This is a genomic window from Streptomyces sp. NPDC040410, from assembly GCF_055595715.1.
This window is the reverse complement of sequence record NZ_JBVIVK010000001.1, coordinates 330,811-381,654: the sequence shown is the minus strand read 5'-3', so window position 1 is coordinate 381,654 and position 50,844 is coordinate 330,811. Positions and strand designations below refer to the sequence as shown.

The following is a 50,844-nucleotide window of genomic DNA, read 5'->3' as shown; positions in this document are numbered from 1 at the left end:
CTCCGCCCCGTTATTTTCTTTTTTTTTTTTTTTCCCTCCTCCCCCCCCCTCCCCCCCCCCCCCCCCCCTTCTCTCCCCCCCCCCCCCCCCCCCCCCCCCCCCCCCCCCCCCCAGGACCGGACACGCCGACCTGACGGAGGGAGAGCGCGCGATGAAGGCAGTGACCTGGCAGGGCAAGCGGGACGTACGGGTGGAGACCGTGCCCGATCCGAGGATCGAGGAGCCGACGGACGCCGTCATCCGCATCACCTCCACCGGGCTGTGCGGCTCCGACCTGCACCTCTACGAGGTGCTCACACCGTTCATGACGCCGGGCGACATCCTCGGCCACGAGCCCATGGGCATCGTCGAGGAGGTCGGCGCCGCCGTGCCCGACCTCGCGGCGGGCGACCGGGTCGTCGTGCCGTTCCAGATCGCCTGCGGCAACTGCTGGATGTGCGTCACCGGTCTGCCGACCCAGTGCGAGACCACCCAGGTCACCAGCGAGGGCATGGGCGCCGCCCTGTTCGGCTACACCCGGCTGTACGGCGCGGTGCCGGGTGCCCAGGCCGAGTACCTGCGCGTCCCGCAGGCGCAGTTCGGTCCGATCAAGGTCCCGGAGGGTCCGCCCGACGACCGCTTCGTCTACCTCTCCGACGTCCTGCCCACGGCCTGGCAGGCGGTCGCCTACGCGGGCATCCCGGAAGGCGGCAGCCTCGCCGTGCTCGGCCTCGGACCGATCGGGGACATGGCCTGCCGCATCGCCAAGGTCCGCGGCGCCGGGCAGGTGTTCGGCGTGGACCTGGTGAGCGAGCGGCTGCGCCGCGCACGGGCCCGGGGCGTTCAGACGTACGACCTGCGGGGCTTCGACAGCGAGAAGGAACTCGTCCAGGCGATCCGGGACGAGACGGACGGCCGCGGCCCGGACGCCGTGATCGACGCGGTCGGCACCGAGGCCCACGGCAGCGCGGCCGCCCGTCTGGCCCAGCAGGCCTCTGCGCTGCTCCCCAGGAAGCTGAGCGGTCCGTTCGCGGAACGCTTCAGCGTCGACCGGCTCGCCGCCCTCCACACCGCCATCGAGCTGGTGCGCCGCGGCGGCACGCTGTCGCTCGTCGGTGTGTACGGCGGCATGGCCGATCCGCTGCCGATGCTCACGATGTTCGACAAGCAGATCCAGATCCGGATGGGCCAGGCCAACGTGCGCCGCTGGAGCGACGAGATCATGCCCTACCTGACGGACGAGGACCCGCTCGGCGTCGAGGAGTTCGCCACCCACCGGCTGGCCCTCACGGACGCCCCGCACGCGTACGAGATGTTCCAGCGCAAGCAGGACGGCGCGGTCAAGGTACTGATGAGGCCCTGAGCGGGCGGGATCGTGGCGGGTCAGGCCGGGGGACCGAGGATCTCGTCCAGGTCGTAGCGGACCGGCTCCTCCAGCTGCGCGTAGGTGCAGCTCTCGGGGGCCCGGTCCGGGCGCCAGCGGCGGAACCGGGCCGTGTGCCGGAAGCGCACGCCGTTCTCCATGTGGTCGTACGCCACCTCGGCCACCCGCTCCGGCCTCAGCGGCACCCAGGACAGGTCCTTCTTGCCCGACCAGCGGCTGGGAGCACCGGGCAGCCGGGCCGTCTCGTGCGCCGCCTCCTGGGCCCACGCCGCCCAGGGGTGTCCCGAGACGTCCTCCAGGCGCAGCGGCTCCAGTTCCCCGACCAGCTCGGCGCGCCGTTGCATGGAGAAGGCCGCCGACACCCCGACGTGCTGGAGCCTGCCGTGCTCGTCGTGGAGGCCGAGCAGCAGCGAGCCCACGACGGGGCCGCTCTTGTGAAGGCGGTAGCCCGCGACGACCACGTCCGCCGTGCGCTCGTGCTTGATCTTGAACATGGCGCGCTCGTCCTGGAGGTAGAGGAGGCCGAGCGGCTTGGCGACGATCCCGTCGAGGCCCGCCCCCTCGTACTGCTCGAACCAGCGGCGCGCCACGTCGATGTCGGTCGTCGCCGGTGCCACGTGCACCGGGGCCGTCACCCCGGCGAGCGCCCTGGTGAGCATCGCCCTGCGGTCGCTCAGCGGGACGTCGAGCAACGACGTGTCGGCCAGCGCCAGCAGGTCGAAGGCGACGAAGGAGGCCGGCGTCTTCTCGGCGAGCATCCGCACCCGGGAGTCGGCGGGATGGATGCGTTCGGTGAGGGCGTCGAAGTCCAGCCGCCCCTCCCGGGCGATCACGATCTCGCCGTCCAGTACACAACGCTCGGGCACCCGCTCCCTCAGCGCCGCCACCAGCTCGGGAAAGTACCTGGTCAACGGCTTGCCCGTGCGGCTGCCGAGCTCGACGTCGGTCCCGTCGCGGAACACGATCGCCCGGAACCCGTCCCACTTCGCCTCGTAGTGCATGTCCGGCGGGATCCGTGCCACGGACTTGGCGAGCATGGGCTTCACGGGCGGCATCACCGGCAGATCCATGCTCCGATTCTGCCCGCATACACCCCTTGCCGCCCGGTGTGCGAGGTGTGCGCGGCAGGCCTACCGTGGCTCGCATGGGCGAAGCGGTGGAACTGGAAGCGGGCGGCCGCAGCGTACGGCTGTCCAGCCCGGACAAGGTCTTCTTCCCGGAGCGCGGCTTCACCAAGCTGGACCTCGCCCGCTACTACCAGTCGGTCGCCCCCGGCATCCTCAGGGCCCTGCGCGACCGGCCCACCACCCTGGAACGCTACCCGGGCGGCGTGACCGGCGAGTCCTTCTTCCAGAAGCGGGCGCCGAAGAACATGCCCGACTGGATCCCGACCGCCCACATCACCTTCCCGAGCGGCCGCAGCGCGGACGAGATGTGCCCCACCGAGGAGGCCGCCGTCCTGTGGGCCGCGCAGTTCGGCACCCTCACCTTCCACCCCTGGCCGGTGCGCCGCGACGACGTCGACCGCCCGGACGAACTCCGCATCGACCTGGACCCGCAACCCGGTACCGACTTCGGCGACGCCGTTCGCGCCGCCCATGAACTGCGCGCCGTCCTCGACGAGTTCGGCGGGCTGCGCGGCTGGCCCAAGACCTCGGGCGGCCGCGGTCTGCACGTCTTCGTGCCCATCGAACCACGCTGGACCTTCACCCAGGTCAGGCGCGCGGCGATCGCCGTCGGCCGTGAGATGGAACGCCGGATGCCCGAGCAGGTGACGATCAAGTGGTGGAAGGAGGAACGGGGCGCACGCATCTTCCTGGACTACAACCAGACCGCGAGAGACCGCACCATCGCCTCCGCCTATTCCGTACGCCCCCGCCCGCACGCCCCGGTCTCGGCACCCCTGCGCTGGGAGGAGGTGGGCGAGGCCCGCCCCCGGGACTTCGACCTGGCCACGATGCCCGCGCGGTTCGCCGAACTCGGCGACGTGCACGCCGACATGGACCAGCACGCCTACTCCCTCGACGCCCTGCTCGACCTCGCGCGCCGCGACGAGCACGACCACGGCCTCGGTGACCTGCCCTATCCGCCGGAGTACCCGAAGATGCCCGGCGAGCCGAAGCGCGTCCAGCCGAGCCGCGCGAAGAAGGGCCGGCCCGAATAGGAGGCAGGCCGCGGGCGCCGATCCCTTCCACGCGCTGACCGGTCATGGAGGGGCGCCCCTTCGGGCTGCGGGTGCGGACTGATCTGCCCCGGAGTACGTCGCGTCAGTCCCGGAAACGCCTGAACCGGGCGGCGGCCTCCGCGAGATCGACGACCGGGGCGGGGTAGCCGATGCCGGCACGGACCGCGTCGGGCAGGTCCGAGGCACGGTGGACCGGCCCGTCGAGGTCGCGGAGCTCGGGGAGCCAGCGGCGCGCGTACTCGCCCCGGGGGTCGAACCGGCGTGCCTGGACGAGTGGGTTGAGGACCCGGTTCGGCCGGGTGTCCGTGCCGGTGCCGGCCACCCACTGCCAGTTGAGCTGGTTGTTCGCGACATCGCCGTCCACCAGCAGGTCGAGGAAGTGCCGGGCGCCGACCCTCCAGTCCACGTACAGCGTCTTGGCGAGGAAGCTCGCGGCCAGCAGGCGTGCCCGGCCCGGCATCCAGCCCTCGTGCCGCAGCTGCCGCATTGCCGCGTCGACCACCGGGTAGCCCGTACGGCCCTCTTTCCAGGCCCTGATCTGCTCGGGATCGGCGCGCCAGCGGTCGTGCCTGGGGCGGTAGTCGCGGTGGGCCGCGTCCGGACGGGCCGCCAGGACCTGGTGGTGGAAGTCCCGCCAGGCCAGCTGACGGACGAAGGCGTGGGCACCGGGGCCGCCGTGTGCCCTGACCCGGTGCAGCACCTCGGCCGCCGACAGGCAGCCGAAGTGCAGGTACGGGGAGAGCCGGGAGGTCGAGTCCGCGGCGAGGTCGTCGTGCCGGTCCTCGTACCGGTCCAGCGGGCCGGCCAGCCATGACCGCAGCCTCCGGCGGCCCTCCGACTCCCCGCCGGCGGGCAGACCCGGTGACGCGGAGCCCGATGGACCGGCCGAGCCGGACAGCAGGGTCTGCGGGCGGGGCAGGTCCGCCGAGCCCACCGCGGGCACGGGCACCGCGTCCGGGGCCGGCAGGACGTCGCGTACGGAGAAGCCCTCCCAACGGCGGAAGTACGGGGTGAAGACCGCGAAGTGGTCCTTGCCCGCCGGGGTCAGCGCCCCCGGCGGTACGGCGGTCAGCGAGGCGTCGTGGACCCGGAGCTGACGTCCGCCCCGCGCGAGCTCGGCGCGCAGCCGGTCCTCACGCCGCGCCGCGTAACGGCTCACGCCACCCGCGATGTGGACCACCGAGGCCCCGGTCTCGGCCGCCACCCGGCAGGTCTCCTCGACCACTTCGCCGACGCGCACCACCAGGCGGCCGCCGCGGGCCCGCAGGGCCGCGTCGAGGTCGGCCAGGCTGTCGGCGAGGAAAGCCGCCCGGTTGGGCACGACGAAGCCGGCGCGACGGATACCGGAATCGACGACGAAGAGCGGCACCACGCGTTCCGCGTCTTTCAGGGCGGCCCGCAGGACGGGGTTGTCGTGTACCCGTAAGTCGGCGGTGAGCAGGGCGACCGAGACGCGCACGTACCGCTCCTCTCAGCCTCCGCGGACCGGATCGGACTCGGCCGCGGACGCGATGTTACGGGCCATGCCGCCGAAGACCACGGCGTGAAACGGGGCGACGGCCCACCAGTAGGCGTGCCCGGCGAGTCCGTGCGGGTGGAACAGGGCGCGCTGCCGGTAGACCGAGCCCCCCTGCGAATCCCGGTCGACGGTCATCTCCAGCCACGCCAGGCCGGGCACGCGCATCTCCGCCCTCAGCCGGAGCAGGTGCCCCGGCTCGATCTCCTCCACGCGCCAGAAGTCCAGGCAGTCCCCGGCCCGCAGCCGGTTCGCGTCCCGGCGGCCCCGGCGCAGGCCCACACCGCCCACCAGCGTGTCCAGCCATCCCCTCAGCGACCAGGCCGGCGGCGACGAGTACCAGCCGTTCTCGCCCCCGATCCCCTCCACCACCCGCCACAGCGCCTGCGGCGACGCCGCGACCGCGCGCTCCCGCTGATCGGTGTAGAGACTGCCGCCCGCCCAGTCGGGGTCGGTCGGCAGCGGATCGCTCGGGGCGCGGGGAGCCGAGGCGGAGGACCAGCGAGTGGCCACGTCCGCGTCCCGGATCCGCTGGAGCGCCAGCCGGAGGGCCTGGTCCAGGGTCACGGGTCCTTCCGGGGGGTCGGGCACATGGCGGGCGATGTCCCGCTCGGCGCAGACCACCTCATGCCTCAGCGACTCCACCAGCGGCCGCGCGATGGCGCCTGGCACCGGGGTGACCAGGCCGACCCAGAGGCTGGACAACCGGGGAGTCAGCAGCGGAACGGGCACGATGACCCGCTTCGGCAGGCCCGCGACGGCGGCGTACCGGCGCATCATCTCCTCGTACGTGACGACGTCCGGGCCGCCTGCGTCGAAGGTGCGGTTCACGTCGGACGGCAGCCGCGCGCACCCGACGAGCAGGCGGAGCACGTCCCGCACGGCGACCGGCTGGATGCGGGTACGTACCCAGCTCGGGGTCACCATCACCGGGAGCCGCTCCGTCAGATAGCGCAGCATCTCGAACGAAGCCGACCCCGACCCGATGATCACTGCCGCGCGCAGCACCGCGGTGGGCACCCCTGAGGCGAGAAGAACGCGGCCTACTTCGGTGCGGGACCTCAGGTGGGGGGACAGCGCGCGCTCGGGCACCCCCGACGGGCTCAGCCCGCCGAGATAGACGATCCGCCGGACGCCGGCGGCACGCGCCTGCTCACCGAAGATCCTCGCGGCCCGCCGGTCGGTCTCCTCGAAACCGCGGCCGGTGCCCAGCGCGTGCACCAGGTAGTACGCGACGTCCACTCCCGCCATCGCCGCTCGCACGGACACCGGGTCCGTCACGTCCCCGCGCACGGCCTCCGTCTGCCCGGCCCACGGGTGATCACGCAGTTTGCCGGGCGAGCGGGCCAGGCAGCGCACGGAATACCCGGCGGCCAGCAGTTCCGGCACCAGCCTGCCGCCGATGTACCCGGTGGCGCCGGTGACCAGACAGCTCAGCGGCCGGTCGTCGCCGGTCATGCCGAACGTCATGACGCTCATGTCTCCCAGGGCCGTGACTCTCCCACGCCGTCTCTGTTTCCCCTTCAGCCCATGCTTGGGCCCGGGGACGGGCATCGCAACCGCGGACCCGCGCGCCATTTCCACGGGGGAGAGCGCTCTCACCCCCGCACCGGCCCGCGGCTATCCTGATCCGCAACCGCCCCGAGGAGCCCGAAGTGACCGAGACAGCGCAGCGTCCCACGCTGGAGGCCGTGGCCGCGCGGGCCGGTGTGTCGCGGGCCACCGTCTCCCGTGTGGTCAACGGCGGGGACGGGGTGCGGGAACCCCTCGTCGAACGGGTGCGGCGGGCGGTGGAGGAACTCGGGTACGTGCCCAATCAGGCGGCCCGGAGCCTGGTGACGAAACGGCACGACGCGATCGCCGTCGTCGTCGCCGAACCGGAGACCCGGGTCTTCGCCGACCCCTTCTTCGCGCTGCAACTGCGCGGAATCAGCCAGGAGCTGACGGCCCACGACAACCAGCTCGTCCTGCTGCTCACGGAGGGCCGGGACGACCACGCCCGCGTCGGCCGCTATCTGGCCGGCGGCCACGTCGACGGGGCGCTCGTCTTCTCGCTCCACCTCGACGACCCGCTGCCCGGACTGATCCAGCGGGCCGGAGTCCCGACCGTGTTCGGCGGGCGGCCCGGCTGGAGCGACGGCACGAGCGGCGTGCTGTACGTCGACAGCGACAACCGCGGCGGAGCCCGCGAGGCCGTACGCCACCTGGTCGGCCTCGGCCGCACCCGTGTCGCACACATCACCGGCGCCCTCGACCAGACCTCCGCGGTGGACCGGCTCGACGGGTTCCGGGACGTCATGGCCGACGCGGACCCGCGGCTGATCGCGCAGGGCGACTTCACCCCGGCCGGCGGCGAGCGGGCGATGCGCGAACTCCTCGACCGGTGCCCCGACCTGGACGCCGTGTTCGCGGCGAACGACCTCACCGCGGCGGGCGCCCTGCGCGTGCTGCGTGAACGCGGCCGGCGCGTGCCCGAGGACGTGGCCGTGATCGGCTTCGACGACATGCTTCCCGTCGCCGAACAGACCGACCCGCCGCTCACCACGGTCCGTCAGGACATCGAGGAGATGGGCCGGCTGATGGCCCGCCTGCTGCTGCGCGGCCTGGACCGCCCGCACCCCGGCAAGGGCCACGAGGACGCGGCCGACGCACCGTCCAGCGTGGTCACGCCGACGACGCTGGTGCGCCGCGCCTCCGCGTAGGCGGATCCTCCGTGCGGGCCGTCCCTCTCACGTCTGCCGCGGTGCGCTCTTGATCACCGCGAAGCGGGCACCGTACGGGTCGGTGAGCTCGGCGATCCGGCCGACGTCCGCCAGGTCCGTCGCCGGCAGGCGGACCGTGCCGCCGCGCTGCTGCGCCACGCCGACCGTGGCGTCCGCGTCCGGGACCTCGAAGTACGGCAGCCAGGCCCCGGCGTCCGCCTTGGTCGGGTCGTCCTCCAGCGGGACGATGCCGCCGAACATGGAATCCGGCTCGGTCCCCGCGGGGTGGACGGTGGTGTACGAGCCCCCGGCGAACTCGACGGCGGAGGTCTCCCAGCCGAACACGGCGTTGAAGAACCCCGCGGCCGCGGGGAGATCCGGCGTGTACAGCTCGAGCCAGCACAGCGAGCCCTGTTCCTGTACGACGTCGAGGCCCTTGTTGGCCGCGGGCTGCCAGACGCCGAAGGACACGCCCGCCTGATCGGCGAGGATCGCCATGCGGCCCTGGTCCATCACGTCCATGGGCCGCATCAGCACGGAGCCGTGGTGCTGCTCGGCCGCCTTCGCCGCGGCGTCGGCGTCCGGGGTCTGGAAGTACACGGTCCACGAGGGCGGGCCCTGCTCCGGTGTCGTCTGCATGCCGCCCGCGACCGTTCTGCCGTCGAGCTGGAAGAAGCCGTAGCCGCCGACCTCGGGCCCGCCCGCCTGGAACTGCCAGCCGAACAGGCTGTTGTAGAAGGACGCGGCGCCGTCGATGTCGGGTGTGCCGAGATCGAGCCAGTTCGGGGCGCCGGTGACATAACGGGTGGTGAGCATCTCTGCCGTCCTTTGAAGGAAGGTCCCGTTGCCTGCACTGCCGAGTCTTGCACCGCCGACCGACAACCGCTGCCGGAGCGCGGCCAGGCTCGGCCGCGTCTTTCGCGCGTTCCGCGCGCCGCCGTGCGCTCGCGTGTCCGGCGGCGGCATGATCGGGCGACCGGAGGTCGTGAACGCGTCGTTGATCGTGCGTTGATCGAACGTTTTTCGCCGCGCGGCACGATTTCGTCCATGTACATCGAAACGATCACCCCGGCCCACCCCGCCTGGCAGGCTCAGGCGCTGTGCGCGCAGACCGGGGCCGAGTTCTTCTTTCCCGAGCCGGGCAGCTCGGTGCGCGAGGCGAAGCGCATCTGCGGCATGTGCGACATGCGCTCCGCCTGCCTCGAGTACGCGCTGGAGAACGACGAGCGGTTCGGAGTCTGGGGCGGCCTGTCCGAGAAGGAGCGCCTGCACCTCAGGCTCACGACGCGCTGACGACCCGGTCCGCCGGACCGAGGGGCCCCGCCGCGTCAGCCGGCCGCCCGTGCCGCCATCCGCGCCTTGCGTGCCGCCAGGCGCTCGTCGAACTTCGCGGCCTCCGAGTCCAGGCCGCCCATGAACAGCCCGAGCTCCTCCTGGGCCTTCAGGCCCTCGGGGCCCAGGCCGTCGATCTCCATGATCTTCAGGAAGCGCAGGACGGGCTGAAGCACGTCGTCGTGGTGGATACGCAGGTTGTAGACCTCGCCGATGGCCATCTGCGCGGCGGCGCGCTCGAAGCCGGGGATGCCGTGGCCGGGCATGCGGAAGTTGACGACCACGTCCCGCACCGCCTGCATGGTCAGGTCGGGGGCGAGCTCGAAGGCCGCCTTGAGCAGGTTGCGGTAGAAGACCATGTGGAGGTTCTCGTCCGCTGCGATGCGGGCCAGCATGCGGTCGCAGACCGGGTCGCCGGACTGGTGCCCGGTGTTGCGGTGCGAGATGCGGGTCGCGAGCTCCTGGAAGGCCACGTAGGCGACCGAGTGGAGCATCGAGTGCCGGTTGTCCGACTCGAAGCCCTCGCTCATGTGGGACATCCGGAACGCCTCGAGCTTGTCCGGGTCCACGGCGCGCGAGGTGAGCAGGTAGTCCCGCATCACGATGCCGTGCCGGCCCTCCTCGGCGGTCCAGCGGTGCACCCAGGTGCCCCAGGCGCCGTCACGGCCGAAGAGCGAGGCGATCTCGTGGTGGTAGCTGGGGAGGTTGTCCTCGGTGAGCAGGTTCACGACCAGGGCGATCCGGCCGATCTCGGTGACCTTGGACTGCTCCTTGTCCCAGGCCTCGCCGTCGTCGAAAAGGCCGGGGAAATTGCGGCCGTCGCTCCAGGGCACGTACTCGTGCGGCATCCAGTCCTTGGCGACCTTCAGATGCCGGTTGAGTTCCGTCTCGACCACTTCCTCCAAGGCGTACAGCAGCTTGGCGTCGGTCCAGACGGCAGGGCTGCCGAGGTGCGGCGAGGTGATGGTCACGGGAACTCCAGGGGGACGCGTCAGCACAACCGGGGCAATCCCGGCGGGCGGTGCCGGGAACCTACGGAATCGTAGGCTACGAATCCGTAGGTTACGAGACCGTAGGTTAAGTACGCCGTAAAGACCGCTGATCAGACAGGGTGCCCGGGATGTAACCGAACATGCCTCAGGACCGCAGGTCCCGGAGCTGGGAGAGCGGGGAGGTCACCCGTCAGGCGTACAACTCCCGCAGCCGCACCGAGAGACATGTCACACAGCCCTCGAGCTTCTCGAACTCGCTGATGTCGACCGGCACCGGCTCGTGGCCGAGGTCGGTGAGCAGCTCCGCCGTCTTGGGCGCGCTCGCCGCCAGCAGCAGCTTGCCACCGCCGAGCAGCACCACATGGGAGCCCGCCTCCTCGGGCACCGACAGGAAGCGCGGGAACAGCGACGGCCGGTCCACCTTCGGGATGTGCCCGATGACCGTGCCGTCGGGCAGCGCCGTGACCGCCGACTTCAGGTGCAGCACCTTGCTCACCGGCACGGCGACGACCTGCGCCCCCAGCGGCTCGAAGGCGGCCCGCAGCTGCTGGACGCCGACCGCGTTGGTGCGCCCTCCGCGGCCGACGTAGATCGTGTCGCCGATCTTCAGCACGTCGCCGCCGTCCAGCGTGCCCGGCTCCCAGATCCAGTTCACCGAGCAGCCGAGCCGGGCCACCGCCTCCTCGACCGCCGTCGTCTCCTCCCGCCGGGACTCGGCGCCCGGCCTGGTGATCAGGGCGACGTTCTTGTACATGACCACGGTGTCCTCGACGAACACCGAGTCGGGGCAGTCGTCGGCCGGGTCCACCTCGACCGTCTCCCAGCCGTGCGTGCGCAGGGCCTCCGCGTACGCCTCCCACTGCTCGAGGGCGAGCTCGACATCGACCTTCTCCCGCTCGACGTGCGTCACCAGACCTTCGGCGAGGCGCGGGCTGGGGCGGCGGATGAGGGCCTTCTTGCTGGGCACGAGGGTCTCCGGGTCGGCGGGACGGTGACGGCGCCCGTGGAGCGACGCCGGTCAGCCATCATGCAGCGCCGGTGAGCGCAGGCAAAACCCCCCGTTGTCAGGCTGTGGCCCTCCTGAGATCCTCGGCCGCACCCGGTGGGCGGCTCACCCGACCGCCTCCGGTGCGATCTCCCGCAGCTCCCCGTCCAGCAGCAGCCAGCGCGTGATCCCGACCGACTCCAGGAACCGCAGGTCGTGGCTGGCCACGATCAGAGCCCCCTCGTACGACTCCAGCGCCGTCGTCAGCTGCCGCACGCTCGCCATGTCCAGGTTGTTCGTCGGCTCGTCCAGCATCAGCAGCTGCGGGGCGGGCTCGGCCAGCATCAGCGCGGCGAGTGCCGCACGGAAGCGTTCGCCGCCGGACAGGGTCCCCGCCTTCTGGTCGGCCCGGGCGCCCCGGAACAGGAAGCGGGCAAGGCGCGCCCGGACCCGGTTGTTGGTGGCGCCGGGGGCGAACCGGGCCACGTTCTCCGCGACGCTCAGCTCGTCGTCGAGCACGTCGAGCCGCTGGGGCAGGAAGCGCAGCGGCACGTGCGCCTGTGCCTCACCCGCCACCGGACGGAGCTCCCCGGCGATCGTGCGCAGCAGCGTCGTCTTTCCCGCGCCGTTTCGCCCGATCAGCGCGATGCGCTCGGGACCGCGCAGATCGAGGCCGCCCGCCACGCGTGCGCCGTACGCCGGCTGCAGGTCCTGGAGGGTGAGGACGGTGCGGCCCGGCGGTACCGCCGTGTACGGCAGTTCGACGCGGATCTCGTCGTCGTCCCGTACGGCCTCCACCGCCTCGTCGAGCCGCTCCTTCGCCTCGCTGAGCTTCTCCTCGTGCATGATGCGGTGTTTGCCCGCAGACTCCTGCGCCGCGCGCTTGCGTGCCCCCATGACGACCTTCGGCTCGCGCTTCTGGTCCCACATCTTCTGCCCGTACCGCTTGCGCCGGGCCAACTTCACCTGGGCGTCCGCGAGTTCACGCTTCTGCTTGCGGAAGTCCGCCTCCGCGACGCGCACCATGCGCTCCGCCGCCTCCTGTTCGGTGGCGAGTGCCTCCTCGTAGGCGGAGAAGCTGCCGCCGTACCAGGTGATCTCGCCGGAGCGCAGATCGGCGATCTGGTCGACGAGTTCCAGGAGTTCGCGGTCGTGGCTGACGACGACCATCACTCCCGGCCAGGAGGCCACCGCCGCGTACAGCCGCCTGCGCGCGTACAGGTCGAGGTTGTTGGTGGGTTCGTCGAGGAGCAGGACGTCCGGGCGGCGCAGCAGCAGCGCGGCAAGCCGCAGCAGCACCGACTCGCCGCCCGACACCTCGCCGACGGTACGGTCCAACTCGATGTGACCGAGGCCGAGTTCGCCGAGCGTGGCGAGGGCGCGCTCCTCCACGTCCCAGTCGTCGCCGACCGTCTCGAAGTGCTCCTCGGCCACGTCGCCCGCCTCGATGGCGTGCAACGCGGCCCGCTGTGCGGCGATGCCGAGTGCCTCGTCGACCCTCAGGCCGGTGTCGAGCGTGACGTTCTGCGGGAGGTGACCCACCTCGCCGGCGACGCGCACGGTGCCGTCGGTCGCCGCGAGCTCCCCGGCGATCAGCTTCAACAGGGTGGATTTTCCCGACCCGTTGACACCGACGAGCCCGGTCCTGCCGGGGCCGAAGGCGACGTCGAGGCCATCGAGGACGGGCGTGCCGTCGGGCCAGGTGAAGGAAAGGGACGTACAGGTGATGGACATAGACATGCGGGTCTCCGCGGTTGCTTGATGCGGTCAGGGGCAAACGCGTATCGAGACACCGGAAGGCGACCGCGGCCACTGAGCGGAGGGAGAACCCGAGGGCACGAAGAAAGCCCTGCTCGTCGGGGACGGCTCGGATGCCGAGGTCGCACGCTGCGCACACACCTCACGTGTGTGACACGGTGTCTCAGGACCTCAGACGAGCAACGTCCTTCTCCAATCGACGACAACAGGACTGCCACACACCGTACGAACCGCCTCGGGGAGTGTCAACGAATTAACTGTGAGCCCCGACCGCACCTCGCGAAGGAGACTCCCGTGCCCGACGGCTCGCTCTCGCTTCCGGCCCGGCTCTGCCTGCTGGCCTGGGACGCCCTGGGGACGGAGGTCTCCGGCACGGCCCGTCTGCCCCGGCTGGTCAGGGCCGGCGCCCTCACCGAACTGGCCCAGCGCGGCCTGCTCGTCGACGAGGACGGCATCGCCACGCCCGCCGACATGGACTCCAGCACCGGGGACGCCGTCCTCGACGGGCTCCTCGAACTCGTCCGGGAGTCCCGGCCGCACCGGTGGCGGACCTGGGTGACGCTGCGGGCGCGGGTCACCCTGGACGCCGTACGGGAGCAGCTGACCGCCGAGGGGTGTCTGCGGGCGGAGAAGAAACGGGTCCTCGGGGTCTTTCCGACGGTGGAGTACGCCCTGGAGCGCGACGCCGTCGTGGACGTGCTGCGGGAGGAGGCGCGGGAGGTCCTGCTCGGGCCGGTGCCGGTCGCGGAGGTCTCCGAGCGGGACGCGGCCTTCGTCGTGCTCGCCGCCGCCGCGGAGCCGGGCCTGCTGCTGCCCGCGGAGGAGCACGCTTTGCGCGAGGAGCGTGTCGAGGCACTGACCGAGCGGGGCGGGGACGCGGCCCCGATACTGCGCACGGTCGTCCGGGAGCTGCGTACGGCGGTGGCGCCGGCCCCGCCCGCGACCGATTGAGGCGCCGCATCCAGGCCGGCTTTCCGGCAGGTCCCTCGGACCGCTCGCCGACGGCGTGGACGGGCCGCTCGACGAGCCGGCCGGTCCCGGCATCCTGCCCGTCGCCGGGCCGGCCGCGCCCGGCGTCGCGGGGGTGAGCGCCGGCTCGAACATCGCCCAGGCCGTACACGCCCTGGTCCGCCGCGCGGGAGCCGCTGGACACGGGGACCTACGACGCGCCGGCGGACGGGCTCGCCACGGCGAGCTCAGCAGTCTGCTGGGGCGGACGCGTCAGCCGCCCAGAAGGCCCGTCTCAGGAGCCCGGGCTCAGCAGGCGTCCCGCATCAACTGCGCCAGGTCGTGGTCCAGGTCGAGCTGCAGATGCTCCAGACCGGTCGGCACCAGCTCGTTCGTGGCCTGCAGGAACCGGCGCAGCTCGCCCGTGCGGACATGCACGACGGCGGTGCCCTCGGGGGCGTGGAACTCCATGACGGTGCGGTCGTACCCGTACGGCCGCACCCGTACGTCGCCGTGGCCCTCGGGTTCCTCGATGCCCGCCGAGAGCAGTTCGCGGCTGAAGGTCCAGCAGACCTCGACTCCTTCCAGTGTGGCCGGCGCCGGGAAGGTCATACGGACGGCGAACGGATCACAACGGTCGTAGTGCAGCGTGGCGGGAATGCTCGGCATCCGCGGCGCGGCTGCGACGAGGCGGGCCTCTACGGGCTGCTCGATGACGGTGGACAACGCCTTGCTCCCTTGTGACGGCTGGATGGACTGGCGGTGGATGAGGCCGGGCACTGGAAGAGACGACGGAATGGGCCAATCCGTATTACGGAAGTCGGGTGACCTCGGTCACCGTCGTCATGCACAGGAGTGATCCACCCCACCTCCCGTGCCCCGAGGGGCACTTGTGCCGGCCGCGGCACCATCCCGAGCGTGATCGCGGGCATCGGGACGGGACTTGGGCCTTGGGTCTTGGGACAGCTTCCCTGCCATGAGGCGATTGGGGAACACGCTGCGCACGACACGTCCGGCACCGGCGAGACGTACGAGGCGAGTGGTGGCCGCGGGAACGCACTGCGCGGCGGCACCGGCCGCCCTGCCGCCCGTACCCGCGCAGGCGCAGGAGCCGCGGCACCCGGGGCCGCACTGGGAGCTCAAGGACAGCGGCACGCCGCACGTGCGGTTCCGGGGCCGCGCGGCCGTCGGCCGGGACACCGCCTGGGTGTCCGGCACCCGGGGCACGATGCTGCGTACCGCGGACGGCGGGGCGAGCCGGCGGAACGTCTCGCCGCCCGGCGCCGCCGAGCTGCCGTTCCGGGACGTCGAGGCGTTCGGCGCGCGCCGGGCCGTGGTGCTGGCCATCGGGGAGGGCGACGCGGGACGCCTCTGGGAACCGACCTGACGGCGGACGGCGGCCGCACCTGGCGCACCGTGGACTCGGGCTCGTACGGCACCGTGGACCGCACGGCCGACCTGGGCTGCCGGGCCGCGGGGGAGAAGGGGCGGGTGGCCCGACAGCAGTGACGCGCGATGGACCTGCCGCATGTGCCCGCAGAAGCGGGTACCCGTCACTCCGGACGACAGAGGAGCGCGTGAGAGGAGTGAGCGACATGCCACGCGGTTCGAGCCCCAAGCGGGAACGCCAGTACGAGCACATCAAGGAGAGCGCGCAGGACCGTGGCGAGAGCACCGAGCGCGCCAAGGAGATCGCGGCACGCACCGTGAACAAGGAACGTGCCCGGTCCGGCGAGTCGAAGACCGCGAGCCGCACCTCGACCCAGGACATGTCGTCCGGCAGGCGAGGCGGCCAGCGGTCCGGCAAGGGCTCGCAGGGACCGACCTACGACCAGCTGTACCAGGAGGCCAAGCAGCGGGGCATCAAGGGCCGTTCGGACATGAACAAGAGCCAGCTGCAGCGCGCGCTGGCCGGCAAGAAGAGCTGACCGCGCGGGCACCCCTCAGCCGAGGGTCTCCCGGTAACGCTCGAGCGCCGGTGCCGTCTTGCTGGCGGTGAACTCGGTGATCCGGTACGCGCACACCCCCGCGGTGACGAACGGGTCGCCCGCGGCGACCTCCTCGATCCGCGCGCGGTCCTCCGCGACGGCGAGGATCACCCCGCCGTCTCGGGGGTTCTTGCGTCCGGAAGCCAGGAAGTGTCCTTTGGAGTACTGCTCGTCGAGCCAGGCCACATGGGCCTCCAGCAAGGCGTCGACGGCATCGAGCGGGGCGGTGTACGTCAGCTCCATCACAAACATGATCGCCAGCCTATCTCCGCACCCGTAGGCTCGGCACCACCATGACGACCACCGTACGCATTCCCGCGGGCTGGCCCGCGACAGAGGAACACGCCCGCGCCGTCCAGGACGAACTGCGGGAGCGGGTGGTGCTCGACGAGCCGGGCCCGCCGCCCGGCACGGGACGGGTGACAGGCGTCGACGTGGCCTACGACGACGAGCGGGACGTCGTCGCGGCCGCGGCCGTCGTCCTGGACGCGGAGAGCCTCGACGTCGTCGCCGAGGCCACCGCCGTCGGCCGGATCTCGTTCCCGTACGTCCCCGGCCTGCTCGCCTTCCGCGAGATCCCCACGGTCCTCGCCGCCCTCGCCGCCCTGCCCGGCCCGCCCGGCCTCGTCGTCTGCGACGGCTACGGAGTCGCCCACCCCCGCCGCTTCGGCCTCGCCAGCCACCTCGGCGTCCTGACCGGCCTGCCCACGATCGGCGTGGCCAAGAACCCGTTCACCTTCACGTACGACGCCCCGGCCCTCGAACGCGGCGCGTCCTCGCCGCTCCTCGGGGGCACCGAGGAGGTCGGTCGCGCCCTGCGCACCCGGGAGTCCGTCAAACCGGTGTTCGTGTCCGTGGGCCACCGCGTGAGCCTCGACAACGCCTGCGCCCACACTCTCGCGCTGACCCCCGGCTACCGCCTTCCGGAGACGACCCGCAGGGCGGACGCACTGTGCCGCCGGGCGCTGCGGGAGGCACATAGCGCCGGCCCTGTCCCGTGACCCGCCGCGGGCCGGTGCTCGGTGCGGCGGAACGGCGCGGGCCGGGGCCGGGGCCCTCGCCGTCCGCCTCGCCACCGCCGCGCACGCCGGCTGAGCACGCCTTCCCAGTAGGCCTTCCGAGTGCGCCTTCCGAGTACGTCGTCTGATGAGTACGTCGTCTGAGTATCCGTACGGATGTCGGCGCCCCGCAGTCGTCGGCAGGCTGTGGCGCATGACGACGCACCGTGCCCCGAAGCCCCTTGCCGACCCCGACCCCGACCCCGACCCCGACCGTCCCGTCGAGCGTGCCGTGACGGCCGCGCTGGTTCTCGCCGTGGTGGCGGGGGTCGCCTGGATCGGTGGGATGATCTTCACCGTCGCGGGGTGGACCCTGTAGGGGCCGTTCAGCGGGCCGCGGCCACCCGGAACGTGATTCCCGCCCGGCGCAGCCGCTCGGTGAGCGCGTCGCCCATCGCGACCGCCGTCGTGACCTGACCGGCCGTCGGCGGCAGATCGTCGAAGGCAAGGGACAGCGCCGACTCGGCGAACATCTTCGCCGTCTCGTCGTAGCCGGGATCGCCTCCCGAGACCTCCGTGAAGACCCGTCGGCCGCCGCCCTCGCCGACGAAACGGACACGGAACCAGCTCTTCGCGCGCTTCTCCGCGCTCGGCCCCTCCCCGGGCCGGAGCCGGCCGGACAGCCAGCGCCGCGCGGGTGGCAGTTGGGCGGCCGCGAAGAGCCCGCTCACGGCCGCGACCCCGCCCACCGCCACCGGGAGGTGCCTGACCGCCGCGTAGTGCCGGTAGCGGAAGTCGGGGCCGTACCGCTCCAGGGCCTTCGCGGACCGCCGGACGATCTGCGGGTCGATGGTCGGCAGGGGCAGCGCCCAGGCGCCAACCTCCTTGGCGAACCGCGGCGCGCCCGTCGGGGCGGAGGCGCGCCGCCCCACCAGCCGCGGCTCGTGCCGGCCCCGGTCCCGCGCGGCGGCCAGCATCTGGGGCCCGCGCGAGAACTGGCCGAGCGCCGAGGCCAACGTGCCGCCCGAGAAGGTGGCGTCCGCGGTCACGAACCCGTCCACCGTCAGCGGCACGCCCTGAGGCAGCTGCCGGACCGTGAAGTACGCGCCAAGGTCGTGCGGAATCGAGTCGAACCCGCAGGCGTGCACCAGTCGCGCACCGGTCTCACGCGCGCGTGCGTCGTGCCGGACGTACATCAGGTCCACGAACTCCGGCTCGCCGGTGAGGTCGATGTAGTCCGCCCCGGTGTCCGCGCAGGCGGCGACGAGCTCCTCGCCGTACCTCACGTAGGGGCCCACCGTCGTGGCCACCACGCGGGCCTGCTCCGCGAGTTCGCGCAGCGAGGCCGGATCGGACACGTCCGCCCGCAGGACGCCGGTCTCCGCACCGCCGGGCAGTCGCTCGCGCAGCTCCTGCAGCTTCCGCGCGCTGCGCCCGGCGATCGCCCAGCGCAGCCCGTCGGGGGCGTGCGCGGCGAGGTACTCCGCGGTGAGCCTCCCGACGAAGCCGGTGGCTCCGAAGAGCACGATGTCGTACTGACGATCCGTCCCGTTCAGCCTGTCCATGACACCCCTCGGTCCTGCCGTACGCGCCGTTGTCGGTGGCCGAGGCTAGCGTGAGGAGTGCGGAGCCCGACGACGAGCCCGGAGGTATGTGGTGGCCGTGCCCAGAAACGCCCTGAAGAAGTGGGAGAAAGTGCGCGAGTTCGCCCTCGGTCTGCCGGGTGCCACCGAGGAGTTCCCCTGGGGAGAGACCGTCGCGAAGGTCAACAAGAAGGTCTTCGTCTTCCTCGGCGTCGACGACGGCAGCTACCCGCTCGGAGTCACAGTGAAGCTCAAGGACGAGGCCGCGCACGCCCATGCCCTGACCTCGCCCGGCGCCGAACCCGCCGGGTACGGCCTGGGCAAGGCCGGCTGGGTGAGCATCCCGCTGGCGGCGAAGGGCGCGCCGGCGGCCGAGCTGCTGTGCGACTGGGTGGAGGAGAGCTACCGGGTGATCGCGCCCAAGCGCCTGACAGCGGAGCTTGACGGGCGCTGAGTCCCCGGTCGTGGCCGGATTTGGCTAAGCGCTTGCTCGTCCAGGTCTTGTGCCTGATGGAACACGTTCCTAGCATCATTGGTGTTACAGCAGTTGTGTCACGACCCATGGGGGCTGCATGGCAGCGGCAAAGACGCCTGGACACGGCCCGCTCACCGGCGTGCGCGTCGTCGAGCTGGCCGGTATCGGGCCGGGCCCGTTCGCGGCCATGCTCCTGGCCGACCTGGGCGCCGACGTCGTCCGCGTGGACCGCCCCGGCGGCGCCGGACTCGCCGTCGACCCCGACTTCGACGTCACCAACCGCAACAAGCGCTCGGTGATCGTCGACCTCAAGTCCCCCGACGGCCCCGCCCGCGTCCTCGACCTCGCCGCACGCGCCGACGTCCTCATCGAGGGCTACCGCCCCGGCGTCGCCGAGCGCCTCGGCGTCGGCCCGGAGGCCTGCCACGCCCGCAATGCGCGGCTCGTGTACGGCCGTATGACCGGCTGGGGCCAGGAGGGCCCCCTCGCCCACCGCGCCGGCCACGACATCGCGTACATCGCCCTCACCGGCACCCTCGGCATGATCGGCCGGCCGGACGAACCGCCGGCCGTCCCGGCCAACCTGCTCGGCGACTACGCGGGCGGCTCGCTCTACCTCGTCGTCGGCGTCCTCGCCGCGCTCCACCACGCGCGCGCGACCGGCACCGGCCAGGTCGTCGACGCCGCCATCGTCGACGGCACCACCCACCTCTCCGCCATGATCCACGGCATGCTCGCCGCCGGCGGCTGGCAGGACCGGCGGGCGGCCAACCTCCTCGACGGCGGCTGCCCCTACTACGGGACCTATGAGACCGCCGACGGCCGGTACATGGCGGTGGGGGCGCTGGAGCAGCGGTTCTACGATGAGCTCCTGGACCTGCTCGGCATCGAGGACCAGGCAGGCGCACGCAAGGACTGGACCCGCTGGGGCGAGCTGCGCGAGACGGTCGCGGCCCGCTTCAAGTCCCGCACCAGGGACGAGTGGACCGCCCTCTTCGAGGGCTCCGACGCGTGCGTGGCGCCCGTACTGTCGCTGCGCGAGGCCCCGCACCACCCGCACCTCGCGGCCCGGGGCACCTTCACCGGCCACGGCGGCATCACCCAGCCCGCACCCGCGCCCCGGTTCTCCGCGACCCCGGCCACCATCCGCACCGGCCCCGCGCAACCGGGCGCGGACACGGCGGACGTGGCCCGCGACTGGGACGTACCCGACCTGATGAAGGGCCTCGAATGAAGCGGCAGATCTTCGCCCCCGAGCACGAGGCGTTCCGCGCCACCGTGCGCAGCTTCCTGGCCAGGGAGGTGCTGCCGTACTACGAGCAGTGGGAGCAGGACGGCATCGTCTCCCGCGACGCCTGGCTCGCGGCCGGCAAGCAGGGCCTGCTCGGGCTCGCCGTCCCCGAGGAGTACGGCGGCGGCGGGACCTCCGACTTCCGCTACAGCGCCGTACTGGCCGAGGAGTTCACCCGTGCCGGCACCCCCGGGCTCGCTCTCGGGCTGCACAACGACATCATCGGCCCGTACCTCAGCGGTCTGGCCACCGAGGAGCAGAAGCGGCGCTGGCTGCCCGGCTTCTGCGACGGCTCGCTGGTCACGGCGATCGCCATGACCGAGCCCGGTGCCGGATCCGACCTGCAGGGCATCCGGACGCACGCCGAGGACAAGGGCGACCACTGGCTGCTCAACGGCGCGAAGACGTTCATCTCCAACGGCATCATCGCCGATCTGGTGATCGTCGTCGCCAGGACGACGCCCGAGGGCGGTGCGCACGGCCTGAGCCTGCTCGTCGTGGAGCGCGGCATGCCCGGCTTCGAGCGCGGCCGCAACCTCGACAAGATCGGCCAGAAGGCGCAGGACACGGCGGAGCTGTTCTTCCACGACGTACGCGTGCCCAAGGAGAACCTGCTCGGCGACCCCGACGGCGCCTTCGCGCACCTGATGACGAACCTCGCCCAGGAGCGCCTGAGCATCGCCGTCTCCGCGATCGCCGCCGCCGAACACCTGCTGGAGATCACCACGGAGTACGTCAAGTCGCGGGAGGCCTTCGGCCGCCCCCTGGCCACCAAGCAGCACATCCGCTTCGAGATAGCCGAGATGGCCACCGAGTGCGCCGTCACGCGCGCGTTCCTCGACCGCTGCATCGAGGACCACGCCGAAGGCGGAACCGGCGGGCTCGACGCCGTGCACGCCTCCATGGCCAAGTGGTGGGCGACCGAGCTGCAGAAGCGGGTCGCCGACCGCTGTCTCCAGCTGCACGGCGGCTACGGCTACATGACCGAGTACCCGGTCGCCCGGGCCTTCACCGACGGCCGCATCCAGACCATCTACGGCGGGACCACCGAGATCATGAAGGAGATCATCGGCCGGTCCCTGCTGGACTAACCCTCCCCGAAAGGCTTTCCAGTGAGCACCGATGCGTACGTGTACGACGCGATCCGCACCCCTCGCGGCCGCGGCAAGGCGAACGGAGCCCTGCACGGCACCAAGCCCATCGACCTGGTCGTCGGCCTCATCCACGAGATCCGCGACCGCTTCCCCGGCCTGGACCCGGCCGCGATCGACGACATCGTGCTCGGTGTCGTCGGTCCGGTCGGCGACCAGGGCTCCGACATCGCCCGTATCGCCGCCGTCGCCGCCGGGCTGCCGGACACGGTGGCCGGCGTGCAGGAGAACCGCTTCTGTGCCTCGGGCCTGGAGGCCGTCAACCTGGCCGCGGCGAAGGTCCGCTCGGGCTGGGAGGACCTGGTCCTCGCGGGGGGCGTCGAGTCCATGTCCCGGGTGCCGATGGCCTCGGACGGCGGCGCCTGGTTCAACGACCCCATGACGAACCTGGCCGTCAACTTCGTGCCGCAGGGCATCGGGGCCGACCTGATCGCCACCATCGAGGGCTTCACCCGGCGGGACGTCGACGAGTACGCCGCCCTCTCGCAGGAGCGGGCGGCCACGGCCTGGAAGGACGGCCGCTTCGAGCGGTCCGTCGTCCCGGTCAGGGACCGCGGCGGCCTGGTCGTCCTCGACCACGACGAGCATGTGCGCCCCGGCACCACCGCCGACTCCCTCGCCAAGCTGAAGCCGTCGTTCGCGGACATCGGCGACCTGGGCGGCTTCGACGCCGTGGCGCTGCAGAAGTACCACTGGGTCGAGAAGATCGACCACGTCCACCACGCGGGCAACTCCTCCGGCATCGTCGACGGTGCCTCGCTCGTCGCCATCGGCTCGAAGCAGGTCGGTGACCGCTACGGCCTGACCCCGCGCGCGCGGATCGTCTCCGCCGCCGTCTCCGGCTCCGAGCCCACCATCATGCTCACCGGGCCCGCCCCCGCGACCCGCAAGGCGCTCGCCAAGGCCGGGCTGACCATCGACGACATCGACCTCGTCGAGATCAACGAGGCCTTCGCGGCGGTCGTACTCCGCTTCGTGAAGGACATGGGCCTGTCCCTGGACAAGGTCAACGTCAACGGCGGCGCGATCGCCCTGGGCCACCCGCTGGGCGCGACCGGCGCCATGATCCTCGGCACGCTCGTCGACGAACTCGAGCGCCAGGACAAGCGGTACGGCCTCGCCACACTGTGCGTGGGCGGCGGCATGGGCATCGCGACGATCGTCGAACGCATCTGATCCCCGGCGGAACCCCGACCCGAGAGACTTCTACGGAGACCCTGTCATGACCGAGAGCACCACCATCCGCTGGGAACAGGACGACACCGGCGTCGTCACCCTCGTCCTCGACGACCCCGACCAGTCCGCGAACACCATGAACCAGGCGTTCCGCGACTCCCTGGCCGTGATCACCGACCGCCTTGAGGCGGAGAAGGACAGCATCCGCGGCATCATCCTCACCTCCGCCAAGAAGACCTTCTTCGCCGGCGGCGACCTGCGCGACCTGATCCGGGCCACCCCCGAGACCGCGCAGGAGCTGTTCGACGGCGGCATGGCGATCAAGCGCGACCTGCGCCGCATCGAAACCCTGGGCAAGCCGGTCGTCGCCGCGATGAACGGCGCGGCCCTGGGCGGCGGCTACGAGATCGCCCTCGCCTGCCACCACCGGGTCGCCCTCGACGCGCCCGGCTCGAAGATCGGCTGCCCCGAGGTCACGCTCGGTCTGCTGCCCGGAGGCGGCGGCGTCGTCCGCACCGTCCGTCTGCTCGGCATCGCCGACGCGCTGCTCAAAGTGCTCCTCCAGGGCACCCAGTACAGCCCGCGGCGCGCGCTGGAGAACGGGCTCGTCCACGAGGTGGCCGCCACCCCGGACGAGCTGATCGCCAAGGCCCGCGCCTTCATCGACGCGAACCCCGGCTCGCAGCAGCCCTGGGACGAGCCCGGGTACCGGATCCCCGGCGGCACGCCCGCCAACCCCAAGTTCGCGGCGAACCTGCCGGCCTTCCCGGCCACCCTGCGCAAGCAGACGAACGGCGCGCCCTATCCGGCCCCGCGCAGCATCCTCGCGGCGGCCGTCGAAGGCTCCCAGGTCGACTTCGAGACCGCGCAGGTCATCGAGGCCCGGTACTTCGTGGAACTGGCCGCGGGCCAGACCTCGAAGAACATGATCCAGGCCTTCTTCTTCGACCTCCAGGCCGTCAACTCAGGCGCCAACCGGCCCAAGGGCATCGAGCCGCGCCAGGTCCGCAAGGTCGCCGTCCTCGGTGCCGGCATGATGGGCGCGGGCATCGCGTACTCGTGCGCCCGCGCGGGCATCGACGTCGTCCTGAAGGACGTGTCCCCGGAAGCCGCCGTCAAGGGCAAGGGCTACTCCGAGAAGCTGTGCGCCAAGGCCCTCTCCCGGGGCCGTACGACGAAGGAGAAGGCGGACGCGCTGCTCGCCCGCATCACGCCCACGGCCGACCCCCAGGACCTGGCCGGGTGCGATGCCGTCATCGAGGCCGTCTTCGAGGACACCTCCCTCAAGCACAAGGTGTTCCAGGAGATCCAGCACGTCGTCGAGCCGGACGCGCTGCTGTGCTCCAACACCTCCACCCTGCCCATCACCGTGCTCGCCGAAGGCGTGGAGCGGCAGGCCGACTTCATCGGGCTGCACTTCTTCTCACCGGTCGACAAGATGCCGCTCGTCGAGATCATCAAGGGCGAGCGGACCGGCGAGGAGGCGCTGGCCCGCGCCTTCGACCTGGTCCGGCAGATCAACAAGACGCCGATCGTCGTCAACGACTCGCGCGGCTTCTTCACCTCCCGGGTGATCGGGCACTTCATCAACGAGGGCGTGGCCATGGTCGGCGAGGGCATCGAGCCCGCGTCGGTGGAACAGGCGGCGGCGCAGGCCGGCTACCCCGCCAAGGTCCTCTCCCTCATGGACGAGCTGACGCTCACACTGCCGCGGAAGATCCGCAACGAGTCCAGGCGGGCGGTCGAGGAGGCCGGCGGCACCTGGCCCGGCCACCCGGCCGAGGCGGTCATCGACCGCATGGTCGACGAGTTCGGCCGTACGGGCCGCAGCGGCGGCGCGGGATTCTACGAGTACGGGGAGGACGGCAAGCGGGCGGGCCTGTGGCCGGGCCTGCGGGAGCACTTCACCCGGGAGGGCGCGCAGATCCCCTTCGAGGACATGCAGGAACGCATGCTCTTCTCCGAGGCGCTCGACACGGTCAAGCTCCTCGAAGAGGGCGTCCTGACGTCCGTGGCCGACGCGAACATCGGGTCGATCTTCGGCATCGGTTTCCCCGGCTGGACCGGCGGCGTCCTGCAGTACGTCAACGGCTACGAGGGCGGGCTGCCCGGCTTCGTGGCACGCGCGCGTGAACTCGCCGAGCGCTACGGCGAGCGCTTCACACCGCCGGCCCTGCTGGTGGACAAGGCGCAGAAGGGGGAGCGGTTCGCGGACTGACGCGCTGCTCAACCGCTGGAGGGGCCGGACATCCAGCCCCTCCGGCACTCGAACTCAGGCGGGGCGGCGTACCTGTGACCGAGTGACCCACTCGCGCAGCTCTTCCTTCAGGGACCGCTGGAAGGTCGTCAGCAGTGCCTGCACGACCAGCGGGTGCATGTGCTCCGACAGGGACCTCACGTCCCGCGCGGCCCGCTGCTCCACCTCGCCGCGGAACAGCTGCGACAGTTCGTGGGCCGCCGCGCGAGAGTGCTCGATGAGCACCTCGCGCGCCGCGAGGATCGCCTCCTGCGACAGCGGTACGTCGAGAAGCTGTACGCCGAGCCGCAGCAGGCCGAGGTCGACCTGGTACGCGCCGTCGTCCGCCCGGACCACGCCCATCGCGCCCAGCCGCTCGATCTCGTCGTCGCCGAGCGCCCGCCCCGCCCGCCGCTCCAGCTCCTGCCGCGCCACCGTCCCCACGGCCTCCGGTGCCCAGGAGGCGACCACGGCGCGGTGGATGGCCAGGTCGTGGGCGCTCAGGTCGGCCGGCAGCTGCTGCAGGTAGCGCTCGATGGCCGCCAGCGTCATGCCCTGCCGCTGCAGCTCCTCGATCAGCTCGAGCCGCGCGAGATGCTCCCGCCCGTAGTGGCCCACCCGCCGCGGACCGATCACCGGCGGTGGCAGCAGTCCCTTGGTCCCGTAGAAGCGGACCGTGCGAACCGTGATACCCGCCCGTGCGGCCAGCTCGTCGATCGTGAGGGACGGCTCCCCGGTGTCGGTCGTCATGTCCAGCAGTATCGCTGTCTCACCAGTGGTGTGAAACCTCCGGCCCACCCCCGGCGATCACACAGACTCACGAACCAGCAGCTCACGACCATTGTCAGTGCCACCGCCTACGGTGGCGTCATGTCGGGGATCTTGTATGTGCGGGGGACGCCACCTCTCCCCGCCCTCTCCCCGCTCTCCCCATGATCCCTGCACGTGTCGCCGATGCCTGCGCACCGGGGGACCAGCTCGCCGCCGATGCCGGGATCGCCAGCAGCAGGGAGGCCGAAGCGAGTGCGCCCGGCGCGATGATTCTGCGGTGCACGACAGCTCCAAGTCGTAGGGGGACTGTGTCTGTTGGGTGTCCGTCCGGAGCCTATTGAGTCCCTGTGTCCCCGGGTGTGTCCACGGCCGCCCCTGTCACACGATCGCCATTAGGCCGTCATGAGTCTGTCGGGTCCCGCTCAGCCGGAGGAGGCGGCCAGTTCCGCCGCCTCCTCCGCGCAGCCCCAGGCCACGGTCACGCCCGCGCCTCCATGGCCGTAGTTGTGCACCAGCATCCGCCCGTCCGGCAGCGCCGCACGCTCCAGACGGACCGAGTCCCGCGCGGGCCGCAGCCCCACCAGGTGCTCCAGGACCCGCGCCCCGGCGATCTCGGGCCGCAGCGCCGCACACCGCCGCACGATCGCCTCGGCCACGGAGGGATCCGGCGCCGTCGACCACACGCCCTCCTCCGCCGTGCCGCCCAGCACAAGCCGGCCGGGGTGCGGGAAGAAGTACGCCATCTTCCCCGAGGCATCGGTGGAGACGAGCCAGGTGCGGATGCCGGGATTCTCCACGACGACCAGCTGCCCCCGCACGGGACGCACGGACTCGTCCGGCACGAGCTCGCGGGCGCCCAGCCCCGTGCAGTTGACCACCACCGGCGCGTCGGCCTCCGCGAGGCCGGACACGGTGCGCTCCTCGACCGAACCGCCACCCGCGAGGAACCGCTCCCGCAGCCACCGCAGATGGACCGGCATGTCGATGAGCGGCAGCCGCGCCGACACGCCGACGCCCGCGTACTCCTGGGCCGTCGACGCCCGGAGCCCCCGCACCCGGCCGGCCGTCCATGCCTCGGCCCCGTCCAGGTCCGCCTCGCCCAGTACCCCTTCGACCATACGTACGCCGGTCGGCTCGGGACGCGCGGCCAACTCCTCGTACACGTCCAGCGAGCGCAGCGCCCACGCCCGCGCGAGCGCGACCGGCTCGATCCGGTACGGCCACCACAGCGCACCCGCGACCGCCGAGGTGGTCCGCTCGACGGGATCCCGCGTCCACACCCGCACCCGGCGGCCGCGCTCGGCGAGAACGACGGCCGTCGTCAGCCCGACGACCCCGCCGCCGACCACGATGACGTCGCCGCTCAGCTCTCTGCTCACGCGGGGACGTTAGCGGAATGCGCCATGCCGTGCTCTGACCGGGCCTGGGCTGGGAATACTCACCATATGTCTGCCGCATACGCGACCTTCGCCCTGGCACCGGCGATGCGTGCCGGTGGAGTCCTCGCCAACGGTGACTACCAAGTCCACCGGGACTTCGTGGACTTCGTCGTCGACGGACGCCCGCTGCTCTTCCGCCTCTCCGACCTCGACGCCGTCTCCCCGCTCGCCTCCGACGTCCCGCCCGCGATCTTCACCGCCCAGGTCCGCAGCCTGCTTCTGGAGACGGAGGCACCGCTGCCCGGCGGCCGTCACGTCATCTACGGCTGTCCCGAGTGCGAGGACCTCGCCTGCGGTGCCGTCACCGCCGTCATCGCGCGCGACGGAGACGACTACATCTGGCGGGACTTCGCCTGGCAGACCGACGAGCAGGCCGACCTTCAGCTCAACGGCTACCACGGCATCGGCCCCTACCGCTTCCACGGCGCCGCCTACCGCGCGGCACTGGGCTCCCTGCCGGCCGGCGACTCGGGCGGAGCCCGCCGCCGTGTCCTGCTGATCGGCGCCCGCGTGGGCGTCCTGGCCAAGCTCGCCGCCGCGCTGCGCGGCATCGGCGTCGGCGCCGACATCGCCCACGACGCCGACGATGTCCCCGCCGAGGAACTGCGGGCCTACGGCGCCGTCGCCTTCGGCCGCGCCGTCACCCAGGCCGAACGCGCCGCCGTACGCCGTTCCTTCGAACGTGCCGGCCTGGACGTCGCCCACGTCGACGGCCTCGCCCCGATCATTCCCGTCCTCGTCGCCCAGATCGAACACGCCCTGGACCCCAGCCCCCTGGAGAGGCGCCGGCTGACCCGGCTGGTGGCCGCCCACGGCGAGGCGTGCGTCGAGGTCACCTCCCCGTGCCGCGTCCGGCTCACCGCGCACCGCCTCGACCGCCTCTGCCGCACCCACACCCACGCGCTCTTCGACGGCGTCCTGGAACCCGGCCGCCACCGCATCGCCCTCGACGCGAAGACCGTGAGGAGGGAGTCCTTCGTGGTCGCGCGTACCTCCGGAAGCGTGCTGGTGGAGGCCGTGGTGCGGTGAAACCGGGACATGGCGTCGCGGTGAACTCCGGCACGCGCCGCGTCCGGGACGACCGTTAGGATCGGCGGTCTGATGACTGCCACCCTCGTCGCCAAGAACCTCGCCGCCGGCCACGGCGACCGCTCCCTGTTCACCGGGCTCGACCTCGTCGTCGCGCCCGGCGACGTGATCGGCCTGGTCGGGGCCAACGGAGCCGGCAAGTCCACGCTGCTCAGGCTGCTCGCCGGCCTGGCCGCGCCGGAGGAGGGGCAGCTGCGGCTGTCCCCGCCGACGGCGACCGTCGGACATCTGCCGCAGGAGCCGGAGCGCCGGCCCGGCGAGACCGTACGGGAGTTCCTCGCCCGCCGCACCGGCGTCGCCGAGGCCCAGCGGACGATGGACGAGGCCACCCAGGCGCTCGTCGACGGCACACCCGGCGCCGACGACGCGTACGCGACGAGCCTGGAGCGGTGGCTCGGGCTCGGCGGCGCCGACCTGGACGAACGCGCCGAGGAGGTCGCCGACACGCTGGGCCTGGCCGTGGACCTGGACCAGCCGATGACCTCGCTCTCCGGCGGCCAGGCGGCACGTGCCGGGCTGGCCTCGCTGCTGCTGTCCCGCTACGACGTGTTCCTGCTCGACGAGCCGACCAACGACCTCGACCTGGACGGCCTGGAGCGGCTCGAACGCTTCGTGAGCGGCCTGCGGGCCGGCACCGTCGTCGTCAGCCACGACCGCGAGTTCCTCACCCGCACGGTCACCAAGGTCCTCGAACTCGACCTCGCCCAGCAGCAGATCACTCTCTACGGCGGCGGCTACGCGGCCTACCTGGAGGAGCGGGAGGTCGCCCGACGGCACGCCCGCGACGACTACGAGGAGTTCGCCGACAAGAAGGCGGCCCTCCAGGACCGGGCCCAGATGCAGCGCTCCTGGACGGACAAAGGCGTGAAGAACGCCCGCCGCAAGGCGGGCAGCGACAACGACAAGATCGGCCGCAAGTTCCGCAGCGAGGCCAGCGAGAAGCAGGCCGCGAAGGCCCGGCAGACCCAGCGCATGATCGAACGCCTCGACGTCGTCGAGGAACCCCGCAAGGAGTGGGAGCTGCGCATGGAGATCGCGGCGGCGCCGCGCTCGGGTGCGGTGGTCGCCACGCTGCGGGACGCCGAGGTGCGCCACGGCGAGTTCGTGCTCGGCCCGGTCTCGCTCCAAGTCGACTGGGCGGACCGGGTGGCGGTGACGGGAGCCAACGGCGCCGGCAAGTCGACCCTGCTCGGCGCGCTGCTGGGCCGCGTCCCGCTGAGCGGCGGTTTTGCCACCCTCGGCTCCGGAGTCCTGGTCGGCGAGGTCGACCAGGCCCGGGGGAACTTCCACGGCCCGGAGTCCCTGCTGGACGCCTTCTGCGCGGCGGTGCCGGACACCGAGCCGGTCGAAGTCCGCACCCTCCTGGCCAAGTTCGGCCTGAAATCGGACCATGTCCTCCGCCCGGCGGCCACCCTCTCCCCGGGCGAACGCACCAGGGCGGCACTGGCGCTGCTCCAGGGCCGGGGCGTCAACCTGCTGGTCCTGGACGAGCCGACCAACCACCTGGACCTCCCGGCGATCGAGCAGCTGGAGTCGGCCCTCGACGCATACGAGGGCACGCTGCTCCTGGTCACCCACGACCGCCGGATGCTGGACGCGGTGCGGGTGACACGCCGCCTGGAGGTCGCGGACGGCAAGGTGACGGAACGCTAGTGCCGCGTCAGCCGAGGTTCCCCCCGTCGCGCCGCTCCTCGACGGGCAAACCTTGGCTGACGCGGCACCAGGCCCTGTCGTCACCTCGGCCGTGTCGTCCCGGACTACCGCCGCTTGGGATCCACCAGCCCCGCCCGCCGCAGGGCGTCCGCCATCGCGCTGTTGGCAGGAGCCGGCGCCTGGCGCGAGCCCCCGCTGTCACGCCCCTGACGCTGCTGCTGCCCCTGACGCTGCTGGCGCTGCTGCGGCGGCCGGCCGCCGCGCTGCCGGCGCTCGCCCCCGCCCTGCTCACCCTGCGGGGCGGCCTCGTCGTCCAGGCGCAGCGTGAGCGAGATCCGCTTGCGCGGAATGTCGACGTCCAGCACCTTCACCTTGACGATGTCCCCGGGCTTGACCACGTCCCGCGGATCCTTCACGAACGTCTTCGACATCGCGGAGACGTGCACCAGGCCGTCCTGGTGGACGCCGACGTCCACGAACGCCCCGAAGGCCGCCACGTTCGTGACGACGCCCTCCAGGACCATCCCGGACGCCAGGTCGGAGATCTTCTCGACGCCCTCCTTGAAGGTGGCCGTCTTGAAGGCGGGCCGCGGGTCGCGTCCGGGCTTCTCCAGTTCCTTGAGAATGTCGGTCACCGTCGGCAGACCGAACGTCTCGTCCACGAAGTCACCCGGCTTCAGCGAGCGCAGCACGCCCGTGTTGCCGACGAGCGAGGCCACCTCCTGCCCGCTGGTCTTCACCATCCGCCGGACGACCGGGTACGCCTCCGGGTGCACGCTGGACGAGTCCAGCGGGTCGTCGCCGCCGCGGATGCGCAGGAAGCCCGCGCACTGCTCGTACGCCTTCGGCCCGAGCCGCGCCACGTTCTTCAGCTGCGTGCGCGACGAGAAGGGGCCGTTGGCGTCGCGGTGCGCCACGATGTTCTCGGCGAGTCCGGAGGTGATGCCGGAGACCCGGGCGAGCAGCGGCGCCGACGCAGTGTTGACGTCGACCCCCACGCCGTTCACACAGTCCTCCACCACCGCGTCCAGCGAACGCGACAGCTTCACCTCGGACAGGTCGTGCTGGTACTGCCCGACGCCGATCGACTTGGGGTCGATCTTCACCAGTTCGGCGAGCGGGTCCTGCAGCCGGCGCGCGATCGACACGGCGCCGCGCAGCGACACGTCCATGTCGGGCAGCTCCTGCGAGGCGAACGCGGAGGCCGAGTACACGGAAGCGCCCGCCTCGGAGACCATCACCTTGGTGAGCTTCAACTCGGGGTGCCTGGTGATCAGTTCACCGGCGAGCCTGTCCGTCTCGCGGGACGCCGTGCCGTTGCCGATCGCGACCAGTTCGACCGCGTGCTCCTTCGCCAGCCGCGCCAGCCCCGCGATCGCCTCGTCCCACTTGTTGGCCGGGACGTGCGGGTAGATCACGTCCGTGGCCACCACCTTGCCGGTCGCGTCGACCACGGCGACCTTCACGCCCGTACGGAAACCGGGGTCCAGCCCCAGCGTCGCGCGCGTGCCGGCCGGGGCGGCGAGCAGCAGGTCGCGGAGGTTCGCCGCGAAGACGCCCACCGCCTCGTCCTCCGCCGCCGTACGCAGCCGCAGCCTGAGGTCGATGCCGAGGCGCACCAGGATGCGGGTGCGCCAGGCCCAGCGGACCGTGTCCTGCAGCCACTTGTCGGCGGGACGGCCGCGGCCGGCGATCCCGAACCTCCCGGCGACGATGCCCTCGTACGAGGACGGCCCGTCCGTCGGCTCCTCGGGCTCCAGGACGAGGTCGAGGACCTCCTCCTTCTCGCCGCGCAGCATGGCGAGGATGCGGTGCGAGGGCAGCTCGGTGAACGGCTCGGCGAAGTCGAAGTAGTCGGCGAACTTGGCGCCCGCCTCCTCCTTGCCCTCCCGCACCTTGGCGGCCAGCCGGCCGCGCACCCACATACGCTCACGCAGCTCGCCGATCAGGTCGGCGTCCTCCGAGAACCGCTCGGTGAGGATCGCCCGCGCGCCGTCCAGGGCGGCCTGCGGATCGGCGACCCCCTTGCCGGCGTCGACGAACGCGGCGGCCGCGGAGAGCGGCTCGACACCCGGGTCGCCGAGCAGCCCCTCGGCGAGCGGCTCGAGCCCGGCCTCGCGCGCGATCTGGGCCTTCGTCCGCCGCTTCGGCTTGAACGGCAGGTAGATGTCCTCGAGCCGCGCCTTGGTCTCGGCCGCGCGGATCCGCGCTGCCAGCTCCTCGGTGAGCTTGCCCTGCTCGCGCACGGAGTCGAGGATCGCCGTCCGCCGCTCCTCCAGCTCCCGCAAGTAGCGCAGCCGCTCCTCGACGGTGCGCAGCTGCGCGTCGTCGAGCATCTCGGTCGCTTCCTTGCGGTAGCGGGCGATGAAGGGCACCGTCGAGCCGCCGTCGAGCAGCTCCACGGCGGCCTTCACCTGCCGCTCCCGTACGCCGAGCTCCTCGGCGATCCTGCCTTCGATGGACCCTGCTCCGATGGACCCGGGTGTCGTCACGATCCCGTACCGCCTTCTCACTGAGGTTGCGCGGCAATTGTGGCAGGTGGCACCGGCAATCGGGGATCAAGGGCGGTACCCGGCGGGCCGGGGAGGCGGATTCAGGCGCTGCGGCGCCGCGCGGAGCCGGAGGCACCGCCCAAGAGCCGGGCCAGCGCCCGGAAGGGCAGCGTCACGACGGTGGCGATGGCCCCACCGATCTGCCGCAGCACGTCTGCAATCGCACGGAACACGGACTTCCCCTTTCCTCTCCCGGCCGGAGCGGCCGGCGGAGTCCGGGTACCTCGGCGGCGGCCCGGCATGCCTCGATCGGCTCCCCGCCCCGCCGTTCAGTGCTTGCCGATCAGATCCGCGGGGAAGGCACCGGCGGCGAGCGCCGTGCCCGCGAACCTCCGCGCCAGGTCCGTCAGCCGTGTGACGCCGTCCGCCCCCAGGTGCTCGTACGGTGCCCGGTCCAGCCGGTCCGTCTCCCGCTCGATCTCCTCGCGCAGGGCGACGCCCTGGCCGGTCAGTTCGCCGGCCTCGTCCAGCAGCCCGCGTTCCCGCAGCCGTCCGGCAGCCGCGTCCCAGTCCTCCTGGCTCCAGCCGCGGGAGCCGAAGACCCGTTCCGGGGTCATGCCCTTGCCGGTCGCGGTGTGGGTCACCACCGCCTCCAGGCCGTCGAGGTCCGCCGCGATCAGGGCGACCAGGTGTCCGTCGCCGCGGTGCTCGCGCAGCAGCGTGGCGGCGTGCCAGTAGGCCAGGTGCGGTTCCTTCGGCACCGGCAGGTCGGCGTGGGCGGAGTACAGCGGGCGTCCGCTGCGCGAGCACGCCTCGGCGGCGCGCAGCGCCAGTCCCGCGGCCTGCGCCATCTCCTCGGACCCGACCGCCTCCTCGCCCAGCAGCCGGCGCAGCGACGCGTCGACGGCACGCGCGCGTGCCGCCAGCACCTGCCCGGGTGCGGCCGTCGCCCACACGGCCGGGACGTGCCGGGCCACGAGTTCGTACTTGTAGTTGTAGAAGGTCGCGGCCACAGCCCCGGCACCTGCCGGTCCCAGGGCGGCCGCCCGCACCGCGAAATTGACGGCGCGGGGGTGCGTGATCCCGAGTGCGCCCAGCTCCTGGCCCAGCTCGGGCGCGAAGTAGTGCGTGGCGTGCAGGGAGTTGAGCGCGTTGTGGCAGCGGCGGCCGGCGCGCGCATCGATGGAGGCAGTTGTCATGACCGAAGGGTACCGACCGGTCGGTATTCGCTCCAGAGTGCGGGCGGGACGGCCGTAAAGGCGGGAAACTCGTCATTGCGGCCATCCTGCCGCCCGCGAAGAATCGACCGCATGGCGCAACGAACCGTGCTCGTCCTCCTCTTCGACGGTGTGCAGAGCCTCGACGTAACCGGCCCGGTGGAGGTGTTCGCCGGGGCCGAGACACACACCCCGGGCACCTACCGCATCCGTACGGCCTCCTTGGACGGCGCCCCGGTGCGGACCTCCAGCGGCCTGACCCTCGTACCGGACCAGCCGCTCACGGACAGGGCAGACGCACACACCCTGCTCGTCCCGGGCGGCCAGGGCACCCGCCGCCCCGCGCCGCGCCTGACCGCGTGGCTGCGCGAGAACGGTCCCCGCGCACAGCGCCTGGTCTCCGTCTGCACCGGTGCGATCCTGCTCGCGGGGGCGGGTCTGCTGGACGGCCGCCGCGTCACGACCCACTGGGCGTACTGCGACAAACTCGCCCGCGACCACCCGGCCGTCGAGGTCGACCCCGACCCCGTCTTCGTGCGTGACGGACACGTCTCCACCTCCGCGGGCGTCACCTCGGGCATCGACCTCGCCCTCGCCCTGGTCGAGGAGGACCTGGGCCGCGACACGGCACTCACCGTCGCCCGCCACCTGGTGGTCTTCCTGCGCAGGCCCGGGAACCAGGCTCAGTTCAGCGCCCAGCTGGCCGCCCAGACCGCACAGCGTGAGCCCCTGCGCGACGTACAGCAGTGGATCACCGAGCACCCCGCAGACGATCTGACCGTCGAGGCCCTCGCCGCCCGCGCCCGCCTGTCGCCCCGGCATTTCGCCCGGGCCTTCCGGGCCGAGACCGGCACGACCCCCGGCCGCTACGTCGACCGGGTCCGCCTCGAACACGCCCGCCGCCTTCTGGAGGACACCGGCGACGGCGTCGGGGAAATCTCCCGCGCCAGCGGCTACGGCACCCCGGAGACCATGCGCCGCGCCTTCGTCAAGGCCCTCGGGACGGCCCCGGCCGAGTACCGCCGCCGCTTCCGCCCGGCACCCGTCCACTGAAACGCCACCGAAAGGAACTCCCGTGCAGATCGCCATCGTCCTCTTCGACCGCTTCACGGCCCTCGACGCCGTCGGCCCGTACGAGACCCTCGGCCGTCTCCCGGACGCGGAGACCGTCTTCGTCGCCGAGCGGACCGGCCCCGTGCGCACCGACACCGGGAACCTCGCCCTGACCGCGGACAGGACGCTCGCCGAGGTACCTAACCCCGACATCGTGGTCGTGCCCGGCGGCCCCGGCCAGACTCAGCAGATGGAGAACGGGACGCTCCTGGACTGGCTGCGCACGGCCGACGCCACCAGTAGCTGGACGACGTCCGTGTGCACCGGCTCCCTGCTGCTCGCCGCCGCCGGACTCCTGAAGGGCTGCCGCGCGACCTCCCACTGGCTGGCCCTCGACCAGCTGCGGCGGTTCGGGGCCGAGCCCACCGGCGAGCGGGTCGTCACCGACGGCAAGTACGTCACCGCCGCCGGCGTCTCCTCCGGCATCGACATGGGCCTCACCCTGCTCGGCAGGCTCGCCGGCGACGAACACGCCCAGGTCGTCCAGCTGGCCACGGAGTACGACCCGCAGCCGCCCTACGACGCCGGGTCGCCCGAGAAGGCGCCCGCGCACCTCGTCGACCTGCTGCGTGCGCACAGCCGCTTCATCCTGACGTAGGCACGGTCCAGGTGAAGCGCGGCTGCCTGCGCTCCAGGAACGCGGCGACGCCCTCGGCGGTGTCGGCGCTGCCGCGCGCCTGCTCCGCCCAGTGCGCGTCCCGGTCCGTGCGCCCGTCCGCGAACTCCTTCGCGGCGGCCTGAGTCACCTGCGAGCGGGACACCAGCACGCGCGTGAACTCCGCGACCCGCTTGCCGAGTTCGCCCTCGGGCAGCACCTCGTCCACCAGGCCGGTCCGCAGCGCCCGCTGTGCGTCGATCAGCTCGCCCGAGAACAGCAGGTACTTGGCGGCGGCCGGGCCCACCAGCGACACCAGGCGCCGGGTGGAGGAGGCCGGATACACGATGCCGAGCTTCGCCGGCGTCACCCCGAAGAGCGAACCTTCCTCGGCGAACCGCAGATCGCAGGCCGCCGCCAACTGCGACCCGCCGCCCACGCAGTGCCCGCGGATCGCCGCCACCGTCGGCTTCGGGAACGCGGCGAGCGCCTCCTCCGCCCGCACGGCCAGCCCCTGGGCCTCCTCCGGTGACCCGCGGAGCGTGGAGATGTCGGCCCCCGCGCAGAACGTGCCGCCCTCCCCGGTCAGCACCAGGGCCCGTACGTCCGGATCGGCCGCCAGAACGTCGAGCAGCGGCGGCAGCGCCCGCCACATGGCCGCCGTCATGGCGTTGCGCTTGGCCGGATGGTGGACGACGACGGTGGCCACCGAGTCGGTGACGCCGTGCAGCAGCTGCGGCTCCATGCGGCGGATGCTATCCGCCCCCCTCGGCGACCGGTCGAAGGGCAGGTCGCCGGGAGCCACGAGTCGGCGGGCAAACCCGTACAACCCGAATAGTTCGCCAAGGTGGCACAACACGGACAGGAATCAGTCCTACAACTGACCGTGTCATACGCCAGCGGTCAGAAACGCTCGATACCCGCTGACTTCTGTTCAGGTATCGAGAGCGGAGCGGGTCATTACCAACACTCGACGTGTGGTGACAATCGAGCGCAAGGGTGGAGACCGGACGATGGACGACCATGGGCGCGGGTCCGCCCCACGCCCAGCAGGCGGCCAGGACGAGCCCCTCGTCCCGAGGCCGCCGGATCCGCTGCCGTACGAAGGCGTGTGGCGGTTCACCGCTCCCGCCGTCGACGCCTCGGTCCCGCAGGCCAGGCACGCCGTGCGGGACCTGCTGTACCGCCAGGGCGCGCCGGTCTCGGACGACCTGGTCCACGGGCTCCTGCTGATCGTCTCGGAGCTGGTCACGAACGCCGTTCGGCACGCGGCACTGCTGTCACCGATGCTCGCCGTCGAGGTCGCCGTCGGCGCCGAGTGGGTGCGGGTGTCCGTGGAGGACAACCACCCCTACCGCCCGACGGCCCTGGAGGCCGACCACGGCCGGACCGGCGGCCGCGGACTGCTTCTCGTGCGCGAGATCACCCGGGAGGCGGGCGGCGTGTGCGACGTGGAGCACACGTCGAGCGGCGGCAAGGTGATCTGGGCCGCCCTGCCGCTCAAACCCGCGCGGCTCCTCTGAAGCGGTCTCACCAACCGGCCGACGGGCCCGTCAGTTCCCTCACCGCGGGTCGGGCCGCGTCCAGCACGGTCATGAACCACGACGAGAAGGTGTCCTTCGCGTGCCGCTCGGCGAGCTCGCCCGAGGTCACGAAGGCCGTCGCGCCGACCTCCTGCGGGTCCGGCCGGGGCGGGGACTGCACCAGTCCCACGAAGAGGTGGTTGTACTCCTGCTCCACCAGGCCCGAGGCCGGGTCCGGGTGGTTGTAGCGGACCGTGCCCGCCTCGGCGAGCAGCGACGGGGAGACCCCGAGCTCCTCGTACGTCCGCCGGGCCGCCGCCGCGAAAGGCGCCTCTCCGGGGTAGGGGTGGCCGCAGCACGTGTTGGACCACACACCGGGGGAGTGGTACTTGCCCAGCGCCCGCTGCTGCAGCAGCAGCCGGCCGCGCTCGTCGAAGAGGAACACGGAGAAGGCGCGGTGCAGCTGCCCCGGCGGCTGGTGGGCGGCGAGCTTCTCCGCGGTGCCGATCGTCACACCGTTCTCGTCGACCAGTTCCAGCAGAATCGCGTCCGCGGTGCCGTTCGACGAGCTGTGCTCCGCGGTGGCAGGTGTGATCGGCATACGCATCCTTCGCATCGGTCTTCGCGCCCAAGTCTGCCGTACGAAACCGGCACTCCCGGCAGTTGATCGTGCCCGGCGCGGCGGACGCGAACCGTCCCGGGCGCGACCATGAGCACGAGGACGCGACCGCGCGCCGGATCGCTGCACTCCGGTCAGGGGCGGAGCCTCGGAGCCCGTGTCACAGGCTCAGTGGCACAGCCGCGCCTCGTGCTCCGCGTGCCCGACCGGTTCCAGCTGGAAGGTGCAGTGCTCCACGTCGAAGTGGTCGCCGAGGCAGCCCTGGAGCTCGTGGAGCATCTTCTCGTGACCGATCGCGTTCAGGACGTCGGAGCGGACCACCACGTGGGCCGACAGGACCGGCATCCCGGAGGTGATGGTCCAGGCGTGCAGGTCGTGGACGTCCTCGACGCCGTCCAGGGCCAGGACGTGGGCCCGAACCTCGGCCATGTCGACGTCCTTGGGGGCGGCCTCCAGCAGCACGTCGAGGGTCTCGCGCAGCAGCTTCCAGGTGCGCGGCACGATCATCAGGCCGATGACGAGGGAGGCGATCGGGTCGGCGGCCTGCCAGCCGGTGGTGAGGATCACCGTCGCCGAGATCAGCACCGCCACCGAGCCCAGTGCGTCCGCCGCCACCTCCAGGAACGCGCCCCGCACGTTCAGGCTGTCCTTCTGGCCGCGCATCAGCAGCGCGAGGGAGATCGTGTTCGCGACCAGGCCGATCGCGCCGAACACGATCATCAGGCCGCCCTCGGTGCCGGCCGGCGCCATGAACCGCTGGACCGCCTCGAACAGCACGTACCCGCCGACCACGAACAGCAGCAGGCAGTTGGCGAGCGCGGCGAGGATCTCGGCGCGGGCGTACCCGAAGGTGCGGTTCCCGGCCGGCGGCCGGTTCGCGAAGTGGATCGCCAGCAGCGCCATGCCCAGGCCCAGTGCGTCCGTCGCCATGTGCGCGGCGTCCGCGACGAGCGCGAGCGAGTCGGCGACCACACCGCCGACGATCTCGACCACCATGACGCCGAGCGTGATCGACAGCGCGACCCGCAGCCGGCCGCGGTACGCCGCGGCCGCCGTGGAGCCGGCCGGCGCGGCGTGGGTATGCACGTGCGCATGCCCGTGATCGTGCCCAGCCCCCATGAGAGCCGCCTTCCTGTGTTCCGCCCGGGATCACAGTGAACTACGGGTGGGGGGTATCGGGCAACGCGGCACTGAACACCGTTGTCATGTGCCCTGACCTGCGGAAACGATACGCAGGTCAGGGCGGGTCGGTGACCGTCGTTCAGCGGGTCGGTAGACCGTCGTTCAGCGGTCGGTGACCGCCGTACGGCGGCCGTGGTGCAACTGCCAGCCCCGCCAGGCCGACTCGACCATCTCGTGCACCTCGCGCCGGGCGCGCCAGCCGAGTTCCTCGGCGGCCCGGGCGGCCGAGGCGACCGCACGCGGCGCGTCCCCGGGGCGGCGGGCCTCCACGACGGCCGGACGGCGGTCGCCGGTGACCTCGCCGATCAGGGAGACCAGCTCGCGCACGGAGACGCCCTCGCCGCGGCCGATGTTCACCGTCAGGTCGCCCCGTGCGTCCCCGCCGGTCAGCCGCCGGGCTGCCGCCAGATGTGCCTCGGCCAGGTCGGTGACGTGGATGTAGTCACGGATGCACGTGCCGTCCGGCGTCGGATAGTCGTCGCCGAAGATCCGGGGGGCGTCGTCGCGTGTGAGCCGGTCGAAGACCATGGGCACGATGTTGAAGACGCCCGTGTCGGCCAGCTCCGGCGCCGCCGCGCCGGCCACGTTGAAGTACCGCAGGCACACGGTCGCGATCCCGTGCGCCCGGCCCGCAGCCCGCACCAGCCACTCCCCGGCCAGCTTGGTCTCGCCGTAGGGGTTCACCGGGGCACAGGGCGTGTCCTCCGTGATGAGATCCACTTCGGGATTGCCGTAGACGGCGGCCGAGGAGGAGAACAGGAACCGCGTGATCCCGGCCTCGGCGACCGCCTCCAGGAGCGTGCCGAGCCCGCCCACGTTCTCCTTGTAGTAGCGCGTGGGCCCGGAGACGGACTCGGCGACCTGCTTGCGCGCGGCGAGGTGCACCACCCCCGTCACCGCGTGCTCGGCGAAGACCCGCTTCAGCAGGTCGCCGTCGAGCGAGGAGCCGTGCACGAGCGGGACGGGTCCGGGCAGCCGCGCGGGGACTCCCGCCGAGAGGTCGTCGAGCGCGAGCACGCGCTCCCCGGCGTCGGTCATGGCCCGCGCCACATGTGCCCCGATGTACCCGGCACCGCCGGTGATCAGCCATGTCATGGTCGCCCACCCTATGCCGACGAGGGAGGCCGCGGCGCGATGTCCCGGATGCCCGGTCTGGGGGCGCGGTTTGTGGGCCGGGCCCCGGATCCCTGATGATGATCGCGGCGAAGGGCTGTTCAAATCCCGTCGATCGGGCCGTGAAACGGGCGGTGAACGCGGGCTACCGGCGATCCGATAGCCTCAGCCGACATGCCGCCCGGGTGCCGCAGGCAAGGGCGCACCATCATGTACATGACCGGCGCGGACGCGTCGGCACCCAGGGAGTGAGTTCGGTTGTCGACCGCCATCCTCACCGGCCAGCCGGTCCCCGGATCGTCGATCGAGGGCGATCTGCGGTCCCTCGGCTTCGACGTACGGGTCGCCAGGGACCCGGCCGACGCCGAGACGCTCCTCACCCAGGTACCGGGCGACCAGCGGGTCGCCGTGGTCGACGCCCGCTTCGTCGGCCACCTGCACGCGCTGCGCCTCGGCCTCACAGACCCCCGCTTCCCGCTCGCCGCCGTGCCCGGCGCGGTGACGGCCCGGCCCGACGGCAGGCCCGCCCTGACCCACGCCGTGGCCCGGGAGAACTCGGCCGGCGGCGGTACCGCCCTCGCCGTGGACAGCCTCCCCGACCGCGTCGTCACCGCCCTCGACGCCGGGGGTGCCGACGTCCACCGCCCCGAACTGGGCAGCCTGGTCGCCGCCGTCCCCGCCGACCCGCAGGCCCGCAACGAGGCACGGCAGGCCGTCGCCGCCGTCGACGACGAGGCGATACGCCTGAAGTCGGCCGTCAAGGCCCGCGACGGCTTCTTCACCACCTTCTGCATCAGCCCGTACTCCCGCTACCTCGCCCGCTGGTGCGCCCGCCGCGGCCTGACCCCCAACCAGGTCACCACCGCCTCGCTGCTCACCGCGCTGATCGCGGCGGGCTGCGCGGCCACCGGCACCCGGGCCGGCTTCGTCGCCGCCGGCGTCCTGCTGATCGCCTCCTTCGTCCTGGACTGCGCCGACGGACAGCTCGCCCGCTACTCCCTGCAGTACTCGACCCTGGGCGCCTGGCTGGACGCCACCTTCGACCGGGCCAAGGAGTACGCCTACTACGCGGGCCTCGCCCTGGGCGCCGCCCGTGGCGGCGACGACGTATGGGCCCTCGCCCTCGGCGCGATGATCCTGCAGACCTGCCGGCACGTCGTGGACTTCTCGTTCAACGAGGCCAACCACGATGCCACCGCCAACACCAGCCCCACCGCCGCCCTCTCCGACAAGCTCGACAGCGTCGGCTGGACGGTCTGGGTGCGACGCATGATCGTCCTGCCGATCGGCGAACGCTGGGCGATGATCGCCGTCCTGACGGCGGCCACGACCCCGCGCATCACCTTCTACGCGCTGCTCGTCGGCTGCGCCTTCGCGGCGACGTACACCACGGCGGGCCGCGTCCTGCGGTCACTGACCCGCAAGGCCAGGCGCACGGACCGGGCGGCGCAGGCGCTGGCGGACCTCGCGGACAACGGCCCCCTCGCCGGGTTCGCGGCGAAGCGGCGCAGCCCGAACACCCGGTTCCACCCGAGCTCCCCGCTGCTTCTGGCCGCGGTCGGCGTCGTGATCCTCACCTCCACGGTCCTTTCCGGCGATGCCTGGGCAGCGGTCGCGGGTGCCGTCGTCTACACCGTGACCTCAGGCCTTGCCCTGTCCCAGCCGCTCAAGGGCGCCCTCGACTGGCTGGTCCCGCCGCTCTTCCGCGCCGCCGAGTACGGAACCGTCCTGGTGCTGGCGGCCCACGCGGACGTGAACGGAGCCCTTCCTGCGGCTTTCGGGCTGGTGGCGGCCGTCGCCTACCATCACTACGACACGGTGTACCGCATCCGCGGCAACGCCGGAGCGCCTCCGGCCTGGCTGGTGCGCGCCGTCGGGGGGCAGGAGGGGCGGACGCTGCTCGTCACCGTCCTCGCCGCGGTGCTCGCCGCTTCGCAGTTCAAGGTCGCGCTCACGGCCCTCGCCGTGGCCGTCGCCCTGGTGGTGCTCGTCGAGAGCATCCGCTTCTGGGTGTCCGCCCACAAGGGCGGCGCGCCCGCCGTACACGATGAAGGAGAACCCGCATGATCGGCCTCGTGCTGGCGGCCGGCGCCGGACGGCGTCTGCGCCCCTACACCGACAGCCTGCCCAAGGCGCTGGTGCCGGTGGGCCCTGCGGGCATAGAAGACAGCATCACGGTGCTCGACCTCACCCTCGGGAACTTCGCCGAGATCGGCCTGACCGAGGTCGCGGTCATCGTCGGCTACCGCAAGGAGGCCGTCTACGAGCGCAAGGCCGCCCTGGAGCAGAAGTACGGCCTCAAGCTCACCCTCATCGACAACGACAAGGCCGAGGAGTGGAACAACGCCTACTCCCTGTGGTGCGGCCGTGACGCCCTCAAGGACGGCGTGATCCTCGCCAACGGCGACACCGTCCACCCGGTCTCCGTCGAGAAGACGCTGCTCGCCGCCCGCGGCGACGGGAAGAAGATCATCCTCGCCCTCGACACGGTGAAGTCCCTCGCGGACGAGGAGATGAAGGTCGTCGTCGACCCCGAGAAGGGCATGACGAAGATCACCAAGCTGATGGACCCGTCCGAGGCCACCGGCGAGTACATCGGCGTCACCCTCATCGAGGGCGACGCCGCCCCCGAATTGGCCGACGCGCTCAAGACCGTGTGGGAGACGGACCCGCAGCAGTTCTACGAGCACGGCTACCAGGAACTCGTGGGCCGAGGCTTCCGCATCGACGTGGCACCGATCGGCGACGTCAAGTGGGTCGAGATCGACAACCACGACGATCTCGCCAAGGGACGGGAGATCGCGTGCCAGTACTGACGAGGCTCATCCCCTCGCCGGTCGTCGTGGACATCCGTCCGGGTGCCCTGGACGACCTGGCCGCCGTGCTCGCCGACGAGCGCGTCTCGCACTCCGGCAAGCTCGCCGTCGCCGTCAGCGCCGGCTCGGGAGCCCGGCTGCGCGAGCGGATCACCCCCTCGCTGCCCGGCGCCACCTGGTACGAGGTCGGCGGCGGCACCCTCGACGACGCGATCCGGCTGGCCGGCGACATAAAGGCCGGGCACTACGACGCCGTGGTCGGCCTCGGCGGCGGCAAGATCATCGACTGCGCCAAGTTCGCCGCGGCACGCGTCGGCCTCTCGCTGGTCGCCGTACCGACGAACCTCGCGCACGACGGCCTGTGCTCGCCCGTCGCCACCCTCGACAACGACGCGGGTCGCGGCTCGTACGGTGTCCCGAACCCGATCGCGGTCGTCATCGACCTCGACGTCATCCGCGAGGCGCCGGTCCGCTTCGTCCGGGCGGGCATCGGCGACGCCGTCTCCAACATCTCCGCGATCCGGGACTGGGAGCTCGCCAACCGCGTCAAGGGCGAGAAGATCGACGGTCTCGCGGCGGCGATGGCCCGCCAGGCTGGCGAGGCCGTGCTGCGCCACCCCGGCGGCATCGGGGACAACGACTTCCTCCAGGTGCTCGCCGAGGCGCTGGTTCTCAGCGGTATCGCCATGTCGGTGTCGGGCGACTCACGGCCGTCCTCCGGCGCGTGCCACGAGATCAACCACGCCTTCGACCTGCTCTTCCCCAAGCGCGCCGCCGCCCACGGCGAGCAGTGCGGCCTGGGCGCGGCCTTCGCGATGTACCTGCGCGGGGCCCACGAGGAGTCGGCGTTCATGGCCGAGGTGCTGCGCCGGCACGGGCTGCCGGTGCTTCCGGAGGAGATCGGTTTCACCGTCGACGAGTTCGTCCGGGTCGTGGAGTTCGCCCCGGAGACCCGGCCCGGCCGCTACACGATCCTCGAACACCTCGACCTCAAGACCGAACAGATCAAGGACATCTACGCCGACTATGTCAAGGCCATCGGTAGCTGAACTCAGACCGGTCGTCCACCCCGCAGGGGTGAAGGACCGGCGCAGCGGTGAGCACTGGGCGGGACGCCTCTACATGCGCGAGGTGTCCCTGCGGGTGGACCGCTACCTGGTCAACACCAGGATCACGCCCAACCAGCTCACGTACCTGATGACCGTCTTCGGTGTCCTCGCGGCCCCGGCCCTGCTGGTGCCGGGGATCGCGGGCGCCGTTCTCGGCGTGCTGATGGTCCAGCTCTACCTCCTGCTCGACTGCGTCGACGGCGAGATAGCGCGCTGGAAGCAGCAGTTCTCGCTCGGCGGGGTCTACCTGGACCGGGTCGGGGCCTATCTGACCGACGCGGCGGTGCTCGTCGGCTTCGGCCTGCGCGCCGCCGACCTGTGGGGTTCCGGACGGACGGACTGGCTCTGGGCCTTCCTCGGCACCCTGGCCGCCCTCGGCGCGATCCTGATCAAGGCGGAGACCGACCTGGTCGGCGTCGCCCGCCACCAGGGCGGGCTGCCGCCGGTCCAGGAGGCCGCGTCCGAGCCGCGCTCGTCCGGTATGGCGCTGGCCCGAAGGGCGGCCGCGGCGCTGAAGTTCCACCGGCTGGTGCTCGGGATCGAGGCCTCCCTGCTGATCCTGGTCCTGGCGGTCCTCGACCAGATGCGGGGCGACCTGTTCTTCTCCCGGCTCGGCGTCGCGGTGCTGGCCGGCATCGCGCTCCTGCAGACCCTCCTGCACCTCGTGTCCATCCTCGCGTCCAGCAGGCTGAGGTGAGCGCCGTGGCTTCCGCACTGAAGGCCGGCGCGGTCATCATCACCATGGGCAACCGCCCCGACGAGCTGCGCGCCCTGATCGACTCGATCGCCAAGCAGGACGGCGACCGCGTCGAGGTGGTGGTCGTCGGGAACGGCTCGCCCGTGCCGGACGTCCCCGAGGGCGTACGGACCGTGGAACTGCCGGAGAACCTCGGCATCCCGGGCGGCCGCAACGTGGGCATCGAGGCCTTCGGCCCGGGCGGCCGTGACGTCGACATCCTGCTCTTCCTGGACGACGACGGCCTGCTCGCGCACCACGACACCGCCGAGCTGTGCCGCCAGGCCTTCGAGGCCGACCCGAAGCTCGGGATCGTCAGCTTCCGCATCGCCGACCCGGACACCGGCGTCACCCAGCGCCGCCACGTCCCGCGCCTACGCGCCTCCGACCCGATGCGCTCCTCCCGGGTCACCACCTTCCTCGGCGGCGCCAACGCCGTCCGTACGAAGGTCTTCGCAGAGGTCGGCGGACTCCCGGACGAATTCTTCTACGCACACGAGGAGACCGACCTGGCATGGCGGGCCCTGGACGCGGGCTGGATGATCGACTACCGGTCCGACATGGTGCTGTACCACCCGACGACCGCTCCCTCACGGCACGCGGTATACCACCGCATGGTCGCCCGCAACCGCGTCTGGCTCGCCCGCCGCAACCTGCCCGCCCTCCTGGTCCCGGTCTACCTCGGCGTCTGGCTGCTGCTGACCCTGCTGCGCCGCCCCTCGCGTTCCGCCCTGAAGGCGTGGTTCGGCGGATTCAGGGAAGGCTGGACCACGCCGTGCGGGCCGCGCAGACCCATGAAGTGGCGTACGGTGTGGCGCCTGACGCGACTGGGCCGGCCCCCCGTCATCTGACAAGCTCGTTCCGGAGAGCAACCGGGCCGTACCGAGGCCCCAGGCTCATGCCACGCCTACCCGGGCTGCGCATCTCGAAGACGAAAGTTTCCACCAGTGAGTGAGACAACGCACGACGGCAGGGTCGCGGTGAGCGTGCCCACGCCGCCCGACGAGGGCCTCACGGCGGCCCAGCTCGCCGCCAAGTACGGGCTCACCGTGAGCGGCGCCCGGCCTTCACTCGTCGAGTACGTCCGTCAGCTCTGGGACCGGCGTCACTTCATCCTCGCGTTCTCGAGGGCGAAGCTGACCGCCCAGTACAGCCAGGCGAAGCTCGGCCAGCTGTGGCAGGTGGCCACGCCGCTGCTGAACGCGGCCGTGTACTTCTTCATCTTCGGGGTGATCCTGAACGCCAGCCGCGGCATGTCGAAGGAGGTGTACATCCCCTTCCTGGTCACCGGCGTGTTCGTGTTCACCTTCACCCAGAGCTCGGTGATGGCCGGCGTACGCGCGATCTCCGGCAACCTCGGCCTGGTCCGCGCCCTGCACTTCCCGCGCGCCTCGCTGCCGGTCTCGTTCGCGATGCAGCAGCTCCAGCAGCTGATGGCCTCGATGATCGTGCTGTTCGCCGTGGTGATCGGCTTCGGCAGCTATCCGGACCTGTCCTGGGTGCTGATCGTCCCCGTGCTCGCGCTGCAGTTCCTCTTCAACACCGGCCTCGCGCTGATCATGGCCCGGGCGGGCGCGAAGACCCCGGACCTGGCCCAGCTCATGCCGTTCGTGATGCGGACGTGGATGTACGCGTCCGGCGTGATGTTCTCCATCCCGGTCATGCTGGCCGACAAGCCGCAGTGGGTGGCGGACGTCCTGCAGTGGAACCCGGCCGCGATCTACATGGACCTGATGCGCTTCGCCCTGATCGACGGCTACGGCTCCGAGAACCTCCCGAACCACGTATGGGCGGTCGCGGGCGGCTGGGCGGCCCTGTTCGCCGTCGGCGGGTTCGTGTACTTCTGGAAGGCGGAGGAGAGGTACGGCCGTGGCTGAGGACAGGAACGACCAGCGGATCCCGACCGTCATCGCGGACGAGCTGCACATCGTCTACCGCGTCAACGGCGCCAAGACCGGCAAGGGCAGCGCCACCGCCGCCCTCAGCCGCATGCTCAAGAGGGGCTCCGACGACGCGGCCCGCGGCGTGCGCAAGGTGCACGCCGTCAAGGGTGTCTCCTTCGTCGCCTACCGCGGCGAGGCCATCGGCCTGATCGGCTCCAACGGCTCCGGCAAGTCGACCCTGCTGCGTGCCATCGCCGGCCTGCTCCCGGCCGAGCAGGGCAAGGTCTACACCGACGGCCAGCCTTCGCTGCTCGGCGTCAACGCGGCCCTGATGAACGACCTCACCGGCGAGCGGAACGTCATATTGGGCGGGCTCGCCATGGGTATGTCCCGCGAGGAGATCAGGGAGCGCTACCAGGAGATCGTCGACTTCTCCGGCATCAACGAGAAGGGCGACTTCATCACCCTCCCGATGCGCACCTACTCCTCCGGCATGGCGGCCCGCCTGCGCTTCTCCATCGCCGCGGCCAAGGACCACGACGTCCTGATGATCGACGAGGCCCTCGCGACCGGCGACCGCAAGTTCCAGAAGCGCTCCGAGGCGCGGATCCGGGAACTGCGCAAGGAGGCCGGCACGGTCTTTCTGGTCAGTCACAACAACAAGTCGATCCGTGACACCTGCGACCGCGTGCTGTGGCTGGAACGCGGTGAGCTGCGCATGGACGGCCCGACCGACGAGGTCCTCAAGGAGTACGAGAAGTTCACGGGCAAGTAGCCCGGTTCGTCCAGGGCCCTGCCGGAACTGTTCCGGCGGGGCCCTGCGTCTGCAAAGGAAACGTCAACTCCGGCCGCTCTTAGGAATCTTGGCGGCAATCGGTGTGTTGTTGTGATGTGCAGGACACCCCGGCAAACCTCATTGCGTTGTACAACGTAAGCTGTACCGGTGCCGAAAGGCGGCAAGTGGGGCGATAATACGCGACACCCTCTGCCGGGACGGCCACCCGGATCGCCGGGCGGCGTGTCCGAAATAGTGTGTATTGGGTCGGCGGTGTAGAACGGGAGATGTGACGGCGATGGCTACGGAAACTCCCCAGCTCACCACAGCATGTGCCGTCCCCGTCGCGGGCAGTCCGCGGTGACGGGAACCGGCACGCCGCGCGCCGCCGATCCGGAGCGCGGCACCCTCGACAAGGCCGCGGCGGAGAACTTCCCCGTGGCCCCCTTCTTCCTGCCCCGGGCCTGGCGGACCGACCTCATGGCCGTGTACGGCTTCGCCCGCCTCGTCGACGACATCGGCGACGGCGACCTGGCCCCCGGCGGCGCCGACGCCCGTCTGCTCGGTGTGTCGCCCGAGGAGGCCGGGGACCGGCTGCTCCTGCTGGACGCCTTCGAGGCGGACCTGCGCAGGGTCTTCGGCTCGACCCCGCGCCACCCCCTGCTGCGCCGCCTCCAGCCGACCGTCCGCCGCCGCTCCCTCACCCCCGAGCCCTTCCTCGGCCTGATCGCCGCCAACCGCCAGGACCAGCTCGTCACCCGCTACGAGACCTACGACGACCTCCTCGCGTACTGCGAGCTGTCCGCCAACCCCGTCGGCCGCCTGGTCCTCGCAGTCACCGGCGCGTCGACGCCCGAGCGGATCCGCCTCTCCGACGCGATCTGCACGGCCCTGCAGATCGTGGAGCACCTCCAGGACGTCGCCGAGGACCTCGGCCGCGACCGTATCTACCTGCCCGCCGAGGACATGAAGCACTTTCACGTCCAGGAAGCGGATCTCGCCGCGAAAACCGCGGGCGCATCGGTGCGCGCACTGGTTGCGTACGAGGCGGAACGCGCCCGCCGTCTCCTGAATGAGGGCGCCCCCCTGGTGGGTAGCGTCCACGGCAGGCTGAAGCTGCTGCTCGCGGGGTTCGTGGCGGGGGGAAGGGCGGCGATCCGGGCGATCGCCGCCGCCGAATACGACGTACTTCCCGGCCCGCCCCGGCCCGGCAAGATCCAGTTGCTGCGTGAGGCGGGCGTGACTCTGCGAGGAGAGGGGTGATCCGGACCGTGGAGTCGGAACAGCACGTGTCCGCACCGGTACTCGCCGCCTACAGCTACTGCGAGGCCGTCACCGGACAGCAGGCCCGTAATTTCGCCTACGGCATCAGACTGCTGCCGACGCCCAAGCGCCGCGCGATGTCCGCGCTGTACGCGTTCTCCCGGCGCGTCGACGACATCGGCGACGGCGCGCTGGCCGACGACGTCAAGATCGCGAGGCTCGAGGACACCCGTGGCCTGCTGACCCGGGTCCGGGACGACGCGGTCGACGAGGACGACACCGACCCGGTCGCGGTCGCCCTCGCGCACGCCGCCGGCACCTTCCCGATCCCGCTCGGCGGTCTGGACGAGCTCATCGACGGCGTGCTGATGGACGCACGCGGCGAGACCTACGAGACCTGGGACGACCTGAAGGTGTACTGCCGCTGTGTGGCGGGCGCCATCGGGCGGCTCTCGCTCGGCGTCTTCGGTGTGGAACCGGGGGCGCGCGGCGCCGACCGCGCGCCGGAGTACGCCGACACGCTCGGGCTCGCGCTTCAGCTCACCAACATCCTCAGGGACGTCCGCGAGGACGCCGAGGGCGGGCGCACCTATCTGCCCTCCGACGACCTCGCCAAGTTCGGCTGCTCGGCCGGGTTCAAGGGGCCGAAACCACCGGAGGGCTCCGACTTCGCGGGCCTAGTGCACTTCGAAGTGCGACGGGCCCGCGCCCTTTTCGCCGAGGGCTACCGGCTGCTCCCCATGCTCGACCGGCGCAGCGGCGCCTGCGTCGCCGCCATGGCCGGCATCTACCGCCGCCTGCTCGACCGCATCGAGCGCGACCCGGAGGCCGTGCTGCGCGGCCGGGTGTCGCTGCCCGGGCGCGAGAAGGCGTACGTCGCCGTTCGCGGCCTGTCGGGTCTGGACACCCGTCATGTCGCCCGGCGGACCGTCAGGAGGCGCGTCTGATGGACAATCCGGTCCTAGTGCCGCGTCAGCCAGGGTTTGCCCGGCAAGGAGCGGCCTCCGGTGCGTGCTCCCGGCGTGCCGGCCGGAAGTCCTCGTACCGGACGTACATGGGCTTGCGGCCGGTGCGGCGAGTGGGGGCACCTCCCACGCCCTTGAGGCAGTGGGGGAGCGTGCCGGGCGTCGTGACGGGGCGAACCTTGGCTGACGCGGCACTGGGTGACGTCACCGGCGAAGAGCGGCACGCAACCCTCCGGCTCCGGGCGGCGTCCCTGACTGCAGCGGCCTGCCGGGCACCGTTCGATCAGCACGGCGGCCGCGCAGGGGGGAGTGCACGATGAGCGACGCCATGCGGTCCGGGGGACCGCTCGCGCACCACGCGGGAGGCTCCGTGCGGGACGCCGTCGTGGTCGGCGGCGGGCTCGCCGGCATCACCGCCGCGCTCGCGCTCGCCGACGCCGGAGTGCGCGTGACGTTGCTCGAAGGCCGGCCGCGCCTCGGCGGACTCGCCTTCTCCTTCCAGCGCGGCGACCTGACCGTCGACAACGGCCAGCACGTGTACCTGCGGTGCTGCACCGCCTACCGCTGGTTCCTCGACCGGATCGAGGGGACGGCGCTGGCACCCTTGCAGGATCGTCTCGACGTGCCCGTTCTCGACGTCGGCCGGCCCGAGGGACGGCGGCTCGGCAGGCTGCGGCGCGACGCGCTGCCGGTGCCCCTGCATCTGGGGCGCAGCCTCGCCACGTACCCGCATCTCTCGCTCACCGAGCGGGCCAGGGTGGGGCGTGCCGCGCTCGCGCTCAAGGGACTCGACCTCGCCGATCCGACCCTGGACGCACAGGACTTCGGCAGCTGGCTGACCGCGCACGGTCAGTCCGCGCGTGCCGTGGAGGCCCTGTGGGACCTGGTCGGGGTCGCCACCCTCAACGCGGTCGCGGGCGATGCCTCACTGGGGCTCGCCGCGACGGTGTTCAAGACCGGTCTGCTGTCCGACCCGGGAGCGGCCGACATCGGCTGGGCGCATGTGCCGCTCGGCGAACTGCACGACCGGCTGGCCCGCAAGGCGCTCGACTCCGCGGGCGTGCGTACCGAGGTCCGTACACGCGTCACCTCCGTCTCTGTGGAGGAGAACGGAACGTGGAGCGTCCAGGTTCCCGGCGAGACGCTCCGGGCCGGCGCCGTCGTCCTCGCCCTGCCGCAGCGCGAGGCCCACGACCTGCTGCCCCACCACGCGCTCGACGATCCCGGGCGACTGCTGCGGATCGGCACGGCGCCGATCCTCAACGTCCATGTGGTCTACGACCGCAAGGTGCTGCACAAACCGTTCTTCGCGGCCCTCGGCACTCCGGTGCAGTGGGTCTTCGACCGGACCGGCGCCTCCGGGCTGCGGGACGGCCAGTACCTGGCGCTGTCGCAGTCGGCCGCCCGGGACGAGATCGACGAACCGGTCGCCGCGCTGCGCGAGCGGTACCTGCCCGAGCTGGAGCGGCTGCTGCCCGCCACCCGGGGTGCCGAGGTGAAGGACTTCTTCGTGACCCGGGAGCGCACGGCGACGTTCGCTCCCACCCCCGGCGTCGGGCGCCTCAGGCCCGGCGCCCGTACCAAGGCCCCCGGCCTGTACCTGGCCGGAGCGTGGACCGCCACAGGGTGGCCCGCGACCATGGAGAGCGCGGTCCGCAGCGGAGTGAGCGCGGCGGACGCCGCACTCGCCGCCCTCGGCCGGCCCCGCCCTCGTCATCTCTTCGAGTTCGAGGAGGCGGCTTGATGCTCGGTCAGCATGCGGCAGGTCCCCGCACCCCCGGTACCGCAACAAGAGGAGAGACTGTGCCCACT

The 50,844-nt window shown here is 71.9% G+C and carries 47 protein-coding genes and 2 pseudogenes; 30 read left to right on the top strand and 19 right to left on the bottom strand.

The genetic code is table 11. The features are described 5' to 3' along the window. The first annotated feature begins 151 nt into the window (after positions 1-151). Positions 152-1,342 (top strand): zinc-dependent alcohol dehydrogenase, encoded by a 1,191-nt coding sequence (locus tag ACZ562_RS01705; protein ID WP_471173043.1) that lies wholly within the window; start codon positions 152-154, stop codon positions 1,340-1,342. Positions 1,343-1,362: 20 nt separating this feature from the next. On the opposite strand, the gene ACZ562_RS01700 is transcribed toward ACZ562_RS01705, so the two are convergent. Beyond that, a complete protein-coding gene (locus ACZ562_RS01700; protein ID WP_471173040.1) occupies positions 1,363-2,433 on the bottom strand; it encodes an ATP-dependent DNA ligase in 1,071 nt (356 codons plus the stop codon). 74 nt (positions 2,434-2,507) lie between these two features. On the opposite strand from ACZ562_RS01700, the gene ligD reads away from it, so the two are divergent. Beyond that, the gene (gene ligD / locus ACZ562_RS01695) at positions 2,508-3,527 is read left to right on the top strand and encodes a non-homologous end-joining DNA ligase (protein WP_471173036.1); all 1,020 of its coding nucleotides are present in this window, start codon (positions 2,508-2,510) and stop codon (positions 3,525-3,527) included. A gap of 103 nt (positions 3,528-3,630) precedes the next feature. On the opposite strand, the gene ACZ562_RS01690 is transcribed toward ligD, so the two are convergent. Continuing rightward, positions 3,631-5,007 carry a cryptochrome/photolyase family protein gene (locus ACZ562_RS01690; RefSeq protein ID WP_471173033.1) on the bottom strand — a complete coding sequence of 459 codons (1,377 nt, stop codon included), beginning with the start codon at positions 5,005-5,007 and terminating at the stop codon, positions 3,631-3,633. Positions 5,008-5,019: 12 nt separating this feature from the next. Beyond that, complete coding sequence (locus ACZ562_RS01685) at positions 5,020-6,522, bottom strand: SDR family oxidoreductase (protein WP_471173947.1); 1,503 nt, start codon at positions 6,520-6,522, stop codon at positions 5,020-5,022. A 197-nt stretch (positions 6,523-6,719) separates the two neighbouring features. Between ACZ562_RS01685 and ACZ562_RS01680 the strand changes: the two genes are divergently transcribed. Then, a complete protein-coding gene (locus ACZ562_RS01680; protein ID WP_471173030.1) occupies positions 6,720-7,766 on the top strand; it encodes a LacI family DNA-binding transcriptional regulator in 1,047 nt (348 codons plus the stop codon). Between the two features lie 27 nt (positions 7,767-7,793). Here the strand turns inward: ACZ562_RS01680 and ACZ562_RS01675 are convergent, their stop codons facing one another. Continuing rightward, on the bottom strand, positions 7,794-8,582 hold the full coding sequence (locus tag ACZ562_RS01675) for a VOC family protein (RefSeq protein ID WP_471173028.1): 789 nt from the start codon (positions 8,580-8,582) through the stop codon (positions 7,794-7,796). A gap of 231 nt (positions 8,583-8,813) precedes the next feature. On the opposite strand from ACZ562_RS01675, the gene ACZ562_RS01670 reads away from it, so the two are divergent. Next, positions 8,814-9,059, top strand: coding sequence for a WhiB family transcriptional regulator (locus ACZ562_RS01670; RefSeq protein WP_471173026.1), 246 nt, complete (start codon positions 8,814-8,816; stop codon positions 9,057-9,059). Between the two features lie 35 nt (positions 9,060-9,094). Here the strand turns inward: ACZ562_RS01670 and ACZ562_RS01665 are convergent, their stop codons facing one another. The 3 genes from ACZ562_RS01665 to ACZ562_RS01655 all read right to left on the bottom strand — a co-directional run bounded on the left by ACZ562_RS01665 (position 9,095) and on the right by ACZ562_RS01655 (position 12,815). Further along, positions 9,095-10,069, bottom strand: a complete 975-nt coding sequence (locus ACZ562_RS01665) for an acyl-ACP desaturase (protein WP_471173023.1) — start codon at positions 10,067-10,069, stop codon at positions 9,095-9,097. 211 nt (positions 10,070-10,280) lie between these two features. Continuing rightward, the gene (gene ddaH, locus ACZ562_RS01660; RefSeq protein WP_471173021.1) at positions 10,281-11,057 is read right to left on the bottom strand and encodes a dimethylargininase; all 777 of its coding nucleotides are present in this window, start codon (positions 11,055-11,057) and stop codon (positions 10,281-10,283) included. 144 nt (positions 11,058-11,201) lie between these two features. Further along, positions 11,202-12,815 (bottom strand): ABC-F family ATP-binding cassette domain-containing protein, encoded by a 1,614-nt coding sequence (locus ACZ562_RS01655; RefSeq protein ID WP_471173018.1) that lies wholly within the window; start codon positions 12,813-12,815, stop codon positions 11,202-11,204. Positions 12,816-13,127: 312 nt separating this feature from the next. Here ACZ562_RS01655 and ACZ562_RS01650 point away from each other — a divergent pair, with 312 nt between their 5' ends. Then, the gene (locus tag ACZ562_RS01650; RefSeq protein ID WP_471173015.1) at positions 13,128-13,784 is read left to right on the top strand and encodes a GOLPH3/VPS74 family protein; all 657 of its coding nucleotides are present in this window, start codon (positions 13,128-13,130) and stop codon (positions 13,782-13,784) included. A 306-nt stretch (positions 13,785-14,090) separates the two neighbouring features. On the opposite strand, the gene ssgD is transcribed toward ACZ562_RS01650, so the two are convergent. Beyond that, positions 14,091-14,507: a spore wall synthesis regulator SsgD gene (gene ssgD, locus ACZ562_RS01645; protein WP_471173012.1), complete on the bottom strand. Its 417-nt coding sequence runs from the start codon at positions 14,505-14,507 to the stop codon at positions 14,091-14,093. A gap of 316 nt (positions 14,508-14,823) precedes the next feature. Between ssgD and ACZ562_RS01640 the strand changes: the two are divergent. Then, positions 14,824-15,248, top strand: a pseudogene (locus ACZ562_RS01640) (WD40/YVTN/BNR-like repeat-containing protein); the annotation flags it as partial. 128 nt (positions 15,249-15,376) lie between these two features. Then, positions 15,377-15,709: a plasmid stabilization protein gene (locus ACZ562_RS01635; RefSeq protein WP_471173009.1), complete on the top strand. Its 333-nt coding sequence runs from the start codon at positions 15,377-15,379 to the stop codon at positions 15,707-15,709. A gap of 15 nt (positions 15,710-15,724) precedes the next feature. Here ACZ562_RS01635 and ACZ562_RS01630 read toward each other — a convergent pair whose 3' ends face one another. Next, on the bottom strand, positions 15,725-16,021 hold the full coding sequence (locus ACZ562_RS01630; protein ID WP_471173006.1) for a YciI family protein: 297 nt from the start codon (positions 16,019-16,021) through the stop codon (positions 15,725-15,727). 41 nt (positions 16,022-16,062) lie between these two features. Here ACZ562_RS01630 and ACZ562_RS01625 point away from each other — a divergent pair, with 41 nt between their 5' ends. Both ACZ562_RS01625 and mmpA read left to right on the top strand, forming a co-directional pair. Next, positions 16,063-16,770, top strand: a complete 708-nt coding sequence (locus ACZ562_RS01625; protein WP_471173004.1) for an endonuclease V — start codon at positions 16,063-16,065, stop codon at positions 16,768-16,770. Between the two features lie 211 nt (positions 16,771-16,981). Continuing rightward, positions 16,982-17,146 (top strand): morphogenic membrane protein MmpA, encoded by a 165-nt coding sequence (mmpA, locus tag ACZ562_RS01620; protein ID WP_471173001.1) that lies wholly within the window; start codon positions 16,982-16,984, stop codon positions 17,144-17,146. A gap of 7 nt (positions 17,147-17,153) precedes the next feature. On the opposite strand, the gene ACZ562_RS01615 is transcribed toward mmpA, so the two are convergent. Next, complete coding sequence (locus tag ACZ562_RS01615; protein WP_471172997.1) at positions 17,154-18,332, bottom strand: saccharopine dehydrogenase family protein; 1,179 nt, start codon at positions 18,330-18,332, stop codon at positions 17,154-17,156. Between the two features lie 91 nt (positions 18,333-18,423). On the opposite strand from ACZ562_RS01615, the gene ACZ562_RS01610 reads away from it, so the two are divergent. The 5 genes from ACZ562_RS01610 to ACZ562_RS01590 all read left to right on the top strand — a co-directional run bounded on the left by ACZ562_RS01610 (position 18,424) and on the right by ACZ562_RS01590 (position 24,661). Beyond that, positions 18,424-18,804, top strand: coding sequence for an MmcQ/YjbR family DNA-binding protein (locus tag ACZ562_RS01610; protein ID WP_471172994.1), 381 nt, complete (start codon positions 18,424-18,426; stop codon positions 18,802-18,804). A gap of 118 nt (positions 18,805-18,922) precedes the next feature. Continuing rightward, complete coding sequence (locus tag ACZ562_RS01605) at positions 18,923-20,059, top strand: CaiB/BaiF CoA transferase family protein (protein WP_471172991.1); 1,137 nt, start codon at positions 18,923-18,925, stop codon at positions 20,057-20,059. Continuing rightward, complete coding sequence (locus ACZ562_RS01600) at positions 20,056-21,207, top strand: acyl-CoA dehydrogenase family protein (protein ID WP_471172988.1); 1,152 nt, start codon at positions 20,056-20,058, stop codon at positions 21,205-21,207. Before ACZ562_RS01605 ends, ACZ562_RS01600 begins: the two co-directional genes overlap by 4 nt. A gap of 21 nt (positions 21,208-21,228) precedes the next feature. Further along, positions 21,229-22,443 (top strand): acetyl-CoA C-acetyltransferase, encoded by a 1,215-nt coding sequence (locus ACZ562_RS01595; RefSeq protein WP_471172985.1) that lies wholly within the window; start codon positions 21,229-21,231, stop codon positions 22,441-22,443. Positions 22,444-22,489: 46 nt separating this feature from the next. Continuing rightward, positions 22,490-24,661: a 3-hydroxyacyl-CoA dehydrogenase NAD-binding domain-containing protein gene (locus ACZ562_RS01590; RefSeq protein WP_471172982.1), complete on the top strand. Its 2,172-nt coding sequence runs from the start codon at positions 22,490-22,492 to the stop codon at positions 24,659-24,661. A gap of 54 nt (positions 24,662-24,715) precedes the next feature. Here the strand turns inward: ACZ562_RS01590 and ACZ562_RS01585 are convergent, their stop codons facing one another. Together ACZ562_RS01585 and ACZ562_RS01580 are read right to left on the bottom strand one after the other, a co-directional pair. Next, positions 24,716-25,429: a MerR family transcriptional regulator gene (locus ACZ562_RS01585; RefSeq protein WP_471172979.1), complete on the bottom strand. Its 714-nt coding sequence runs from the start codon at positions 25,427-25,429 to the stop codon at positions 24,716-24,718. A 443-nt stretch (positions 25,430-25,872) separates the two neighbouring features. Next, positions 25,873-26,829 carry an FAD-dependent oxidoreductase gene (locus ACZ562_RS01580; RefSeq protein WP_471172977.1) on the bottom strand — a complete coding sequence of 319 codons (957 nt, stop codon included), beginning with the start codon at positions 26,827-26,829 and terminating at the stop codon, positions 25,873-25,875. A 66-nt stretch (positions 26,830-26,895) separates the two neighbouring features. Here ACZ562_RS01580 and ACZ562_RS01575 point away from each other — a divergent pair, with 66 nt between their 5' ends. Together ACZ562_RS01575 and ACZ562_RS01570 are read left to right on the top strand one after the other, a co-directional pair. Beyond that, positions 26,896-27,918, top strand: a complete 1,023-nt coding sequence (locus ACZ562_RS01575) for an oxidoreductase (RefSeq protein WP_471172974.1) — start codon at positions 26,896-26,898, stop codon at positions 27,916-27,918. Positions 27,919-27,990: 72 nt separating this feature from the next. Further along, entirely contained in the window at positions 27,991-29,631 is a 1,641-nt protein-coding gene (locus ACZ562_RS01570) for an ABC-F family ATP-binding cassette domain-containing protein (RefSeq protein WP_471172969.1), read from the top strand. A 104-nt stretch (positions 29,632-29,735) separates the two neighbouring features. Here ACZ562_RS01570 and ACZ562_RS01565 read toward each other — a convergent pair whose 3' ends face one another. The 3 genes from ACZ562_RS01565 to ACZ562_RS01555 all read right to left on the bottom strand — a co-directional run bounded on the left by ACZ562_RS01565 (position 29,736) and on the right by ACZ562_RS01555 (position 33,322). Further along, a complete protein-coding gene (locus ACZ562_RS01565) occupies positions 29,736-32,123 on the bottom strand; it encodes a Tex family protein (RefSeq protein WP_471172968.1) in 2,388 nt (795 codons plus the stop codon). A 101-nt stretch (positions 32,124-32,224) separates the two neighbouring features. After that, the gene (locus ACZ562_RS01560) at positions 32,225-32,356 is read right to left on the bottom strand and encodes an LPFR motif small protein (protein WP_471172965.1); all 132 of its coding nucleotides are present in this window, start codon (positions 32,354-32,356) and stop codon (positions 32,225-32,227) included. A 96-nt stretch (positions 32,357-32,452) separates the two neighbouring features. Next, positions 32,453-33,322 carry an SCO6745 family protein gene (locus ACZ562_RS01555; protein WP_471172963.1) on the bottom strand — a complete coding sequence of 290 codons (870 nt, stop codon included), beginning with the start codon at positions 33,320-33,322 and terminating at the stop codon, positions 32,453-32,455. Positions 33,323-33,433: 111 nt separating this feature from the next. Between ACZ562_RS01555 and ACZ562_RS01550 the strand changes: the two genes are divergently transcribed. Next, the gene (locus ACZ562_RS01550) at positions 33,434-34,393 is read left to right on the top strand and encodes a GlxA family transcriptional regulator (protein ID WP_471172959.1); all 960 of its coding nucleotides are present in this window, start codon (positions 33,434-33,436) and stop codon (positions 34,391-34,393) included. 22 nt (positions 34,394-34,415) lie between these two features. Next, on the top strand, positions 34,416-35,051 hold the full coding sequence (locus ACZ562_RS01545; protein ID WP_471172956.1) for a DJ-1/PfpI family protein: 636 nt from the start codon (positions 34,416-34,418) through the stop codon (positions 35,049-35,051). Here the strand turns inward: ACZ562_RS01545 and ACZ562_RS01540 are convergent. Next, positions 35,038-35,793: an enoyl-CoA hydratase/isomerase family protein gene (locus ACZ562_RS01540; protein ID WP_471172953.1), complete on the bottom strand. Its 756-nt coding sequence runs from the start codon at positions 35,791-35,793 to the stop codon at positions 35,038-35,040. The two genes, ACZ562_RS01545 and ACZ562_RS01540, sit on opposite strands and share 14 nt — an antisense overlap. A gap of 268 nt (positions 35,794-36,061) precedes the next feature. Here ACZ562_RS01540 and ACZ562_RS01535 point away from each other — a divergent pair, with 268 nt between their 5' ends. Continuing rightward, positions 36,062-36,571 (top strand): ATP-binding protein, encoded by a 510-nt coding sequence (locus tag ACZ562_RS01535; protein WP_471172950.1) that lies wholly within the window; start codon positions 36,062-36,064, stop codon positions 36,569-36,571. A 7-nt stretch (positions 36,572-36,578) separates the two neighbouring features. Here the strand turns inward: ACZ562_RS01535 and idi are convergent, their stop codons facing one another. The 3 genes from idi to galE form a co-directional block, all read right to left on the bottom strand. Further along, the gene (gene idi, locus ACZ562_RS01530) at positions 36,579-37,172 is read right to left on the bottom strand and encodes an isopentenyl-diphosphate Delta-isomerase (protein WP_471172946.1); all 594 of its coding nucleotides are present in this window, start codon (positions 37,170-37,172) and stop codon (positions 36,579-36,581) included. A gap of 186 nt (positions 37,173-37,358) precedes the next feature. Continuing rightward, positions 37,359-38,309, bottom strand: a complete 951-nt coding sequence (locus tag ACZ562_RS01525; RefSeq protein WP_471172942.1) for a cation diffusion facilitator family transporter — start codon at positions 38,307-38,309, stop codon at positions 37,359-37,361. Between the two features lie 165 nt (positions 38,310-38,474). Beyond that, positions 38,475-39,467, bottom strand: coding sequence for a UDP-glucose 4-epimerase GalE (gene galE, locus ACZ562_RS01520; RefSeq protein ID WP_471172939.1), 993 nt, complete (start codon positions 39,465-39,467; stop codon positions 38,475-38,477). Between the two features lie 276 nt (positions 39,468-39,743). Here galE and ACZ562_RS01515 point away from each other — a divergent pair, with 276 nt between their 5' ends. From ACZ562_RS01515 to hpnE, 11 genes and pseudogenes are all read left to right on the top strand, one after another. Beyond that, complete coding sequence (locus ACZ562_RS01515) at positions 39,744-41,552, top strand: DUF5941 domain-containing protein (protein ID WP_471172936.1); 1,809 nt, start codon at positions 39,744-39,746, stop codon at positions 41,550-41,552. Beyond that, complete coding sequence (locus ACZ562_RS01510) at positions 41,549-42,301, top strand: phosphocholine cytidylyltransferase family protein (protein WP_471172932.1); 753 nt, start codon at positions 41,549-41,551, stop codon at positions 42,299-42,301. The genes ACZ562_RS01515 and ACZ562_RS01510 overlap by 4 nt, the downstream gene beginning before the upstream one ends. Further along, on the top strand, positions 42,289-43,350 hold the full coding sequence (locus ACZ562_RS01505) for an iron-containing alcohol dehydrogenase family protein (protein ID WP_471172928.1): 1,062 nt from the start codon (positions 42,289-42,291) through the stop codon (positions 43,348-43,350). The genes ACZ562_RS01510 and ACZ562_RS01505 overlap by 13 nt, the downstream gene beginning before the upstream one ends. Beyond that, positions 43,328-44,107: a CDP-alcohol phosphatidyltransferase family protein gene (locus tag ACZ562_RS01500; RefSeq protein WP_471172923.1), complete on the top strand. Its 780-nt coding sequence runs from the start codon at positions 43,328-43,330 to the stop codon at positions 44,105-44,107. The genes ACZ562_RS01505 and ACZ562_RS01500 overlap by 23 nt, the downstream gene beginning before the upstream one ends. 44 nt (positions 44,108-44,151) lie before the next feature. Then, positions 44,152-44,997, top strand: coding sequence for a glycosyltransferase family 2 protein (locus ACZ562_RS01495; protein ID WP_471173945.1), 846 nt, complete (start codon positions 44,152-44,154; stop codon positions 44,995-44,997). A 96-nt stretch (positions 44,998-45,093) separates the two neighbouring features. Continuing rightward, positions 45,094-46,023: an ABC transporter permease gene (locus ACZ562_RS01490; protein WP_471172919.1), complete on the top strand. Its 930-nt coding sequence runs from the start codon at positions 45,094-45,096 to the stop codon at positions 46,021-46,023. Then, entirely contained in the window at positions 46,016-46,804 is a 789-nt protein-coding gene (locus tag ACZ562_RS01485; protein ID WP_471172917.1) for an ABC transporter ATP-binding protein, read from the top strand. The genes ACZ562_RS01490 and ACZ562_RS01485 overlap by 8 nt, the downstream gene beginning before the upstream one ends. A gap of 360 nt (positions 46,805-47,164) precedes the next feature. After that, entirely contained in the window at positions 47,165-48,067 is a 903-nt protein-coding gene (gene hpnC / locus ACZ562_RS01480; RefSeq protein ID WP_471172914.1) for a squalene synthase HpnC, read from the top strand. Next, positions 48,064-49,014 (top strand): presqualene diphosphate synthase HpnD, encoded by a 951-nt coding sequence (hpnD, locus tag ACZ562_RS01475; RefSeq protein ID WP_471172912.1) that lies wholly within the window; start codon positions 48,064-48,066, stop codon positions 49,012-49,014. The genes hpnC and hpnD overlap by 4 nt, the downstream gene beginning before the upstream one ends. Further along, positions 49,014-49,352, top strand: coding sequence for a DUF6380 family protein (locus ACZ562_RS01470; RefSeq protein ID WP_471172909.1), 339 nt, complete (start codon positions 49,014-49,016; stop codon positions 49,350-49,352). The genes hpnD and ACZ562_RS01470 overlap by 1 nt, the downstream gene beginning before the upstream one ends. Beyond that, positions 49,280-50,776: pseudogene (gene hpnE, locus ACZ562_RS01465) on the top strand (hydroxysqualene dehydroxylase HpnE); the annotation flags it as partial. The gene ACZ562_RS01470 and the pseudogene hpnE, both read left to right, overlap by 73 nt. Positions 50,777-50,844 lie beyond the last annotated feature (68 nt).

Bases quoted from the DNA above. Each gene is read 5' to 3' on its own strand.
- ACZ562_RS01705 (WP_471173043.1), top strand. From the start codon at position 152: ATGAAGGCAGTGACCTGGCAGGGCAAGCGGGACGTACGGGTGGAGACC.
- ACZ562_RS01700 (WP_471173040.1), bottom strand. From the start codon at position 2,433: ATGGATCTGCCGGTGATGCCGCCCGTGAAGCCCATGCTCGCCAAGTCC.
- ligD (WP_471173036.1), top strand. From the start codon at position 2,508: ATGGGCGAAGCGGTGGAACTGGAAGCGGGCGGCCGCAGCGTACGGCTG.
- ACZ562_RS01685 (WP_471173947.1), bottom strand. From the start codon at position 6,522: ATGACCGGCGACGACCGGCCGCTGAGCTGTCTGGTCACCGGCGCCACC.
- ACZ562_RS01675 (WP_471173028.1), bottom strand. From the start codon at position 8,582: ATGCTCACCACCCGTTATGTCACCGGCGCCCCGAACTGGCTCGATCTC.
- ACZ562_RS01670 (WP_471173026.1), top strand. From the start codon at position 8,814: ATGTACATCGAAACGATCACCCCGGCCCACCCCGCCTGGCAGGCTCAG.
- ACZ562_RS01655 (WP_471173018.1), bottom strand. From the start codon at position 12,815: ATGTCTATGTCCATCACCTGTACGTCCCTTTCCTTCACCTGGCCCGAC.
- ACZ562_RS01635 (WP_471173009.1), top strand. From the start codon at position 15,377: ATGCCACGCGGTTCGAGCCCCAAGCGGGAACGCCAGTACGAGCACATC.
- ACZ562_RS01630 (WP_471173006.1), bottom strand. From the start codon at position 16,021: ATGTTTGTGATGGAGCTGACGTACACCGCCCCGCTCGATGCCGTCGAC.
- ACZ562_RS01625 (WP_471173004.1), top strand. From the start codon at position 16,063: ATGACGACCACCGTACGCATTCCCGCGGGCTGGCCCGCGACAGAGGAA.
- mmpA (WP_471173001.1), top strand. From the start codon at position 16,982: ATGACGACGCACCGTGCCCCGAAGCCCCTTGCCGACCCCGACCCCGAC.
- ACZ562_RS01615 (WP_471172997.1), bottom strand. From the start codon at position 18,332: ATGGACAGGCTGAACGGGACGGATCGTCAGTACGACATCGTGCTCTTC.
- ACZ562_RS01605 (WP_471172991.1), top strand. From the start codon at position 18,923: ATGGCAGCGGCAAAGACGCCTGGACACGGCCCGCTCACCGGCGTGCGC.
- ACZ562_RS01600 (WP_471172988.1), top strand. From the start codon at position 20,056: ATGAAGCGGCAGATCTTCGCCCCCGAGCACGAGGCGTTCCGCGCCACC.
- ACZ562_RS01590 (WP_471172982.1), top strand. From the start codon at position 22,490: ATGACCGAGAGCACCACCATCCGCTGGGAACAGGACGACACCGGCGTC.
- ACZ562_RS01585 (WP_471172979.1), bottom strand. From the start codon at position 25,429: ATGACGACCGACACCGGGGAGCCGTCCCTCACGATCGACGAGCTGGCC.
- ACZ562_RS01575 (WP_471172974.1), top strand. From the start codon at position 26,896: ATGTCTGCCGCATACGCGACCTTCGCCCTGGCACCGGCGATGCGTGCC.
- ACZ562_RS01570 (WP_471172969.1), top strand. From the start codon at position 27,991: ATGACTGCCACCCTCGTCGCCAAGAACCTCGCCGCCGGCCACGGCGAC.
- ACZ562_RS01555 (WP_471172963.1), bottom strand. From the start codon at position 33,322: ATGACAACTGCCTCCATCGATGCGCGCGCCGGCCGCCGCTGCCACAAC.
- ACZ562_RS01550 (WP_471172959.1), top strand. From the start codon at position 33,434: ATGGCGCAACGAACCGTGCTCGTCCTCCTCTTCGACGGTGTGCAGAGC.
- ACZ562_RS01540 (WP_471172953.1), bottom strand. From the start codon at position 35,793: ATGGAGCCGCAGCTGCTGCACGGCGTCACCGACTCGGTGGCCACCGTC.
- ACZ562_RS01535 (WP_471172950.1), top strand. From the start codon at position 36,062: ATGGACGACCATGGGCGCGGGTCCGCCCCACGCCCAGCAGGCGGCCAG.
- idi (WP_471172946.1), bottom strand. From the start codon at position 37,172: ATGCCGATCACACCTGCCACCGCGGAGCACAGCTCGTCGAACGGCACC.
- ACZ562_RS01525 (WP_471172942.1), bottom strand. From the start codon at position 38,309: ATGGGGGCTGGGCACGATCACGGGCATGCGCACGTGCATACCCACGCC.
- galE (WP_471172939.1), bottom strand. From the start codon at position 39,467: ATGACATGGCTGATCACCGGCGGTGCCGGGTACATCGGGGCACATGTG.
- ACZ562_RS01510 (WP_471172932.1), top strand. From the start codon at position 41,549: ATGATCGGCCTCGTGCTGGCGGCCGGCGCCGGACGGCGTCTGCGCCCC.
- ACZ562_RS01500 (WP_471172923.1), top strand. From the start codon at position 43,328: ATGTCAAGGCCATCGGTAGCTGAACTCAGACCGGTCGTCCACCCCGCA.
- ACZ562_RS01495 (WP_471173945.1), top strand. From the start codon at position 44,152: ATGGGCAACCGCCCCGACGAGCTGCGCGCCCTGATCGACTCGATCGCC.
- ACZ562_RS01470 (WP_471172909.1), top strand. From the start codon at position 49,014: ATGGACAATCCGGTCCTAGTGCCGCGTCAGCCAGGGTTTGCCCGGCAA.